Source organism: Paraburkholderia sp. CNPSo 3274 (assembly GCF_024206475.1).
GTDB lineage: Bacteria > Pseudomonadota > Gammaproteobacteria > Burkholderiales > Burkholderiaceae > Paraburkholderia.
The window spans coordinates 1-55031 of sequence record NZ_JAMBPR010000046.1; the positions used below are offsets into that span (position 1 = coordinate 1).

58 protein-coding genes and 5 pseudogenes (1 of these 63 running past the window's edge) are annotated in these 55031 nt (G+C 62.8%); 19 read left to right on the forward strand and 44 right to left on the reverse strand.

What is annotated here, in order from left to right; genetic code table 11:
• The 11 genes and pseudogenes from M3I54_RS27520 to M3I54_RS27570 form a co-directional block, all read right to left on the reverse strand.
• Window positions 1-192 (reverse strand): annotated as a pseudogene (locus M3I54_RS27520) (IS256 family transposase); the annotation flags it as partial.
• A gap of 172 nt (window positions 193-364) precedes the next feature.
• Window positions 365-1645 (reverse strand): DUF445 domain-containing protein, encoded by a 1281-nt coding sequence (locus tag M3I54_RS27525; RefSeq protein ID WP_254341822.1) that lies wholly within the window; start codon window positions 1643-1645, stop codon window positions 365-367.
• A 5-nt stretch (window positions 1646-1650) separates the two neighbouring features.
• Window positions 1651-2505: a poly(3-hydroxyalkanoate) depolymerase gene (gene phaZ, locus M3I54_RS27530; protein WP_254341823.1), complete on the reverse strand. Its 855-nt coding sequence runs from the start codon at window positions 2503-2505 to the stop codon at window positions 1651-1653.
• A gap of 52 nt (window positions 2506-2557) precedes the next feature.
• Entirely contained in the window at window positions 2558-2980 is a 423-nt protein-coding gene (locus M3I54_RS27535; protein WP_254341824.1) for a phasin family protein, read from the reverse strand.
• Window positions 2981-3924: 944 nt separating this feature from the next.
• Window positions 3925-5169: an acyl-CoA dehydrogenase family protein gene (locus M3I54_RS27540; RefSeq protein ID WP_254341825.1), complete on the reverse strand. Its 1245-nt coding sequence runs from the start codon at window positions 5167-5169 to the stop codon at window positions 3925-3927.
• A gap of 69 nt (window positions 5170-5238) precedes the next feature.
• The gene (locus M3I54_RS27545; protein WP_254341826.1) at window positions 5239-6003 is read right to left on the reverse strand and encodes an SDR family oxidoreductase; all 765 of its coding nucleotides are present in this window, start codon (window positions 6001-6003) and stop codon (window positions 5239-5241) included.
• Between the two features lie 46 nt (window positions 6004-6049).
• The gene (locus M3I54_RS27550) at window positions 6050-7069 is read right to left on the reverse strand and encodes a phosphotransferase (protein ID WP_254341827.1); all 1020 of its coding nucleotides are present in this window, start codon (window positions 7067-7069) and stop codon (window positions 6050-6052) included.
• 22 nt (window positions 7070-7091) lie between these two features.
• Window positions 7092-7766 carry a histidine phosphatase family protein gene (locus tag M3I54_RS27555; protein WP_254341828.1) on the reverse strand — a complete coding sequence of 225 codons (675 nt, stop codon included), beginning with the start codon at window positions 7764-7766 and terminating at the stop codon, window positions 7092-7094.
• Between the two features lie 95 nt (window positions 7767-7861).
• Window positions 7862-8761, reverse strand: a complete 900-nt coding sequence (locus M3I54_RS27560; RefSeq protein ID WP_254341829.1) for a LysR family transcriptional regulator — start codon at window positions 8759-8761, stop codon at window positions 7862-7864.
• A gap of 77 nt (window positions 8762-8838) precedes the next feature.
• Window positions 8839-9606, reverse strand: coding sequence for a class II aldolase/adducin family protein (locus M3I54_RS27565; RefSeq protein ID WP_254341830.1), 768 nt, complete (start codon window positions 9604-9606; stop codon window positions 8839-8841).
• Between the two features lie 146 nt (window positions 9607-9752).
• A complete protein-coding gene (locus tag M3I54_RS27570) occupies window positions 9753-10367 on the reverse strand; it encodes a LysR family transcriptional regulator (RefSeq protein ID WP_254341831.1) in 615 nt (204 codons plus the stop codon).
• Window positions 10368-10482: 115 nt separating this feature from the next.
• Between M3I54_RS27570 and M3I54_RS27575 the strand changes: the two genes are divergently transcribed.
• Window positions 10483-11358 (forward strand): alpha/beta fold hydrolase, encoded by an 876-nt coding sequence (locus tag M3I54_RS27575; protein WP_254341832.1) that lies wholly within the window; start codon window positions 10483-10485, stop codon window positions 11356-11358.
• A gap of 41 nt (window positions 11359-11399) precedes the next feature.
• Here the strand turns inward: M3I54_RS27575 and M3I54_RS27580 are convergent, their stop codons facing one another.
• The 3 genes from M3I54_RS27580 to M3I54_RS27590 form a co-directional block, all read right to left on the reverse strand.
• Window positions 11400-11990: a GNAT family N-acetyltransferase gene (locus M3I54_RS27580; protein ID WP_254341833.1), complete on the reverse strand. Its 591-nt coding sequence runs from the start codon at window positions 11988-11990 to the stop codon at window positions 11400-11402.
• Between the two features lie 20 nt (window positions 11991-12010).
• Window positions 12011-12976 (reverse strand): D-2-hydroxyacid dehydrogenase family protein, encoded by a 966-nt coding sequence (locus M3I54_RS27585; protein WP_254341834.1) that lies wholly within the window; start codon window positions 12974-12976, stop codon window positions 12011-12013.
• 175 nt (window positions 12977-13151) lie between these two features.
• A complete protein-coding gene (locus M3I54_RS27590; RefSeq protein ID WP_375542214.1) occupies window positions 13152-14555 on the reverse strand; it encodes an HD domain-containing phosphohydrolase in 1404 nt (467 codons plus the stop codon).
• Between the two features lie 301 nt (window positions 14556-14856).
• Here M3I54_RS27590 and M3I54_RS27595 point away from each other — a divergent pair, with 301 nt between their 5' ends.
• From M3I54_RS27595 to M3I54_RS27620, 6 genes are all read left to right on the forward strand, one after another.
• On the forward strand, window positions 14857-15039 hold the full coding sequence (locus tag M3I54_RS27595) for a hypothetical protein (protein WP_254341836.1): 183 nt from the start codon (window positions 14857-14859) through the stop codon (window positions 15037-15039).
• The gene (locus M3I54_RS27600) at window positions 15036-15629 is read left to right on the forward strand and encodes a cytochrome b/b6 domain-containing protein (RefSeq protein WP_254341837.1); all 594 of its coding nucleotides are present in this window, start codon (window positions 15036-15038) and stop codon (window positions 15627-15629) included. Before M3I54_RS27595 ends, M3I54_RS27600 begins: the two co-directional genes overlap by 4 nt.
• Before the next feature lie 2 nt (window positions 15630-15631).
• On the forward strand, window positions 15632-16423 hold the full coding sequence (locus M3I54_RS27605; RefSeq protein WP_254341838.1) for a molybdopterin-dependent oxidoreductase: 792 nt from the start codon (window positions 15632-15634) through the stop codon (window positions 16421-16423).
• A 56-nt stretch (window positions 16424-16479) separates the two neighbouring features.
• Entirely contained in the window at window positions 16480-17106 is a 627-nt protein-coding gene (locus M3I54_RS27610; RefSeq protein WP_254341839.1) for a hypothetical protein, read from the forward strand.
• 221 nt (window positions 17107-17327) lie between these two features.
• A complete protein-coding gene (locus tag M3I54_RS27615) occupies window positions 17328-18128 on the forward strand; it encodes an SDR family oxidoreductase (protein ID WP_254341840.1) in 801 nt (266 codons plus the stop codon).
• 90 nt (window positions 18129-18218) lie between these two features.
• The gene (locus M3I54_RS27620) at window positions 18219-18671 is read left to right on the forward strand and encodes a MaoC family dehydratase (protein ID WP_254341841.1); all 453 of its coding nucleotides are present in this window, start codon (window positions 18219-18221) and stop codon (window positions 18669-18671) included.
• A 26-nt stretch (window positions 18672-18697) separates the two neighbouring features.
• Here the strand turns inward: M3I54_RS27620 and M3I54_RS27625 are convergent, their stop codons facing one another.
• Window positions 18698-19081: a tautomerase family protein gene (locus tag M3I54_RS27625; RefSeq protein ID WP_254341842.1), complete on the reverse strand. Its 384-nt coding sequence runs from the start codon at window positions 19079-19081 to the stop codon at window positions 18698-18700.
• A gap of 247 nt (window positions 19082-19328) precedes the next feature.
• Here M3I54_RS27625 and M3I54_RS27630 point away from each other — a divergent pair, with 247 nt between their 5' ends.
• Window positions 19329-20447: an alkene reductase gene (locus M3I54_RS27630; protein ID WP_254341843.1), complete on the forward strand. Its 1119-nt coding sequence runs from the start codon at window positions 19329-19331 to the stop codon at window positions 20445-20447.
• A 153-nt stretch (window positions 20448-20600) separates the two neighbouring features.
• Here M3I54_RS27630 and M3I54_RS27635 read toward each other — a convergent pair whose 3' ends face one another.
• The 13 genes and pseudogenes from M3I54_RS27635 to antA form a co-directional block, all read right to left on the reverse strand.
• Complete coding sequence (locus M3I54_RS27635) at window positions 20601-21179, reverse strand: porin (protein ID WP_254341844.1); 579 nt, start codon at window positions 21177-21179, stop codon at window positions 20601-20603.
• 271 nt (window positions 21180-21450) lie between these two features.
• The gene (locus M3I54_RS27640) at window positions 21451-22470 is read right to left on the reverse strand and encodes an amidohydrolase family protein (RefSeq protein ID WP_254341845.1); all 1020 of its coding nucleotides are present in this window, start codon (window positions 22468-22470) and stop codon (window positions 21451-21453) included.
• Between the two features lie 54 nt (window positions 22471-22524).
• Window positions 22525-23295, reverse strand: coding sequence for a 2-keto-4-pentenoate hydratase (locus M3I54_RS27645; RefSeq protein ID WP_254341846.1), 771 nt, complete (start codon window positions 23293-23295; stop codon window positions 22525-22527).
• Window positions 23292-24332 (reverse strand): 4-hydroxy-2-oxovalerate aldolase, encoded by a 1041-nt coding sequence (gene dmpG, locus M3I54_RS27650; RefSeq protein WP_254341847.1) that lies wholly within the window; start codon window positions 24330-24332, stop codon window positions 23292-23294. Before dmpG ends, M3I54_RS27645 begins: the two co-directional genes overlap by 4 nt.
• Window positions 24333-24336: 4 nt before the next feature.
• Complete coding sequence (locus M3I54_RS27655; protein WP_309249646.1) at window positions 24337-25290, reverse strand: acetaldehyde dehydrogenase (acetylating); 954 nt, start codon at window positions 25288-25290, stop codon at window positions 24337-24339.
• Window positions 25284-26108 (reverse strand): fumarylacetoacetate hydrolase family protein, encoded by an 825-nt coding sequence (locus tag M3I54_RS27660; protein ID WP_254341848.1) that lies wholly within the window; start codon window positions 26106-26108, stop codon window positions 25284-25286. Before M3I54_RS27660 ends, M3I54_RS27655 begins: the two co-directional genes overlap by 7 nt.
• Window positions 26108-27595 carry a 2-hydroxymuconic semialdehyde dehydrogenase gene (locus M3I54_RS27665; RefSeq protein WP_254341849.1) on the reverse strand — a complete coding sequence of 496 codons (1488 nt, stop codon included), beginning with the start codon at window positions 27593-27595 and terminating at the stop codon, window positions 26108-26110. The genes M3I54_RS27660 and M3I54_RS27665 overlap by 1 nt, the downstream gene beginning before the upstream one ends.
• 125 nt (window positions 27596-27720) lie before the next feature.
• Window positions 27721-28683 carry a LysR family transcriptional regulator gene (locus M3I54_RS27670; RefSeq protein ID WP_254341850.1) on the reverse strand — a complete coding sequence of 321 codons (963 nt, stop codon included), beginning with the start codon at window positions 28681-28683 and terminating at the stop codon, window positions 27721-27723.
• A gap of 83 nt (window positions 28684-28766) precedes the next feature.
• Window positions 28767-29294: a 3-hydroxyanthranilate 3,4-dioxygenase gene (locus M3I54_RS27675; RefSeq protein WP_254341851.1), complete on the reverse strand. Its 528-nt coding sequence runs from the start codon at window positions 29292-29294 to the stop codon at window positions 28767-28769.
• A 49-nt stretch (window positions 29295-29343) separates the two neighbouring features.
• Window positions 29344-29781 carry a RidA family protein gene (locus M3I54_RS27680; RefSeq protein ID WP_254341852.1) on the reverse strand — a complete coding sequence of 146 codons (438 nt, stop codon included), beginning with the start codon at window positions 29779-29781 and terminating at the stop codon, window positions 29344-29346.
• A gap of 68 nt (window positions 29782-29849) precedes the next feature.
• Window positions 29850-30923: pseudogene (antC, locus tag M3I54_RS45185) on the reverse strand (anthranilate 1,2-dioxygenase electron transfer component AntC).
• Window positions 30924-30937: 14 nt separating this feature from the next.
• On the reverse strand, window positions 30938-31435 hold the full coding sequence (antB, locus tag M3I54_RS27695; protein ID WP_254341855.1) for an anthranilate 1,2-dioxygenase small subunit: 498 nt from the start codon (window positions 31433-31435) through the stop codon (window positions 30938-30940).
• Window positions 31436-31438: 3 nt separating this feature from the next.
• Window positions 31439-32848 carry an anthranilate 1,2-dioxygenase large subunit gene (gene antA / locus M3I54_RS27700; RefSeq protein WP_302059153.1) on the reverse strand — a complete coding sequence of 470 codons (1410 nt, stop codon included), beginning with the start codon at window positions 32846-32848 and terminating at the stop codon, window positions 31439-31441.
• Between the two features lie 338 nt (window positions 32849-33186).
• On the opposite strand from antA, the pseudogene M3I54_RS27705 reads away from it, so the two are divergent.
• The 4 genes and pseudogenes from M3I54_RS27705 to M3I54_RS27720 all read left to right on the forward strand — a co-directional run.
• Window positions 33187-33372, forward strand: a pseudogene (locus M3I54_RS27705) (muconate cycloisomerase); the annotation flags it as partial.
• A gap of 11 nt (window positions 33373-33383) precedes the next feature.
• Window positions 33384-34313, forward strand: coding sequence for a catechol 1,2-dioxygenase (catA, locus tag M3I54_RS27710; protein WP_254341857.1), 930 nt, complete (start codon window positions 33384-33386; stop codon window positions 34311-34313).
• 241 nt (window positions 34314-34554) lie between these two features.
• On the forward strand, window positions 34555-35019 hold the full coding sequence (locus M3I54_RS27715) for a DUF4863 family protein (RefSeq protein WP_254341858.1): 465 nt from the start codon (window positions 34555-34557) through the stop codon (window positions 35017-35019).
• 42 nt (window positions 35020-35061) lie between these two features.
• Complete coding sequence (locus tag M3I54_RS27720) at window positions 35062-35637, forward strand: NADPH-dependent FMN reductase (protein WP_254341859.1); 576 nt, start codon at window positions 35062-35064, stop codon at window positions 35635-35637.
• 290 nt (window positions 35638-35927) lie between these two features.
• On the opposite strand, the gene M3I54_RS27725 is transcribed toward M3I54_RS27720, so the two are convergent.
• On the reverse strand, window positions 35928-36323 hold the full coding sequence (locus M3I54_RS27725; protein WP_375542215.1) for a carboxymuconolactone decarboxylase family protein: 396 nt from the start codon (window positions 36321-36323) through the stop codon (window positions 35928-35930).
• A complete protein-coding gene (locus tag M3I54_RS27730) occupies window positions 36253-36696 on the reverse strand; it encodes a MerR family transcriptional regulator (protein WP_254341861.1) in 444 nt (147 codons plus the stop codon). Before M3I54_RS27730 ends, M3I54_RS27725 begins: the two co-directional genes overlap by 71 nt.
• Before the next feature lie 548 nt (window positions 36697-37244).
• Between M3I54_RS27730 and M3I54_RS27735 the strand changes: the two genes are divergently transcribed.
• On the forward strand, window positions 37245-38444 hold the full coding sequence (locus tag M3I54_RS27735) for a hybrid sensor histidine kinase/response regulator (RefSeq protein WP_254341862.1): 1200 nt from the start codon (window positions 37245-37247) through the stop codon (window positions 38442-38444).
• A gap of 448 nt (window positions 38445-38892) precedes the next feature.
• Window positions 38893-39426 (forward strand): hemerythrin domain-containing protein, encoded by a 534-nt coding sequence (locus M3I54_RS27740; protein WP_254341863.1) that lies wholly within the window; start codon window positions 38893-38895, stop codon window positions 39424-39426.
• A gap of 261 nt (window positions 39427-39687) precedes the next feature.
• Here M3I54_RS27740 and M3I54_RS27745 read toward each other — a convergent pair whose 3' ends face one another.
• The 8 genes and pseudogenes from M3I54_RS27745 to M3I54_RS27780 form a co-directional block, all read right to left on the reverse strand.
• Window positions 39688-40005: a DUF4148 domain-containing protein gene (locus M3I54_RS27745; protein ID WP_254341889.1), complete on the reverse strand. Its 318-nt coding sequence runs from the start codon at window positions 40003-40005 to the stop codon at window positions 39688-39690.
• A gap of 306 nt (window positions 40006-40311) precedes the next feature.
• Window positions 40312-40623, reverse strand: a complete 312-nt coding sequence (locus M3I54_RS27750) for a hypothetical protein (protein WP_254341864.1) — start codon at window positions 40621-40623, stop codon at window positions 40312-40314.
• A complete protein-coding gene (locus M3I54_RS27755) occupies window positions 40620-41069 on the reverse strand; it encodes a phage holin family protein (RefSeq protein WP_254341865.1) in 450 nt (149 codons plus the stop codon). The genes M3I54_RS27750 and M3I54_RS27755 overlap by 4 nt, the downstream gene beginning before the upstream one ends.
• Complete coding sequence (locus M3I54_RS27760; protein ID WP_254341866.1) at window positions 41048-41311, reverse strand: CsbD family protein; 264 nt, start codon at window positions 41309-41311, stop codon at window positions 41048-41050. The genes M3I54_RS27755 and M3I54_RS27760 overlap by 22 nt, the downstream gene beginning before the upstream one ends.
• Window positions 41312-41510: 199 nt before the next feature.
• Window positions 41511-41954, reverse strand: a complete 444-nt coding sequence (locus tag M3I54_RS27765; RefSeq protein WP_254341867.1) for a cupin domain-containing protein — start codon at window positions 41952-41954, stop codon at window positions 41511-41513.
• A 241-nt stretch (window positions 41955-42195) separates the two neighbouring features.
• Window positions 42196-42936: an acetoacetate decarboxylase gene (locus M3I54_RS27770; RefSeq protein ID WP_254341868.1), complete on the reverse strand. Its 741-nt coding sequence runs from the start codon at window positions 42934-42936 to the stop codon at window positions 42196-42198.
• Between the two features lie 144 nt (window positions 42937-43080).
• Window positions 43081-43521 (reverse strand): annotated as a pseudogene (locus M3I54_RS27775) (SulP family inorganic anion transporter); the annotation flags it as partial.
• Between the two features lie 230 nt (window positions 43522-43751).
• On the reverse strand, window positions 43752-44642 hold the full coding sequence (locus M3I54_RS27780) for a LysR substrate-binding domain-containing protein (protein ID WP_254341869.1): 891 nt from the start codon (window positions 44640-44642) through the stop codon (window positions 43752-43754).
• A gap of 145 nt (window positions 44643-44787) precedes the next feature.
• Here M3I54_RS27780 and M3I54_RS27785 point away from each other — a divergent pair, with 145 nt between their 5' ends.
• The gene (locus M3I54_RS27785) at window positions 44788-46374 is read left to right on the forward strand and encodes an MFS transporter (RefSeq protein ID WP_375542216.1); all 1587 of its coding nucleotides are present in this window, start codon (window positions 44788-44790) and stop codon (window positions 46372-46374) included.
• A 30-nt stretch (window positions 46375-46404) separates the two neighbouring features.
• Here the strand turns inward: M3I54_RS27785 and M3I54_RS27790 are convergent.
• Window positions 46405-46476: pseudogene (locus M3I54_RS27790) on the reverse strand (hypothetical protein); the annotation flags it as partial.
• A gap of 32 nt (window positions 46477-46508) precedes the next feature.
• A complete protein-coding gene (locus M3I54_RS27795) occupies window positions 46509-47450 on the reverse strand; it encodes a LysR substrate-binding domain-containing protein (protein ID WP_254341870.1) in 942 nt (313 codons plus the stop codon).
• 157 nt (window positions 47451-47607) lie between these two features.
• Here M3I54_RS27795 and gtdA point away from each other — a divergent pair, with 157 nt between their 5' ends.
• The 4 genes from gtdA to M3I54_RS27815 all read left to right on the forward strand — a co-directional run bounded on the left by gtdA (window position 47608) and on the right by M3I54_RS27815 (window position 51383).
• Window positions 47608-48657, forward strand: coding sequence for a gentisate 1,2-dioxygenase (gtdA, locus tag M3I54_RS27800; RefSeq protein ID WP_254341892.1), 1050 nt, complete (start codon window positions 47608-47610; stop codon window positions 48655-48657).
• 95 nt (window positions 48658-48752) lie between these two features.
• The gene (locus tag M3I54_RS27805; RefSeq protein ID WP_254341871.1) at window positions 48753-49451 is read left to right on the forward strand and encodes a fumarylacetoacetate hydrolase family protein; all 699 of its coding nucleotides are present in this window, start codon (window positions 48753-48755) and stop codon (window positions 49449-49451) included.
• A gap of 29 nt (window positions 49452-49480) precedes the next feature.
• On the forward strand, window positions 49481-50131 hold the full coding sequence (maiA, locus tag M3I54_RS27810) for a maleylacetoacetate isomerase (RefSeq protein WP_254341872.1): 651 nt from the start codon (window positions 49481-49483) through the stop codon (window positions 50129-50131).
• A 43-nt stretch (window positions 50132-50174) separates the two neighbouring features.
• A complete protein-coding gene (locus M3I54_RS27815; RefSeq protein WP_254341873.1) occupies window positions 50175-51383 on the forward strand; it encodes a 3-hydroxybenzoate 6-monooxygenase in 1209 nt (402 codons plus the stop codon).
• Between the two features lie 629 nt (window positions 51384-52012).
• On the opposite strand, the gene M3I54_RS27820 is transcribed toward M3I54_RS27815, so the two are convergent.
• The 4 genes in view from M3I54_RS27820 to M3I54_RS27835 are tightly spaced (at most 5 nt apart) and all read right to left on the reverse strand, a layout consistent with a single transcriptional unit that may run on beyond the window.
• Window positions 52013-52714: an ABC transporter ATP-binding protein gene (locus M3I54_RS27820; protein ID WP_254341874.1), complete on the reverse strand. Its 702-nt coding sequence runs from the start codon at window positions 52712-52714 to the stop codon at window positions 52013-52015.
• Window positions 52707-53444, reverse strand: coding sequence for an ABC transporter ATP-binding protein (locus M3I54_RS27825; protein WP_254341875.1), 738 nt, complete (start codon window positions 53442-53444; stop codon window positions 52707-52709). Before M3I54_RS27825 ends, M3I54_RS27820 begins: the two co-directional genes overlap by 8 nt.
• Complete coding sequence (locus M3I54_RS27830) at window positions 53431-54420, reverse strand: branched-chain amino acid ABC transporter permease (RefSeq protein WP_254341876.1); 990 nt, start codon at window positions 54418-54420, stop codon at window positions 53431-53433. The genes M3I54_RS27825 and M3I54_RS27830 overlap by 14 nt, the downstream gene beginning before the upstream one ends.
• A 5-nt stretch (window positions 54421-54425) precedes the next feature.
• Window positions 54426-55031, reverse strand: the 3' portion of a protein-coding gene (locus M3I54_RS27835; protein ID WP_069266856.1) for a branched-chain amino acid ABC transporter permease. It continues 267 nt past the right edge of the window; only the last 606 of its 873 coding nucleotides appear in the window; the start codon falls outside the window, past its right edge; the stop codon is at window positions 54426-54428.

The window sequence follows — 55031 nt, forward strand, 5'->3', positions numbered from 1 at the left end:
GCCCAGATGCCTGTTCATCTCGGCGCCCATCGCGCGCTCGATGACGGCCTTGTTGAACGCCAGCATCAGGTCCTGGACCTCGGCGGGCGTCATCGGCCCCTTGACCAGTTCGTCAAGCAGGCCTTCAGGCAGGGCAGGCAGCGGCCCTCGGGCCGCTGCCTGCGAAGCTACCGTGCGCTTCTTCATCGGCATATCCATGATTTTTACCTCTCATGATATGCCTCGCCCACGAAATGACGGATAGGTCCGGGGCAACGCATGCATACCGACGCGAACACAAGAAAAAACCAAAGCCCCATGATCCACGACCAAACAAATTAAATAGCACAACAAATCATGCCCGAAACGCAAGGCAATCACTACCTCAACGAACCACAACAAATACACACGTGTGTATCAACACACCCACGAGACCGCCAACGAACGTACCATTAATCCGGATAAACTGCAGATCCCGCCCGATCTCCGCCTCGAACTTGCCACTGACTTCCTGCGCATCCCACCCTTTCACGACATCGGTGATGAGGCCGGAGAGCTGACGGCGATAGCGCAATACCAGCATTCGCGCGATCTCGAGCCACCAGGCATTCAGCTTGTTCTGTATCGCGTTCGCACTCACCAAGGTCTTGCCAAGCGACACCAGAGCGCGAGCGATCATGTCATGCGCAACGGACCGGTCGCTAGCGGCATCCGCGGCAACGCGCGCCTGGACACGGTCGAGCAAAACGCGGTAGTAGTCGCCCGCTTTGACATGGCGGATGCAGTCGCGCATCAGTATTCTGCCGAACCTCCGGTATGCAGCTGCAGTTTGCAAATCGAGGGACAACGTCGTGACCGCCGCGTCAAATTGGCGGCGAAGTTCGTGATCGGGATTCGCCGCCACTTCGTGGACCAGCGCCACGATTCCCTCGACGAACTTGTTGACGATATACGCGTCGAGCGGCGCCGGCGTAAACCGCGACGCCTCGCCAAACTTTGCCTTGATCAGATCGACGTTGGCAACCAGCCAGGATTCGACGGCAACGAGTCCGCGATCCAGCAGAGGCTGATGACGATTTCCTTCCGTCAGCACACCCAGCACCTGGCCTGCGAGGCGGGACACGTCGAGCGCGCGCAGTTGCGGCAGGAGGAGCCGATCGAACAGCGCTTCGACGTCCGACTCGTCGAACCGTTCCAGCAACCGGGGAAGCGATTCAACCACGACATCGGCGATCGTTGAACTGTTCTCCTTCTCGGCAAGCCATATTGCCAACGCACGGGCCGCGTTGTATTCGCTCAGCCTGCCGACCACGATTTCGGTGGTCAGGAAATTCTGCTCGACAAAGCCACCCAGGCTTTCGGCTATGCGCGCCTGATTCTTTGGAATGATGGCCGTATGAGGCATGGCGACGCCGAGCGGATGGCGGAACAGCGCGACCACCGCATACCAGTCCGCAATCGCGCCAACGGTGCCCGCTTCCGCAAATGCACGTACCCAGGCAAGCCACGGATAGTGCGCCTGCCAGGCGACACTCGCCATGAGCAACGCGATCATCGTCGCGAGCAGACACGTTGCCGTTACGCGCATGCGTTTGAGCCGAACCAGTTTCAGGTTCGCGCTTGCACTGGCCTTCACGCCTTGAAGGTGCTCGTTGTCGTCCGTCACCGCGCTCAACTCGTCTCCCGTTCGGAAGGCTGCGCGAGAAACTGCTTGATCAACGGAGCGACCTCTTGTGCGCGCGTAATCAAAAACAGATGACCGTCGTCGATCACGTGCAACGTCGCGTTGCGAATTCGTGCGGCGAGAATCCTGGCGTTAGTAAGCGGCACGATCGGGTCGTCGTTACCGTGCATGACGAGCGTCTGTTGCCGCAGCGCGCCGAGCCACGGCAAGCTCGTCCACCCCGATGCGGCCAGCAACTGATACAGATAGCCCCGGCCGCGCGGCGGCTGAATGTGGCGGCTGTGCGCTTCGAGCAGCGAGGCATCGTGCCGATAGGCGCCTCCATAGATCTCCGCGCCGATTTGCTTCAGATAGCCCGGGTCCGTGTAACGCCGCGGCCCGACCAGCTTCGATAACACGGAAAGCCGCGCGGGCACCATCAGCACCCCCGGCGACGTCGCGGCGAGAATGAGCCGCCGGCAGCGCCTTGGGTACAGATGCGCGAACTGCTGCGCGAGCGCCCCGCCCCACGAAACGCCCAGCACGTCGACAGGGCCGGCATAGCCCAGCCGCGTCAGCAGTTTGTCGGACATCACGGCGAGCGTCGAGAAACGGTATGGGATCAGCGGCGTGGGCGAGCCGCCAACGCCCGGAACGTCGAAGACGATCACGGTAATGTCGTCGAGCGCCGCGACGAACGGTTCAACCAGTTCGAGATTCGCGCCGATGCCATTGAACAAAAGCAGCGGCGGTGAAGCGTCGCGCCCACGGCGCACCGCAACGCGCAGCAACTGACCGTCCAGATCGATCATCTGAATCTGCATGGCGTCCACAACCTCCGGGCTCATTTGTATATCGCTCATCCGGTTTTTCCCCTGGTTGAATCATTGTGGCCGCTCGCGGCGGCTCGCTACGTCACTTCTTCGGCTGCATCAGCGCCTTGAGCTCCTCGACATGCTCGGCAAAGCGCTTCGTGACGACGGCAATGCTGTCGGTCTGCGCGCGATACGCCGCATCCGCCAGTTCCTGCATATCGACGAAAGCCTTTTGGAGCGCGTCCTTCACGCCTTCTCCAACGTTTGCAGCGCCTTCGCTGCCGGGCGTCGAGAGCCGCGTCACCAGCGATTGCAGTTCGGTGACTTTCGCGCGGAAGATGTCCGCCTGCTTCTGACCGACTTGCTGCACGCCCGCAAGCGCGGTCATGTTCGCCTCGGCGAGCGCCTCGAAGTCCTTGCGGCGCGATTCGAGGAACGCGCCCACATCGACACCCGGCAGCTTGAACTGCGAGATCAGTTTCGTGTATTCGGCAAAAATGCCGTTCGTGTTGCTCGTTGCCATGGTTGAATCTCCTGGTTGGATAAAAAAATACTTCTCTACAGGGTTAAAAATGGGTCACGGTTCCAGCACATACGCGCCGGGCGCGCTTGCCGTGGCCGGGTGCCGTTCGCTGCCGGGCGCAGTCGGCGCGGCACGCCTCTCGCCAGACCGGGCGACGAGCCGGTTTCCCTGCCATCATGCGCGAGGTCGGCCATGCTGTCGTCAACCACGCGAAGCTCGACGAGCGGGACCGGCAAACCGGTCTTGCACCGTAGGCGAATCTGCTCATCGGCGTCCAGCGTTTCGGCGCCAGGCGGAAGCTGCGCGAGGCTGAGAACCCAGCAGCCGCTTGCTCAGCAACAGATAAGCGCAGGCATTGCTGGCGTGAGCCGTCTTGACGTCGTCCGACATCGATATCTCCGGGGTTCCTGAACATGAATCGCACGCACGCCGCTTCTTTGTTTTTTGTTCTGGTCGCGGCGACGTCCCTTTGAAGCCATGATCCCGGCATCGGCGCGCCGGCAATATCCCCCGGATGGGGGAGCGCAGCAAGAACCCGAAAAACGGCGAGCCGCTTGCGCCGCCAGGCAGCGCCTCGCTCGCGCCGAGGTCAAACTGGAAAAGGCGGTTGAGGATGTTTCGAAACCCAGCATTGCGGGCCGCGCGGTCGTCAATCTGCGCTGTTTCCCGCGCCTCGCCGTCGGCCAGCGCGAAGTAAGCACGCCAGAAACACGAGTGCTGTGGCGTGTCTCCCCCGTTCGCGGGAAAGACACGCTATTTGTCGACGGATAATATGGGTCGAATCAGAGCAGCGAATTGATGACGCTGGATCCAGACGAATATCTTTTCCATCGCGGCGACGCGCCAATCGCTTTTTACGGAATCGCGAGACGGCTCGCCAGAGCGCGAGCGCCACGCGGTAGCGCATCGCCCGCAAGATCACTTCATATGTGCGCTGGCATGCCCTACGCTGCTGGCGTCAGGTAGGGGTTGTCATGGCCCGGTTCATAGGGCCGCGCCTTGATCTCCATGCGCGCAATGCTCTCGAGATGCACTTCGTCCGGGCCATCGGCGAACTTCAATGCACGCCCCCAGGTCCAGCTGTCCGCCAGCGGCGTGTCGGGGCTCAGCCCCATCGCGCCAAAGGTCTGTATCGCCCGCTCGCATACGGCGGTGTGCACGTTCGGCACGAGCGCCTTGATCATTGCGATTTCCTTACGCGCTTCCTTCGCACCGACGTTGTCGATCATCCAGGCCGCCTTCAGCACGAACAGTCGGGCCTGATCGATTTCGATGCGCGACTTCGCGATCCACTCGGCAACGGAGCCGTGCTCGTACAGCTTCTTGCCGAACGCCGTGCGCGCCTGCGCACGTTCGATCATCAGTTCGAGCGCCAGTTCGGCGGCGCCGATCGAACGCATGCAGTGGTGAATGCGGCCTGGGCCGAGACGCGCCTGGGCGAGCGCGAAGCCGCTGCTTTCTTCGCCGAGCAGATTCGAGCGCGGCACGCGCACATTCTTGAATTCGATTTCGCAGTGGCCTTCCGGCGCCGTGTGATTGACCACCGTGATATTGCGGATGATCTTCACGCCTGGCGTGTCGCGCGGCACGAGAATCATGCTTTGCTGACGGTGCGCGGGCGAGTCCGGGTCAGTTTTGCCCATGACGATGAACAACTGGCAATTCGGGTGCGCCGCGTTCGTGATGAACCATTTGCGGCCGTCAATGACATAGTCGTCGCCGTCGAGGCGAATGGACGTGGTGATATTGGTCGCGTCCGAGGACGCCACTGCGGGCTCCGTCATCGCAAACGCCGAGCGGATCTTGCCATCGAGCAGCGGCTCGAGCCACTTCTTGCGCTGCGCGGGGGTAGCGAACATATGGAGCAGTTCCATGTTGCCCGTGTCCGGCGCATTGCAGTTGAACACCTCGGAGGCCCACGAGACGCGCCCCATGATCTCGGCCAGCGGGGCGTATTCGAGATTCGTCAGCCGCGTGCCCGGCTCGTCGTCGTGCAGATGCGGCAGGAACAGGTTCCAGAGGCCCTCCGCACGCGCCCTTTCCTTCAACTCCTCCATGAAAGAAACGGGATACTGCCCTGCACTCACTTCTTCGTGCCACTGGTGGATGCGCGGCACAATATGCGTATCCATGAACGCGCGCACCTGCGTGCGCAGCGCTTCGACTTTCGGGCTATAGGCGAAGTCCATCTTGCTCTTCCTTGAATCGTGGTGAATGTCGTGCAGCGCGTGGGTCAATACCGCGCGCCGCTCCCATCGTTAAATCGTCAGCCCACCGTCCACGACGATGCACTCGCCGTTGGTGTAGCTCGCCGCGTCGGACACCAGATAAAGCACGGTGCCGGCCATCTCGCGCGGTTCCGCGTGGCGGCGCAGCGGAATTTGCATCATCCAGCTTTCGTAGATGGCCTGGTCTGCGAACAACGCCCCGGCAAATTTGGTCTTGGTGAGGCCCGGCAGCAAAGCGTTCACGCGGATGCCGAGCGGGCCGCACTCCTTGGCGAATGCCCGCGTCATGTTGACCACGGCGGCCTTCGTGATCGAATAGATGCCCTGCTTGTCGCCGGGCTGCAGCGCATTGACGGAAGCCGTGTTGACGATCGCGCCGCCGCCGTGCTCGCGCATCAGCTTGCCTGCCTCGACCGACATGAAGAAGTAGCCACGCAGATTGACCTCCACCGTCTTTTCGAAGGACGAGAGATCGGTGTCGAGAATGTGGCCGAAATACGGATTCGCCGCCGCGTTATTCACGAGGATATCCAGACGGCCATGCTGCGAGCGGATGTGCTGGAAAATGCCCTGGATATCGTCGAGACGCCCCACGTGGCACGGAAACGCCTCGGCGCTGCCGCCCGCCTCCCTGATCCCGCGTGCCACGGTCTCGCAGTCTTCGAGCTTGCGGCTCGATACAATCACATGGGCGCCCTGTTCTGCGAGCAGCTTCGCGATTTCTTCGCCAATGCCGCGGCTCGCGCCCGTGACCAATGCAAGCTTGCCGCCCAGATCGAACAAATTAGTAGTCACAACTGTCTCCTCAATGTATCCGCGTGTCCGCGTCAAACGCTGGCCGTCAGATGACGTCGACGCCCATCTTCGCCAGCGCACCTGCCATTTCGCCGACCTGTCGCGCCTTCTCATTCGATGCGTTGCCGCCCAGCGCACGCTTTTTCACGCCCTGCGCAATGGCGGCGAGCCGGAAGAAGCTGAACGCCAGGTAAAAATTCCAGTTCTCGATCGATGCGATTTCCCGCAGCCTGCAATAGTGCTCGACGATCGCGGCCTCGTCCGGCACGCCAAGCGCAGCCCGGTCCAGCCCTGCGAGACCGACGATATGGCCTGTGGGGGGTAGCCGCAGGCACATGCAGAAGTACGCGAGGTCGGCGAGCGGATTGCCGAGCGTGGAGAGTTCCCAGTCGAGCACGGCACGAACCTTCGGCGTACCGCGGTGGAAGAGCAGGTTATCGATGCGAAAGTCCCCGTGCACGAGCGAAGGCTTGCCCGCTTCAACCGGACAGTGCGCCGGCAGCCAGTCGATCAGCGCTTCCATCGCGTCGAGGTCCCCGGTTTTCGCCGCGCGATATTGCTTCGTCCAGACTTCGATCTGCCGTGAGAAGTAGTTGCCCGCGCGGCCATAGTCGGCGAGGCCAACTGCCTCGACATCCACATCGTGCAGGGCCGCCATCGTGCCGATCAGCGCGTCGTAGACGGCCCCGCGCTCGCCGCCGGGCAACGAGGGCAAGGACGGATCCCAGTAGATTTCGCCCTCTTCGAAGCTCATCACGTAGAACAGGCTGCCGATCACGTCGCGGTCCTCGCAAAGATGCAAGGCCCGGGCAACCGGGACCGGGGTGTTGCCGAGCGCGCTCAGCACGCGGAATTCGCGGTCCACGGCATGCGCGGACTTGAGCAACTCGCCAGGCGGCTGACGCCGCAGCACATAGCGGCCGCTTTGCGCCTCCAGGAGAAATGTAGGGTTCGACTGTCCGCCAGCGAACTTCTCGACGGACATGGGCCCCTGAAAACTCGGCATATGTGCCGTCAAATAGCGCGTGAGGGCTTCGACGTCGAACTGAAGACTTGCATTCATCATGGAGCGGGAATCCGGATTCGAATCAGCCATAGGTGACGAGTTCGCGCCTCTCGGCCAGTTCGAGATGCGGCAAGGTATTGAAGGTGACCAGCGACATCGCGCTGTCGTTGAAGACGTACTGGCTCATGCTGCTGTTGCGGATCTGCATGTTGAGCGCTATTGCGGCAGCAGCCGGCGCTTGCAGAACCTGCTGGGTGAAGACGGCGATCGGGCCGCCTGAACTCACCACCAGAACCCGCTTGCCACCCGAACGCTGAATGGCGAGACGTGCATGCTCGACGCGCGCCTGGAACTGCCCCCAGGTCTCAGGAACACGCCCCGGCAGCTTATCCTCCGACCAAAGCTGCAAGACCTGTTTGAGCCCTTTGTAGAAGTGCTTCATTGAGCTTTCGGCCAGCAAGCCGGGCGCCATGCCGCTCTCTCCGAGCGCGGCAAACAAGGCGCGAAAATCGTACTCGTTCAGATCCGGGTCCTGCACGATTTCCACGGGCGCGCCGCCCATCGCGGCGAGCAAGGCGTCCGCGGTCTGCGCGTGCCGACGCATCGTGCCGGTCACGACACGATCGAACGTCAAGCCCGCCTGCGCGCAGTATTCGCCCAGCCAGCGCGACTGTTCGCGGCCGGAAGCTGAAAGCTCGTCATAGTTTTCGGCGCCGAATGACGCCTGCCCATGTCGTACCAGGTAGAGTTCCGCCATGCCAACCTCGTCTGAACATGACTGAAACGATACCTGGGCCCTGGCTATTCAGGAAATTTATTCTGGTGATACTGCGTCATAACGATTCGTGACACCTAAGGTCTCTGCTTGCGCATGAGACGGCCGATCTGTTCGCGCAGCCAGCGATGAGCCGGGTCGGCCTTGACGCTGCGGTGCCAGTAGCCATGCGTCTCGAGATCGGGAAGATCGAACGGCAGCGCGAGGATGCGTGCGTCATAACGCTTGAGCAACATGAGCGGTGCAGTCAGGACGAGATCGGTGCGCATCGCGATCAAGGGAGCGACGAGATAGTGCTGAACGCGGGTCTGGATCGTGCGCCTGAGTCCCAGCTTGTTGAGTTCCGTATCGACGAGACCCGGTCCCTGGCGGCGGCTGGACACATGGATATGGCCGAAGCGCAGGTAGTCGTCGATCGTGACCTTCTTCTTCGCGAACGGATGGTCCTGGCGAAGCATGCACGCGTAACGGTCGCGGCCCATCGGCTCCTGCTCCAGGTACGGATCGTCGATAAGGGGCGCGTCGATCGCCAGATGGACCGCGCCGCTCGCCAGCGCTTCGGGAACGTCGCGGCGCGTCGTAAAGTAGCTCTCGATGCGGATGCCTGGCGCGAGACGTTGCAACACCTCTTCCAGCGCAGGAAGCAGCATGGTCTCGGTCAGGTCGTTCATGCTGAGCCGGAACGTTCGCTGCGACGAGGCCGGATCGAAGCGTTCACCTGCATGGGTACTCGAATCGAGCAACTGCAGCGCCTCACGCACGCGGCCAATGATGTTCTCGGAAACGGGTGTGGGCATCATGCCGGCCGGCGTGCTCACGAACAACGGATCGTCGAATGCCTTGCGCATACGCGCGAGCGCGTTGCTCACGGCGGGCTGCGTGATGAAAAGCATCTCCGCCGTACGCGTGAGGTTGCGCGTTCGATAGACGGCTTCGAAAACGACGAAAAGATTCAGATCGACTTTGGATGGGCGCATGGCCCCGAGCCTAACCGTCCCGTCGCGATGCCGTCAATCGAAGGCGTGATGTGGCGCGGATCGCATCGCCTTTAACGTCAATCCGCGTACCCCGGGTAGGTTCGATCGAGCCTGCGCAGCAGTCCGGGCCAAACAAGCGCCCCTGGCATGATGCCCCGCGTCACTGCCACGATCTGCTGCTTGAAGCCGTCGAGAATGGGCTGCGCGATTGGCGTCAGCTTTGCGCCGCCCGACTGCGCGCGCACCTGGATCATGCACGCCGCCTCGAAGAAGTACATCGCGACAAAGGCGTCCGCCGGCGTGCTTCCGACGGTCAGCAGCCCGTGGTTACGCAGCATCAGATACGTTTTGGCGCCGAGGTCTCGAACCAGACGCGGCTTTTCGGCCTCGTTTAACGCGAGGCCCTCGTAGTCGTGATAACCGAGCGACGCCAATACCCCGAGAGACTGCTGCGAGAGCGGCAGCAGTCCCGCCTCCTGGGCCGACACTGCAACGCCGTTGATCGAATGTGTGTGCATCACGCAGTGCGCGTCGTCGCGTGCTGCGTGGACGGCGCTATGGATCGTGAAGCCAGCCGGATTGATGTCGTACGGCGACTCGCTCACCTTGCGGCCATCGAGGTCGATCTTCACCAGCGAGGACGCCGTGATTTCCTCGAACATCATGCCGTACGGGTTGATCAGGAAATGATGCTCCGGACCCGGCACGCGCGCCGAGATGTGGGTAAACACCAGATCGTCCCAGCCGAACAGCGCTGTGAGGCGATAAGCAGCCGCCAGATTGACTCGCGCCTCCCATTCGGCGGGTGACACGTCGTTCTTGACATTGACATAGGATGAAGCCACGTCGACGCTCCCTGGTTGGGTTTGGTGAAATCGAGAGAGTCCTCATGATGCTTGCGAACTCGCCAAAAGATTGTCGGCCAGGCGACAACTCCTGTCGTCTGCCTCGACGACCGGTCCGTCGATTTGCTTGAAGAGGGCGTCAACGTCTAAGGCATCGCCTCGCGATCCCAGGGCGGTTCATCGCCGAACGTTTCAGCAAGGTAATCGACAAACCGATGCACTTTGAGCGGTATGCGCCGCACGCCCGGATACACCGCCTGAATCGCCAATCCGGCCGCGCGATAGTCCGGCAGCAGCGCCACCAGTTCGCCGCGCCCGAGGTGCTCGCCGAACACGAAGGTCGGACCATACGCAATGCCGGCTCCGGCAAGCACGGCGCCGAGCAGCACTTCCACATTTACATGCGGATGGTCGTCCAGATAGCGCGCGACGACCCCGCCCAGATGCATCGCGCCGAACGTCGCCGGCGCGGCGACGCGCAGCACGCCGCGCGCCGTACCTTGCGAATCGCTTGCCTCCCGATTCGCTTCGTCGAACGCTTCGAGGATCCGCTTGCAGCGCTCGTAGTAGGTGTGGCCGACCTCGGTCAGGCTCAGGCGCCGCGTCGTTCGCTGAAGCAGCCGCGCATTCAGTTCGGCCTCGATTGCGCTCACGTGCTTGCCGGCCATCGCCGCCGACAGCCCGAAGCGCCGCGCCGCCGCGGCGAGGCTGCCCTCCTCTACGGCGGCGACAAATACGCTGAGGCTCGTCAGTCGGTCCATTGCGTCCTCCAATTCGATAATCTGATTATCGACTGACGACACTGGAACGGCAATTATCAAACCCAAGGCTTGAATCTACCATGCGTGCATCACCCAACCGGGAAGGAGCCTGGGAATGGAAATCAAGTCGAACGGCACGCGGATCCACGTCAAGCAGCAGGGCAGCGGCGAGCTGGCTCTGGTGTTCCTGCACTACTACGGCGGCTCGTCGCGCACATGGGACGGCGTAGCGAGCGAACTGTCCGGCCGGTACCGGATCGTGGCCAGCGATCACCGCGGCTGGGGCGATTCCGAGGCGCCCGCTGACGGCTACCGTATCGCCGATCTCGCCGCCGACGCCGAGGGCGTCATCGAGGCGCTGGGCCGGCAGCGCTACGTTCTTGTCGGGCATTCGATGGGCGGGAAGGTTGCGCAGTTCATCGCGTCGCGCCGGCCGAGCGGGCTCGAAGGTCTGGTGCTCGTGGCGCCGTCGCCGCCGTCACCGATGGTCCTGTCGGACGAGCAACGCGCGACGTTGACCGGCGCGTATCAATCGCGCGAATCGGTCGAATACGTCGTCGATCACGTCCTGACCGCAAAATCGCTCGACGCCGCCCGTCGCGAGCAAGTCATCGAGGACAGCCTGAAGGCTGCGCCGCAGGCCAAGGCGGCCTGGCCGAACGTGGCGATGCGCGAAGACATCGCCGAGGCGGTGGCATCCATCGACGTGCCGACCATCGTCATCTCAGGCGAGCTTGACCAGGTGGATCGCGCTGCAACGCTGCAGGCGGAACTGCTGCCCCGCATCCCGCACGCGGCGATGCACATTCTGCCCGGAACGGGACACTTGTCGCCGCTCGAAGCCCCGGCCGAGGTGGCACGGGCCATTGCGCGGTTCGTCGGTGCAATCGAGGACAACACCGCCGTATGCAGCACGCCCGAGCAGGTCCCGGAAAAGGGCCTCGACGCTGGGTGGAGGCTGCGGATCTCGAATCCGCCCGGTCCAAACTAAATCGCCCTGCCGAAGGTGACACCGCAGGAGACGCCTGCGAGCTATCCCAGCGGTGTCAATGCGAGCGACAGATCCCAGACGTATCCCGCATCCGCGTGATATGACACCTGGAATCCGAACCGCAGCGCCAGGCCGACCATGGCTTCGTTTTCGGCGAGCGTCGTGCCGTACAGGCGCTTGAGCCCCGAGCGCCGCGCAAGCTCAATCAAGGCGGTCAGCAATTGAGCGCCGAGCCCGCGCCGCTGCCAGGCGTCGCTAACCGCAATAGCGCATTCGCCAGCGTCGTGATCGCCCTTCTCCATCGCGTAACGCGCAACGCCAACCTGGCGCTCGACCCCTTCGATTACGATCACCGCGATTACCGCACCTTCGCGTCGACGATCGATGTGGGTCCAGCGATGTATCTCGTCAGAAGTCGGTCGTCGCGCGGACATCAACCGCTTGTAGCGCGTCGATTGCGACAACCCGTTGACGAACGCTTCTTCGATGTCATAGTCACCAGGCTCGATTGAACGCAACAGCACCCCCGTGCCATCTTTCGCTTTCCACAGGTGACGGATCGCTTCAGCGGGCACATCGGCAATCGCTCCCGTCTTCTCGCACCGCGCCAGCGCAATTGCAGTCGTGTCCATTGCCGATATTGCCGCGCACGTCACGCGGTCCGTGCGTTCTGACGCTCCGCTAGCCACTCCACGATGTTGCGCACGGTATCGCCGTAGAACGTGCGATACAGCTCGTTCGAAACGTAGCCGATGTGGGGTGTTGCCAGCACGTTGGGAAGCGAGCGATATGGATGGCCCGCAGGCAGCGGCTCGGTATCGTACACGTCGAGCGCGGCGCCCGCCAGCCGCCCCGTTTTCAGGGCCTCAACAAGCGCGGCTTCGTCGACGATCGGGCCGCGCGAAGTATTGATGAGCCTGCTCGTCGGCTTCATCTGTGCAATCTCCGCGGCACCCACGAGATGGTGAGTGCGATCGCTCAGGCGAACGTGGATCGAGAGGAAATCGGACGTGGAAAAGAGCGTCGCCTTGTCGACGAGTTGCACGCCCTTCTCCTCAGCCCGCTCCGGCGTCAGATTCTGGCTCCACGCGATCACGTTCATCCGGAACGCACGACCAATCACGCCGACCGCGGACCCGACACGCCCGAGCCCGAGCAGGCCCAGCGTCTTTCCGGCCAGTTCGGTACCGAGCGAGACCTGCCAGCCCCCGCTGCGCAACGATTCGTTCTCCAGATGAATGTTGCGCGCCATGGCGAGAATGAGCGCCCAGGTAAATTCGATGGTCGGCGTGGACGAGTAGCCCGTGTGACGCACTTCAACGCCGCGTTCGCCGGCCGCATCGAGGTCGATTGCAGCGTTGCCGGCGCCGGTCGATGCGATCAGCTTCAGGTTCGGCAGCCTCTCGATCAGTTCGCGCGAGAACGGCGTCCGCTCGCGCATCGCACACACCACATCGAATGGCTCGAGACGCTTGGCGATTTCGTCGACTTCGAAAAGATGGTCCGTAAATACCGTTATTTCTGCATGCGCCGCGAGCGGCGACCAGTCTGCCTCGCGCAACGCGATGTTCTGGTAGTCGTCAAGAATCGCAATCTTGACCGGATGCGAATGAGCCATGGCGCAACTTCTCCTCGTAAGGTATGAGCGGGTCGTGGCGCGCGGCGTCAATACCGCGAGCGCGCGGGTTCAGAAGATGCCACGTTACACCGCAACAGCCGCCAGCGCAGGGGCGTCGGCATAATCCGCCCCGGAACATGCCGTCGCCAGCCAGCGCGGTAAGGTTATCCCGCGCCTACAGCAGCCCCAGCGCCGATGCCTTCAGCGTCGCAGCAGCACGCGTCGAACATTCGAGCTTGCGAAACACGCTTTCCACGTGTGTGCGCACGGTGCTTGGGCTCAGGTCAAGCTCGCGTGCCGCTTCCTTGTTGCTGGCGCCGCGGCTGATCGAACGCAGCACGTCGGTCTCGCGCGCTGAAAGCCGGATTGCCTGTTGCCGGGCGCGCGTGCCGCGTGGCGGCGCGTCCCCCGTATCGATCAGTGCTTCCACGACTTCGCCGTCGAAGCGGCCTTCGTTCGCCTCCGTGCGCAACCGCTGTGCGACTTCGGCGGCAGGCAGTGCGTCGCGCCAAGGCCGCTTCTCGCCGAGCGCGACAAACGCGACCGCGGCGCTCAGCACGCGCGCCTCGAACGACAACGCCTGCCCGCCAACGCCGCGGAAATAGCCAGAGCCGTCGAGCCGCTCGTATGCATAGGAAGCCAGTTCCGCCGCTTGAGCGAGCGTGCCGGTTTGCTTGCCTGCGCGCGCGGTCCAGTACGGTACGAGCCGCACTTTTTCCCACTCGGCAGCGGAGAGGCGTCCCGGTGAATTCCAGATCCCATTGGGCACTGCGGCACGTCCGATTCCGTGAATCAGTGCCGCAGCGTAAAGGCGCGCTTCGCCCGCTGCATCGGCACCGAGCCGGGCGCTGCAGGCGGCCGCAGCGCGGGCAACCGCGCGCGAGTAGCCGGTCATCCACGGCAGCTTGAGGTCGATTACATCGCCGATCAGCTCGGTCGAAGTGGTTGCCTGCATCTGCGGCGCCTGGATCGACTCGTCGAGTCCGGCTGGCTCCCTCGTCGCCAGCAACTCCAGCCAACGCGCCGCCTGATCGGTGACGAGCGCAGCCAGTTCGGCCGGATAGCGTGTGCCGGCCTGACCGGCAATCAAGGTGAGGGCGCCGGGCAAGCCATAAACGCGGCTGAAGATTTCCAGATCGCCTGCCAGCGTCACCACGTACACCGCGCGCGGCACCGCCGCACCGGCGAGGCCGTCCGGCATGCCGGTGCCGTTCCAAGCTTCGAAGATGTGGCGCAGCGCTGCTTCGGTGTCCGCGGTCAGGCGCAGGATACGCGCGACTTCACCCGAGACCTCGCAGTGGATCTGCGCAAGCGGACGGATCGCGCCCTTGGCACCCTTAATGCCCTGCGCTTCGAGCGGCTTTGCCCAGTCCTGCCGATGCGCCAGCATCGCCTCGCGTCCGGCCACGTCGTCGCCCAGCATATCGGCAAATCCCGACGCATTGGCCGTGCAGCCCGACCACCGCAGAAGCGCAGCTTGCGCAGCCGTCGCGGCCAGCGCATCGCCCTCGCCGGTTGCGTGAGCCAACTGGGCGGCAAGCCAGGCTGTTCGCAGCGAATGGTCAGTCGGCTGCCCCATGCTGAGGTCGCCGACGAATGCGAGCGCCCTAACGGCGTCGTATGCGCGAACCTCTGCGCGTTCACTTGGTGCGTTTTCGTTTCCGTTCAAGGATCCACCGATACATGGCGAGCGTTCATTGCTCGCGACTATAGCGCAGCAGGCGTGGCCGGGTCGGTCATTTGACCGATACCGAAGCGCCGCCCGCGCTGCGATCCTTCTTCCCACGCCAACGCCCGCCAGGGCGTCAGGCATGAATCATTTGCTAACGAGTCGCCCGACCCGGCCGTTGCCGCCGGGCCAAACCACCTGAGTGCACGTCATGAAACGCCACCTCACCGCCCCAGTGCTGATCGTCAGCGCCAATCTTGCTGCCGCCGCACTGGTTGCTGCCACGGCCTTCCTTGGGGCACCCGCTTTTGCGAGCGGTGACGGACCGCAGCCGTCCTACGAGCCGCAGGCGGGCGCACTTGCCTGGATGGCGTCATTCGAGAGGTCGCTTTGAAACGCTCGACGCTACATCCCCTCTGGGTCCGCATTTTTCACTGGGTCAATGCGACTTCCGTCGTCGCCATGTGCCTGAGCGGCTGGCAGGTGTACAACGCGTCGCCGATCTTCCGGGCCGTCACGTTTCCCGCGTCCATCACGCTCGGCGGCTGGCTGGGCGGCGCACTGCTCTGGCACTTCGCGGTGATGTGGATTCTGGTTGCGAACTTTCTCGCCTACCTGGTACTGAGCGTCGCAACGGGACGGCTGCGCAGGAAGCTCTTCCCTATCAGCGTGCGCGCCATCGCATCCGATCTCGCCGCGGCGCTGCGTGGCAAGCTCGGTCACGGCGACCTCAGCCAGTACAACGCCGTGCAGAAGTTCGCCTATCTCGTCGCGATCGCCGACATCGCGCTCCTGGTGCTGTCGGGGCTGGCAATCTGGAAGCCGGTGCAGTTCCCGGTCCTGCGCACATTGATGGGCGGCTTCGACAATGCGCGCGTCGTCCATTTCGTCGCCATGAGCGTGCTTGTCGGCTTTTTCGCGGTGCACGTCGCGATGGTCGCACTCGTTCCACGCTCCCTGCTCACGATGATTCGAGGCCGGTAATCATGAATACTCCGAAACGTTACCGCAAGCCCGATCCAGCAATGAACCTCGACGCGGAATCCATCATCAAGGATGTGCGAAAGGAACTCCAGTCGCCGCAGCGCCGTTTGCTCGGCAAGCGCATCCTCACGCTGGGCGGATTGATGCTGCTTTCAGGCTGCACCCTCACGAACGACAAGTCGGTAAACACCATGCTGCGCCGGGTGTCGTCGTTGAACGACGACGCGCAAGCCTTGCTCTTCGATCCGCGCAAGCTCGCACCGACTTATCCGGAATCGATGATCACGCGGCCTTTTCCTTTCAATGCGTACTACGACATCGACCAGGTGCCGGACTTGGACGCGCAAAGCTACCGCCTCGAACTCAGCGGGCTTGTGACCGGAAAACGCGTCTGGACGCTCGACGAACTGCATGCGCTGCCGCAGGAGAGCCAGGTGACGCGGCATATCTGCATCGAGGGATGGAGTGCGATCGGCAAGTGGGGCGGCGTGCGATTCCGCGACTTCCTGTTGCGAGCTGGCGCCGATACCACCGCGAAGTACGTTGCCCTGCACTGCGCGGACAGCTACTGGACGAGCATCGACATGCCGACTGCGCTACATCCCCAGACGCAGCTCACGCTGACATACGACGGCAGCGTCCTGCCCGCGAAGTACGGATTCCCGATGAAGCTGCGCATGCCCACCAAGCTCGGCTACAAGAACCCGAAACACATCGTCGCCATCACGGTGACCAACAAGTTCCCAGGCGGCTACTGGGAGAACCAGGGATACAACTGGTTTGGCGGTTCCTGAGCCCTGAACCCTCTGCTGATGAATTGATTAACCGCAACCCACCCAACGGAGCACCCATGTCCATTCGACTAAAATTCGCTATTTCCGCTGTTTCCACCGCCGCCGCGCTGATGCTCGCTGGCGCTGCATTCGCCCAATCCTCAGCGGACAAGCCCGAGCGGATCCGCGGCGAGATCGTCTCGCTTTCTGGCACTACCCTGAAGGTCCACCGCCACAGCGGCGAGACCGTGACCATCGACGTCGACCAGCAGGCCGGCGTGAACGCCGTGAAGTCCATCCAGCTTGCCGATATCAAGCCCGGCTCGTATGTCGGCGCGGCTGCCGTGCCGGGCCCGGACGGCAAGCTGACCGCGAAGGAAGTGCTCGTGTTCCCCGAAGCCGCACGCGGCACGGGCGAAGGTCACTACGCGTGGGATCTCGGTACGAACAGCACGATGACGAACGCCAACGTGGAGACGGTCGTGCAAGGGACGAGCGGGCGCGATCTCAAGCTTTCGTACCAGGGTGGCAGCAACACCATCAATGTGCCGACCAATGTTCCGGTCGTGACGCTCATTCCGGCCACGCGCGCCGAGTTGACGACGGGCAAGAAGGTCTTCGTCGTGGCCACCCCGGAGAAGAACGGCGCCTACGCCGCTCACCTGGTCGTAGTCGAGAAGGACGGCGTGGCGCCTCCGATGTAAATCCGCAATCGCCAGACAAAAGTCATCGACAGGTTGTTGCTGTCCCGGCCGCTCAGGAGGGTTCTCTCCAGGGCGGCCGATTTTTTTGGCATGTGGCCCACGCATAGAACGCAGGACATCCATGTCCTAAATCACACCCATCTACGTCATTTCCGCCATAGTCGAATGAAGCCAGAATGCACTCACTCGATCAACCACGTAGTTCCAGACGGAGTGACATCATGGCTCAGGCATATCAAGGTACGGCCCTCATTACGGGCGCATCGTCGGGAATTGGCGCAGTCTACGCTGAGCGGCTCGCGCGGCGCGGCTATGACTTGATTCTCGTCGCACGCAACCGCGACCGGCTCATCGCGCTTGCCGAGCGCATCACGAGCGAGACGCGCCAGAGCGTCGAAATCGTGGACGCCGATCTCAACGACCCCGCTGCGCTTACCGCCGTCGAAGCGAAGCTCAAGCAGGACGCCAGCATCACGCTGCTGGTCAACAACGCGGGCGTGGGCACGCACACGCCGCTGCTCGACAGCAACGTCGACGCGATGACGCGCATGATCGACCTGAACATCACCGCGCTCACCCGCCTCACGTATGCTGCCGTCCCCGGCTTCGTCGCTCGCGGCAAGGGTGCCGTCATCAACATTTCCTCCATCGTCGCCATCTCGCCGGAGACGCTCAACGGCGTTTATGGCGGCACCAAGGCTTTCGTGCTTGCCTTCAGCCAGTCGCTGCACCGTGAACTCGCCGACAAGGGTGTACAGGTGCAGGCCGTGCTGCCCGGCGCGACCGCCACCGACTTCTGGCAAACAGGAGGCCTCCCGGTCGAGCACCTGCCAAAGGAAATCGTCATGTCCGCCACCGACATGGTGGACGCGGCCCTGACGGGGTTCGAGCGTCGCGAACTCGTCACGATCCCGTCCTTGCACGCCGGAGAGGAGTGGGACGCTTACGAAGCCGCACGCCAGACGATGACGCCGCATCTGTCGACCAACGTTCCGGCTCCGCGCTATACGAACGGCCAATAAGCCCTGAATTTCGTATTCGCGCGCATTCGATGAGCGACCTGGCGCCAGGCTTCCACTCGTGCCGACCTCCCTCTCTCACAGGACACAGACATGGGCCACGAAACGCTCTATCTCGACGACATCAAGGTCGGTGACACTTTCACCACCGGCACGCACGAAGTCAGCGCCGCCGATATCAAACGCTTTGCAGGCGAGTTCGATCCGCAGCCGTTCCATCTCGACGATGAAGCGGCGCGCGAGTCGATGTTCGGCGGACTCGCGGCGAGTGGCTGGCATACTGCGGCGATCACCATGCGCCTGCTCGTTACGAGCGGGCCGAAGCTCTCGCACGGGGTGCTCGGCCTCGGCGGCGAAATCCAGTGGACGAAGCCGATGCGCCCCGGCGACGTGCTGCACGTCGAAAGCGAGGTCGTAGCGTTGATCCCGTCACGCTCACGCTCCGATCGTGGTGTGCTCGTACTGCGCTCCAAAACGATCAATCAGCACGGGGACGTCGTACAGGACTTGACCGCAAAACTACTCGTCATGCGCCGACCCGCCTGAAGCCGCCGGGGATTACCGGTTGGGCGTCAGACCGCGTACTGCGCCACGCCGTTGCCGAAGGACCAGTTCTCCTTTTTGACCTCGACGAGACCGATAAAGACGTCTTGCGGTCGTACGGCCAACTCGTCCTTCAAGCGATCCGCAATCGTCTTGTACAGCAGCTTTTTCTGCTCCACGGTTCGCCCCTCGTTGAGGGTGATCTGGATGATGACGAGATCGTCGGTTCGCTCAATGCCCAGATAGGTCGGGTCGTACACGAAATGCTTCTCGTCGTGCTCGCCGAGGATCTGGAAATTGTCCCGGTCGGGTACGTTGACGGCGCTCTTGAGCGACTCGTAGACCACTTTGCCGACCTTGCCGACAAACGTGGGATCGGTGCGCTTCATGATATCGATTCGAACAATTGGCATGACTATCTCCTGCTGGATGGAAAGATTCAAGCACGGCACTACCTGCGCGCACTGACGCGTGGGAGCGGCTTCATACGCACATAGACCCCTTTTTATCCGAAATATTGTATGCAAGGGTTCGCGTTGACGCTCCGATGTGTGCATATACTCACATCGGAGCGTCTCATCATATTCCAGTTTCCAGGCCGGGCCTGACTGGCAACCCCGTGCCAGCCGGACGCGGCTGTTCTCCAAGGAAGGTTCGCAAATGTCGTCGTCTCTCTTCTCTCCCATCCAGCTCGGGCCCTATGCCCTCTCCCATCGCGTCGTCATGGCGCCGCTCACGCGCATGCGCGCACAGCGGCCCGGCAATGTGCCACACCATCTGAATGCCGAATACTATGCACAACGCGCCTCGAACGGCGGACTCCTTATTGCCGAGGCTTCACAGGTCTCGCCTTTCGGACAGGGCGTGCCCGCAAGCCCTGGCATTCACTCGCCCGAGCAGATCAGTGGGTGGAAGCTCGTGACCGATGCCGTGCACAAAAAGGGCGGCCGGATCTTTCTGCAACTCTGGCATGTGGGCCGCGTGTCTCATTCATCGCTTCAGCCCAACGGCACCTTGCCGGTCGCGCCTTCCGCGATCCCTGCCGAAGGTAACGCGTGGACCGCAAACTTCGACTTCGTTTCCTACGAGACCCCGCGAGAGCTACGGACCGACGAGATTGCCGACATCATCGAATCCTTTGCGCGAGGTGCACGAAATGCGCTGGCCGCCGGTTTCGACGGCGTCGAACTGCATGGCGCGAATGGCTATCTGCTTGAGCAGTTCCTGCAATCGAGATCCAATCAGCGAACCGATGCCTACGGCGGCTCGATCGAAAACCGCAGCCGGCTGCTCCTGGAGGTGACACAAGCGGCGACGAACGTCTTCGGTGCACACCGGGTGGGCGTGCGGCTTTCGCCCTATGGGAGGGCTTACGGCAGCGGCGAAGCCGATCCGCTACCGCTTTATCGCCATGTGATCCGCGAGCTTGGCAAGCAGGGACTTGCGTATCTCCATCTGATCGAGCCGCGTTCGAGTGGCGCTGGCCGCGCCGACGTCGATCACCAGGATGTGCCCGCCTCGGCTGCGGGGCTCTTTCGGCCCGAGTGGCCCGGCGTATTGATTGCAGCCGGGAACTTCACGGCTGATACGGCGATGGACGCCGTCGAGAGCGGTGTCGCGGACGCGATTGCCTTTGGGCGCTCCTTCATCGCCAATCCCGATCTGCCGGAGCGGATTCGCAGCGGCATCGCGTTGAATCCTTATGACCGCGCCACGTTCTATGGCGGTGAAGCGAAAGGCTATACCGACTATCCTTCGTTCAACCAGCAAGCCGCCTGAAACTGCATCGGCGCGGTGCCCCTAAGGTAATGGGGATACCGCGCCGATGCTTCAACTTTTCTACGTTTCAATGTGCCGCGGCTGCCGCGTCACTTCCCGCCGCCGGCTTGCCCGGCCTTTTCGTAATCCAGATCAGCGGAATGATGACGATCATCACAATGGCCGAGGCGTAGAACACGTCAAGTTCGCGCTCCTGAACTTGACGGCGTTGTTGAGCGCCTCGCCGTTGAGGCGATCGAAGTCGTACGAGCCACCGATTACGTAAGGCACGCCGAATGTCGGAAACGGTCCCTGGTGAGCACCCCAGAGCCCCTGATAGTAAGTACCCGAGTACTGATTCACCGTGAGGGTATCGAACATGAAATCGCGCTGTTGACCCAAAGTCACCTGACCATACTGATTGGAGAGCCCGACATAGGACTCGCGCGAGAACAGACTGCTGGGCGCACCGAGGATTGCGCCGTTGTTGATGGAGAACAGCGTGCCCAGATAGAAGAGCGCCTTGACGCCACCGCCCAGGTCTTCCTTGCCAATGAACGACAGCGTATTGGGACGCAGAACACCGGAGTCCTGGTAGATGCTCGAGTGCCCGGCCACGTTGCTCGTATAGCCGATCCCCGCACCGATGAATCCCGAAATATTGACGCTACTTTGCGCATAGGCGCCGGACGAACAGCCCAGCAGAAGACAGCCTACGCCACCCCACAGCCTTACGTCTTTTCCGATGCCCACACCGATCTCCTTTGCAACATCTAGTCGTTTATGTTCGATACGCTGTTATCTGGCGTTGCCCAGATCCGAATCGATGTTGCTATGGATCGGTACAAAACAAAACGGAAAAAAACGATCGCCCCCTTGAAAGAAATTCCACCCTCCAGTCGATCTTCGTCTTTATACGGATTCCATATCAAGTATTCGGACGCGAACCTCTGGATCGGTCACCCAAGCACGAAAAGCCCTGCATAGCGGGGCTTTCCTGTTCTCTTCCCGCAGTCCGGCTGTGTTACGCGGCCTTTTCCAACGTTTCCAACCCGAAGAACTTCTGCGCGTTTTCGCCACTTAGCAACGCCTTGGTGTGCGCGCTGAAGCCCGGGTGAGTGTCGATCAGGCCGCCGATCCGCTGCTCGCCGAGCGGGTACGGATAGTCGGAACCGAGCAGCACGCGCTCCTCGCCCATCACATTCACCAGCAGTTGCAGCGCGCCGGGATCGAACACCGCGCTGTCCACCGAGAAGCGGCCCACATACGACGAAGGCAGTTGCGGACAATCCTCGCGAACGATGTCGCGCTCGCGCCAGGCGTTGTCCACGCGGCCAAGCAGGAACGCGAAGCTGCCGCCGCCGTGTGCGAAGCACAGCTTCAGCGAGCGCGGAATGCGTTCGAAGGCGCCCGAGAGGATCAGCGAGAGAATGCTGAGTTGCGTCTCCGCCGGCATCGCGACGAGCCACGGCAGCATCCACTTCTTCATGCGGCCGTCGGTCATCATGTCCCACGGATGCACGAGCACGGGAATGCCTTCGTTCGCACAGTGCGTAAGAAACTGAATGAGGCTCTCGTCGTCGAGATCCCTGGGGCCGACATGATTGCCGATCTGCACGCCGCGATGGCCGGCGGCAAACGCGCGCGTTGCCTCGGCACAGGCAAGCTCGACGTCTTGTAGCGGCACTTGCGCGAGCGTGACGAGCCTGTTCGGCGCCGTGACGCACAGTTCGAGCGCCCGGTCGTTCATGCGCCGCGCCCATTCCAGTGCCGTCTTCGCCGGATAGCGATAGCCGAACAGAATGGGCGTCGCGCACATCACCTGCACGTCGACGCCAAGTGCGTCCATCTCTTCGATGCGTCTTACGGGATCCCACAGCGGGCGCGTCACGGGACGGAACGGCCGGTCGCCGCTCATGATCATGCCGGTCTCGCCGCTCGCATCGAGCGCGAGCCATGGCGCATCTTGCGCGTCGAGGCGCGCGGCTTCTTCCCGCGTGATCGGCGGAAAGAAGTGGGAATGAATGTCGATTCGCAATGTCATGGCCTGAAACTCCGGCTTTCGCCGCTTCGTATGTTGAGGTCTATCCGATGCCGCTCAACCCGGGCGGCGCGTCGTGAATTCCACCTGGCCGAGACCGCCGATCACGCACTGCACGTGCAACCCGTGTGTCAGGGCCTGGGCGGCAGTTGCGGCGCCCGCCATGATCAGAGAGCCCGCCGGCAGCACGACTTCAGCGCTGGCAAGGACGCGTGAAGCCTGCACGATCGAGCGCAACGGATCACCGAGAATCGCGCCCGTCGAGCCGATCTGCACATCACGGCCGTCGAAGCGCATCAGCACCCCCGCATTGCGCAACCCGTCAAAGCGCTGCGACCATGGCCCGATAACGAGGCCGGCGCTCGAGCAGTTGTCAGCGATCACGTCTTCAAGCGTGAAGCGGAATGCCTCGTAGCGCGAGTCGATGATTTCCATCGCGGGCGCGACGGCTTCGAGGTACGCATGCGCTTCGAGCGCAGTGAGGGGGCGATCGATGTCGCGCTTCGTCACGAAGCACACCTCGGGCTCCACACGCGGGTGGATGAAACGGCCAGGGTCGACGGGCGCGCCGTCCTCCTCGAGCATTGCGTCGGTCAGCCAGCCCCAGATCAGGCTGTCCACGCCCATCTGGATCATCTTCGCGCGGCTCGTGAAGCCGAGCTTGACGCCGATGGTGCGCTCGCCTCGCGCCTCGCGGCGTGCAATCGAGGCGCGCTGGATCCGATACGCGTCTTCGACCGGGAATGGCGTGCTCGTGCTCAGTTGCTCGACGGCACGCGCTTCGCGGGCCGCGTCGTCGAGATAGCGCGCTGCGTGTTCGATATTCATTGCGCCACCTCCACCGCCGGCTGCCCTTGCTTTGTCTTCAGCAGATCGAGAGCCACGTCGACGATCATGTCTTCCTGGCCGCCCACCATCCGGCGCTTGCCCAGTTCGACGAGAATGTCCACCGTCTTCAGGTCGTACTTCTTCGCAGCCACTTCCGAGTGGCGCAGGAAGCTCGAATACACCCCCGCGTAGCCGAGCGCGAGCGTTTCCCGGTCCACGCGCACCGGTCGGTCCTGCAGCGGACGCACGATGTCGTCTGCGGCGTCCATCAGCGTGTAGAGGTCGGTGCCGTGATTCCAGCCCATACGTTCCGCCGCGCCGATGAACACTTCGAGCGGCGCGTTGCCCGCGCCGGCACCCATACCGGCGAGCGACGCATCGACGCGGTCGCACCCCTCTTCCACTGCGACGATCGAGTTCGCCACGCCCAGCGAGAGGTTGTGGTGCGCGTGCATGCCCGTTTGCGTTTCGGGCTTGAGCACTTGTTTGACCGCACGGAAACGGTCGCGCACGTCGTTCATCGTGAGCGCGCCGCCCGAATCGACCACGTAGATACAGGTCGCACCGTAGCTTTCCATCTTCTTCGCTTCGACCGCGAGGTTTTCCGGCGTGGTCATGTGGCTCATCATCAGGAAGCCCACCGTGTCCATGCCCAGTTCGCGTGCGTATTCGATGTGCTGCTTCGAGATGTCGGCTTCCGTGCAGTGCGTGGCCACGCGCACGATGCGCGCGCCCGCGTTGTACGCGGCCTTCAGGTCGTGAATCGTGCCGATGCCGGGCAGGAGCAGCGTGGCGATCTGCGCGTGAGTGACCACATCGGCCACAGCCTCGATCCATTCGAGGTCGCTATGCGCGCCGAAGCCGTAGTTGAAGCTCGAACCTTGCAGGCCGTCGCCGTGGGCGACTTCGATGCTGTCCACCCTGGCTTTGTCCAGCGCGCGGGCGATGTCCTGCGCGTTCTGGATCGAGTACTGATGGCGAATGGCGTGGCTGCCGTCGCGCAGCGTCACGTCGGAGATGTAGAGTTTCTTGTTCATGGTCTTATCCCTCCACGCTCAGAAGCGTCTGCGCCATGCGTTCGGCGGTGGCGAGCGCGGCGGAAGTCATGATGTCGAGGTTGCCTGCGTAAGCGGGCAGATAGTGCGCTGCGCCTTCCACTTCGAGGAACACCGAGGTCTTCAGGCCGCTGAACTTGCCGAGGCCCGGAATATTCAAAGGCGCGCTGGCCGGAATCTCATCGAATTGCACCTTTTGCTTCAGGCGATAGCCCGGCACGTAGGCGTGTACCTTCGCGACCATCTCTTCGATGGATTGCTCGACCTTCTCGCGGTCGGCCATTTCGGAGAGCGTATAAACCGTGTCGCGCATCATGACGGGCGGCTCGGCCGGATTCAGCACGATGATGGCTTTACCCTTCGCCGCGCCGCCCACCACTTCAATCGCCTTCGACGTCGTTTCCGTGAACTCGTCGATGTTGGCGCGCGTGCCGGGGCCCGCCGACTTGCTGCTGATCGACGCGACGATTTCCGCGTAGTGAACCTTCGCGACGCGCGACACCGCCGCGACCATCGGAATCGTGGCCTGGCCGCCACACGTCACCATGTTGACGTTGAGCGCTTCGATATGCGAGTCGATGTTCACGACCGGCACGCAGTACGGGCCGATTGTGGCGGGCGTGAGGTCGATCACGCGGATCGAAGGCTTGAACGTGCGCAGCAGCGCGTCGTTCTTCACGTGCGCGCCTGCGGAAGTCGCGTCGAACACGAAGTCGATGTCGTTGAACACCGGCAGGCGCGTGAGACCGGCCACGCCTTCGTGCGTGGTCGCCACGCCAAGGCGCGCGGCGCGCGCGAGACCGTCGGAGTTCGGGTCGATGCCGACCATCGCCGCCATTTCCAGATGCTTGCTGTTGCGCATGATCTTGATCATCAGATCCGTGCCGATGTTGCCGGAGCCGATTACGGCAACGGAGAGTCGAGTGTTGTCTTTCACGATGCCGATTCCGTTTGATTGGAGAACAGCGCCCGAACGGCGCCGAGGCCCTGAATGTGCGCGGTGAACACGTTGCCCGGATTCACTGCGGCCATCGGGCCGAGCGCGCCGGTCAGCACGATGTCGCCGGCACGCAGCGGCGCACCGACCTGGACCATCTTGTTCGCGAGCCACACGGCTGCATTGAGCGGATTGCCGAGGCAGGCCGCGCCCGCGCCAACGCTCACCTGGTCCGCGCCGCGCTCCATGACCATGCCGCAGCCGACGATGTCGAACGCTTCGAGCTTGACCGGCCGGTTGCCGAGTACGAAGAGGCCGCTCGATGCGTTGTCGGCCACGGTGTCGGCGAGGCGGATGTCCCACTGCGCGATACGGCTGCCGACCACTTCGATCGCGGGCAGCGCATAGGCGGTCGCGCCGATGATGTCCGCGATCGTATGGCGCTCGTAGCTCAGGTCGCGTTCGAGAATGAGCGCGATCTCCGCCTCGACCTTCGGCTGCTGCGTGCGTGCAAACGGAATCTCTTCGCCGTCGCCATACGCCATGTGATCGAACAACATGCCGAAGTCCGGCTGATCGACGCCGAGCTGCTGCTGGACCGCCACCGACGTCAGCCCGATCTTGCGGCCGACGAGCCGGGCGCCGCCTTCGAGTTGCCGCTGCGTGTTGATCTGCTGCACGCGGTAAGCATTGGCGAGCGGGTCGCCGTCGAGCGCGGCGATCGCTTCACGAACCGGCTGCACGGCGTTGAACGGTTGCAGGTGCTGCGCTTGCCAGAGCGTGTCCGCAATGGCCTGGAGTGCCTGGAGCTCGGTCGCCATTACGCCACCTTCACGCAAACGTTGGTCAGCTCGGAGTAGAAGTCCATTGAGTGGCGGCCGCCTTCGCGACCGAAGCCCGAGAGCTTCGCGCCGCCGAAAGGCGTACGCAGATCGCGCACGAACCAGGCGTTGACCCACACGATGCCGGTTTCGATTTGCGGCGCCACGCGGTGCGCGCGGCCGAGGTTCGTGGTCCACACGGTGGCGGCGAGACCATAGGCGCTATCGTTCACGCGGCGCACCACTTCTTCTTCGCTGTCGAACGGAGCGATGTGGCAAACCGGCCCAAAGATTTCCTCGGTCACGCAGCGCGCGGTGTCGGGCAGGCCAGTCCAGATCGTCGGCTGAACGAACGCGCCGTTGTCGCAATCGTTGCCGAACTGCGGCACGCCCCCGCCCGTGACAACCGTCGCGCCCTCTTCGACGGCCAGCTTGTAATAGCCGAGCACTTTCTCGCGATGGCCCTTCGAGATCAGTGGCCCGGTCGTCGTGCCCGCTTCATACGGCGAGCCGACATTCAGCATCTCCGTCTTCTCCTTGAGCGCGGCGACGAAGCGCTCGAAGATCGGCCGCTCGACGTAGACGCGTTCGGAGCACAGGCACACCTGCCCCGCGTTCGTGAAGCTCGAACGCAGCACGCCTTCCACTGCCGCGTCGAAGTCCGCGTCGGCGAACACCACGGCCGCGTTCTTGCCGCCCAGTTCGAACGATACGTTCTTTACGCCATCAGCCACGGCCTTCATGATCGTGCTGCCGGTCTTCGACTCGCCCGTGAACGTGATTGCGTCAATGTCGGGGTGGCGCGTAAGCCATTCGCCGGCCGCGTTGCCACCGTGACCGTGGATCAGGTTGAACACGCCCGGCGGCAAGGCGATATCGCGCATGACTTCCGCGAGCAGCGTGGCCGAGGTGGGCGTCTCTTCCGAAGGCTTGGCCACGACGCAGTTGCCCATTGCGAGTGCCGGCGCGACCTTCCACGTGAACAGCAGCAGCGGCAGATTCCACGGCGAAATCACGCCGACTACGCCGAGGGGTTTGCGCGTCACGTAGTTGAGCATCTCGCCGTCGGCCGTCGAGGTTTCGAAGAACTCGCCGCTCGCGGTCCGCACGAGATCCGCGAACGTGCGGAAGTTCGCGATGCCGCGCGCGATGTCCAGGCTGCGCGCCTGGGTAATCGGGCGCCCCGTATCGGCGACTTCGGCCGCGACGAAATCGTCGAAGCGCGCCTGAATGCCATCCGCAATGCGATACAGCCAGTCCGCGCGTTGCGCGGCGCTCAGACGGCGCCACGGACCCTGCTGCGCACGACGCGCGGCCTTCACGGCGGCGTCGACAGCAACCGCGTCCGCTTCCACGACACGCGAAAGTTCGCGGCCGTCGATCGGGCTCAGGTTAGCGAAGGTTTCGGCACCGTCGACGAACTCACCGTCGATGAAATGGCGCAGGCGCGTCGGTAAGGCAGCGCTGGCTCGGGCGTTGGCATTCATGGGCGTTCCTGCTGACTGATTGATGTGTAGTCAGTGTAGGAGTGCCTGGGCGCGCCGAATAATCAAAACTCGCACCGCCGATATAAAGGCATGGAATATCACACCGACGCACACGTGCACGGCGCCTATGCCGATGCCGATGCCTTGGCAACCTCGCACAGGCAGTGGACGAACGACTCGCAGGCCGGATTGAGTTCCTTATTGGAGCGCACGGAATAGCCCACCGTGCCGAACGACCCACTCTCGGGAATGTCGAGAATGCGCAGCAGGCCCGCCCGCATGAAGCGCGTGGCCGCTACGCGCGGCATGACGGCCACGCGCGGCGCCTCCAGCAGGATGCCGAGATTCGTCAGTACCGAAAGCGATTCGATGATATCGGCAGGCAGCTTCAGCCCTGCCTGCCGAAACATGCGCTCTACTGCGTAGCGCAGTGGCGACTCCAGCGTTGGGAGAATCCACGGTGCGTCCGCGAGATCGCGCAGCGAACCGATCGACGCATTGCCCATTTCCTGTCCGCTGCCGACGACGACGGCCAGCGAATCGTCAAAGAGCTTGTGATGCGTGAGCGGGAATGCGTCGGCAATCGGTAGCTCGACCTCCGGCAAGCGGCCGACGACGATGTCGAGTTCGCCGGTGGCAAGCAAGGGAAAGAGCTGCGCTGTTGGCCCTTCCCGTACGGTGACAAGCACATCCGGCGCGCGCGACTTCAGGCGAGTGATCGCAGCCGGCAACAGATGAGCCGACGCCGAGATCAGCGTGCCGACGACGACATGCCCCGCCGTGCCGAAACGGAAGGTGTCGAGTTCTTCTGACATGTGCCGAAACTCGGCGAGCAACGACTTGACGCGCCGACCGACGACGCGGCCGAGGTCGGTCGGAATAACGCCGCGGCTATGACGCTCGAACAACGCACCTTCGAACGACGATTCGAGTTCCTGAATGACCTTCGTCACAGCCGGCTGCGTGAGGCCCATATCGGTCGCGGCGCGCCGGATCGATCCGGTCTCCATCACGCGATCGAATACGAGCAGCTGGCTGAGTTTCAGATTGCGGCTCAGGCCTATCTGGCTAAGAGGATAGCGATGCATGATGGCGCCGTCGATCAGGGAGACGTGAACCTCGATCTTAGCAGCGGCGGGTTGACGGGGCCGTTAGCGCGGCCCTGGCCCGCTCATATTGCGTCGCGGCCCGGGTGTACGGCGCCACAGTGCGGACAAGTGCGTTTTTCCGGCGATTCGTAAAACGCAGCAAAGAGCGGCGGCAAGTCCGCTACGATGTCCTTCAACTGCACCTCGACGCGATGCACGAGACCGTCGCAGTTCAGGCAATACCATTCGAAGCCGTCGATCGTCCCCGGTGCGCGCTGGCGTTCGATCACGAGGCAAGCGCTGTTCTCCTCGGGGCGCTGCGGCGAATGACGCACATGCGGCGGCAACAGGAATACGTCGCCTTCGCGCAGCTCGACGCGTTCGCGCTTGCCGTCGATCATCAGATTCAGGTACGCGTTGCCGCGCAGCTGATAGAAGAACTCTTCATGCGGATCGTCGTGGAAATCGGTCCGATGGTTCGGGCCGCCAACGACGGTCACGATCAGATCGCTGTCTTGCCAGACTTGCTGGTTGCCGACAGGCGGTTTCAACAAATGCTCATGCTCGTCGATCCAGCGAGCAAAGTTGAACGGCTTGCCGTAATGCGCCATGGTTGTCCCCTTCCTGTGTATTGCTGAATATGGCCGTGCATTTGCTGGACTACTGCGCCGCGCTGCTGCGCGGTGCGTAGGCGATCGCCTTGATCTCGATGGTCAGCAGCGGATGCGGCAGCTGGTGAACCGCCACCGTCGTCCGGGTCGGGCCGGTCTCGTCGAAGTACTCGGCATAGACCTCGTTGTAGCCGCCGAAATCGTTCATGTTGACGAGGAATGCCGTGATCTCGACGACGTTGCTCAGGTCCGCCCCCTCCGTACGCAGGATACCGCGGATGTTTTCAATGACCGCGCGTGTCTGCTCGCGGATATCGACTGTCGCCGTGCCGAAGCCGTCTGCCGACGCACCCACGAAGGTGTTGTCGGGGCGACGCGAACTCGTGCCCGAGACGAACAGAAAATCGCCGGCGCGAACGATATGGGGAAAGCGCCCGCGCGGCGTGGCTTTGCCTTCGACCACGCGATGTGCAACTGTCTGGTTCATTCCACTGTCCTATCGTCTTACGTTTGTGCCATCGGAGCTGTGCCGTTCAAGGCATCACCTCGCGCTAGTCAGTCTAGGCAGCGCGTGGGACCGCGGATAATCAAAGTTTCCGCTTGCGATATTCCGCACTGGAATACCGGCGACCCAAGGCACAGGGCCACGCTGCGCCGTTCGCTCGCAAGCCACGTCTTGATGACCTCGACCATCGGCGGCGGTCCGCACACATACATGTCGAACGGATTCGCTTCGAGCGTCCCGCGGTCGAAATGTTCGGGAATGAGCCCCGTCTTGCCCCGCCATGCCTCAGAGGGATTCATCACCACGATGTCGCAAGCGAAGTTCGCAATGCGCTCCTCGTAGGACTTCAAACGATCGAGTTCGCACAAATCGCGCGCGTTCGTCACGCCATAGTAGAGGTGGACCTTCTGCCCACAGCCGCCCTTGTGCGCGAGATCGTCGAGCATGCCCAGGAACGCGGACAGGCCAGTCCCGCCCGCGACCATCACCAGCGAGCGTTCCACCTCCCGCAGATAGAACGTGCCGAGCGGCGCCTCGAAGTCGATCGTCTGGCCCGGCTCGCAGCGCTAGCGCATATAGTTGCTCATCGCGCCGTCGGGCAACAGACGAATCAGGAACTGCAGCTGGTTGTTGTCGTCAGGCCGGTTGGCGAACGAATATGAGCGCCACACACCCGCGCCCGGGATCTTCAGGCGAGCATATTGTCCGGGCAGGAAATCGAGCCGTCCCGGGTGAGCGCTCGCGTCCACATGCAGGATGGCCGTCGTTTCGGACACCTGCTTGACGGCCGTGACCTGCCCCGTGATCGACGTCGTGCCGCCCGCGCTGCACAGGCTCGAATCGAAGTCGAAGTAAAACGATGCATCGGATTGCACGCGTGTCTGGCAGGACAGGATCTTGCGTGCGGCGAGATCATCGGCGGACAGGGTTTCTTCGTCGACATAGTCCAACGTATAGCTGCCCGATTCGCAGCGTCCCTGGCAGGTTCCGCACACGCCCTCGCGGCAATCGAGCGGGATGTTCACGCCATTGCGCAGCGCGGCATCGAGCAGGAGTTCGTTCGAACGAACATCGAAGAACACGGTCTTGCCGTCGGCAAAACTGAACGCGACCTTATGGCTCATCTCGTGGCTCCCGCTTACAGATGGTAGAAGTCGAGCACGGCGTTGATCGTGTCGTTCAGCAAGAGCACATGCTTGCGCGCGATCTTCCAGGTGTCGCCGGTGGGCCGCAACTGGTACGTGACACGTCCGAAGAAGTGCTCGGCAACGCCGTTGCGTGCGTAGAACGTAGCCCAGTTGGCCTTCACTTCCAGCTCACCGCTTTCGCCCTCCGCAATCCTCACGTTGGTGATCTGATGCAACGTGCGCGGCAGCGGCGTCGACGCCGCCGACTTGCCCGTGCGCAGGCGGAACACACGATCCTCGAGCCCCGTGCGGTTCGCGTAGTAGATCAGCGACATGCCGCGCTTCGGATCGGTCGTGTACACGTGCTCGGAGTCCCACTGGGGCACGTGAAATTCGCTGGTTTCGTCGAAGAGGTCGAGATACTCGTCCCAGCTCTGCGCATCGCAAAGCTCGGCCTTGCGATAGAGAAACTGCTCGACCGATTGTTGCAGCGTGTGCGTAACGGGCATGATTCAAGCCTCCTTCGTGACGTTCGACTTCTGTGCGAGACCCTTCATGAGAAACGTCTGCCACGCGCCGTGCTGGTTGACGTAGAGTCCCTCGTGGGTCAATTCCGCGCCGCACAGCACTGGCGCGATGCCGAGCAAACGCGTGTTCGCCGTTTCGCCCGCGACCCACTTGTGATGACCGCGAGAAATGTCGCTCCAGCGTTCGAGGCGCGCCTGAAAGCCGCGCTGCTGCTCGCGGAACTCGACGAGATCGTCCGGCGTGCCCATGCCCGACACATTGAAGAAGTCTTCGAATTGCCGGATGCGGCTCTCACGCTCCTCGTCCGATTCGCCTTTCACGCCTATGCACTGGCTGATGACCTCGGTCTTGTTCCAGGCCACCGGACGCACGATGCGCAACTGGGAGCTGATCTGGTCCATGAAGAACAGGCTCGGATAGATGTTCAGGTTGCGCAGGCGATGCATCATCCATTCGGCTCTCTGCTGCCCCTGCGCCTCGACCAGGCGCGGCATGACGCTGCCATAACCGGGGCGCACGCTGGGGTTCGGCATGTCGCTGAACAGGACGCTATGGCCATTCCTGAACGCGAACCAGCCGTCGTCGGTCTCCGAATCACCGGCGCCGAGCTTGCTGTAGTCGAGCGTTCCGTTCGTTGAGTCGCCGTTTTGCGCATTGGCCTCCTTGCGGCGCTGCACCGTGGCGACGTAGTTGTAGTGCACCGTGCTCACGTGATACCCGTCGAGGCCATTCTCGTTCTGCAGCTTCCAGTTGCCTTCGTAGGTGTACGTGGACTTGCCGGGCAGCACTTCAAGCTCGCCCGTGGGCGATTGCGCCACCATCATGTCGAAGAAGATGCGCGCGTCGCCGAGGTAGTCCTCCAGCGTGTCGGTCGCATCGACGTCGAGGCTGATGAACACGAAGCCCTTGTAGCTCGCAATACGCGCCTTCTTGAGGCCGCGCGTGGACTTGTCGAAGTCGTCGCAGTACTCGCCGGGCGCCTTGACCTTGACGAGACGGCCGTCGCTCTTATAGCACCACGCATGGAAGGGGCATGTGAAAGTCGACTGATTGCCTTTGCCCATACGCGTGAGCGTCGCGCCGCGATGCTGGCACGCGTTGATCATCGCGTTCAGTTGACCGTTTCCGTCACGCGAAATGATCATCGGCTGACGGCCCGCGCGCATCGTCATGAAGTCGTGGGGCTTGGGAATCTCGCTCTCGTGGCACGCGTAGATCCAGTTCTTCTCGAAGATGAACTCCATCTCCATGTCGAACAGTTGCGGCTCCGTGAACATCTCCCGTGCAATGCGATAGACGCCCTCTGCCGGACGGAAATCGAGGCATCCGCCAATGAATTCCTGCCATTGCGTCGTGGTTTTCTCTGCGCTCACGATGGGTTCTCCTCCTGCCATTTAGCGGTCTTGCGACCAGGTCCTTGATGAGCTGGGATTGAATACCCGATGCGATGCGGGCGCTATCCGCCTGGTCGCCGTTCGCTATCCGCTTTTTTTGCGGCTTCGTCGGGTGCGCCTGCGCGGCGCCGCGTGGCGCCGATTGCGGGGCGCTTAGCCGCCGCGCCGCAAAAAAACGGATAGTGAGTGCCGAGTAGACGGATAGCGATCGCGCACGCTCGGGGATCTAATGCCGACAACGCCCCGCCCGCATGCCCGTCGGGGAGACAGACACCTAGGTCGAGCGCCCGCGCCGGCTCGTGTCCGCCGGACTCCACGTACATCACTGACTTTCCGACATGACTTCCGCGACGATCGAACGTATCGAAACCCGCCTCGTAGATTTGCCGACGATTCGCCCTCACAAGCTATCCGTCGCCACGATGCACGGGCAAACCCTGATGCTGGTGAAGGTGTATTGCAGCGATGGCGTGACTGGCATCGGTGAAGGTACGACGATTGCCGGCATGGCCTACGGTCCCGAAAAACGAAGGAAGTGCAGGACCTGTTGAAGGCCGCTGCGAATCTCAATGGCGGTAGCGGCGACGCGCGTTTCCAGCAGATCGTTCATCGACTGCTGGGCGACCTGTTCAAGGCCATCGACGATCTCGACATCACGCCCGATGAAGTCCGGGCCGGCGTGAACTATCTGAACAAGCTCGGCCAGGACGGCGAAGCGGCGCTGCTCGCTGCCGGTCTCGGTCTCGGTCTCGGTCTCGGTCTCGGTCTCGAGAAGTACCTCGACATCCGCATGGACGCCGCAGACAAGGCGGTGGGTCTCGAAGGGGGCACGCCGCGCACGATCGAAGGGCCGCTTTACGTTGCGGGCGCACCGCTGCGCGAGAGCGTGTCGCGCATCGACCTCAACGCCGACGCCGACGCAGGACCGCTCGTCATTCACGGCACGGTCACCGGCCTCGACGGCAAGCCGCTCGCTGGCGCCGTGGTCGAATGCTGGCACGCCAATTCGAAGGGCTTCTATTCGCACTTCGACCCGACCGGCGCGCAGGACGATTTCAACCTGCGCGGCGCGGTCAGGACCGGTGCTGACGGCAAGTACGAATTCCGTACGCTCATGCCGGTGGGCTACGGCTGCCCGCCGCAGGGCTCGACCCAGCGGCTGCTGGACGGCCTTGGCCGCCACGGCAACCGCCCGGCGCATGTGCACTTCTTCGTCACGAGCGGCGATCATCGCAAGCTGACCACGCAGTTCAATATCGAAGGCGACCCGCTGATCTGGGACGACTTCGCCTACGCAACGCGCGAAGAGCTGATTCCGTCCGTGACGGAAAAGACCGGTGGCGCTGCGCTGGGCCTGAAGGCTGACGCGTACAAGGACATCGAGTTCAACCTCACGCTCACGCCGCTGGTCCAGGGGAAAGACAACCAGATCGTCCATCGCCCTCGTGCCTCTGCTACGGCGTAACGGCTCGGCAAGACGGCGATGTCGAACACCGCCGTCAGCACATGCGACGGGGGCAACATTCGAATCCAGACTCAACTCGAAGGGTCCAGGTATTCGAAACGGGAATACGGCCATCGCAATTTTTGATTATCCGGCCGTGAAGCGCCCACCTAGACTAGCTGGTATCTGATCGACTGGTATTCAAGCGCCTGGAACGGAGACAGCGAAAATCATGTTGCCATCTGGAACACATAAGGAAGAGATGTTGCAGGCCGTGCGCCGCCTGTGCGACGACATTCGGGACCGTCCGCTCGATGCGGATCTCGAGGCCCATCTGAACCAGGCCTTCGGCCCGGGAACCGGAACGTATGCGGAGTTGACGCGCCTGCTGAAGCTCGGCGTCCAGGAACGTTGGGCCGCCTATGTGCAGGTTGAAGAGGGTGACTATCGCCGAGGCCGAATCGCAGGGCCGTCAAGTGAAACAGCGCAAATGAGCGTAGAGAGCGGACTGCTGCGCGACGTGAAAGGTCAGTACCACTGTCACACGAATGGGGAGATCAACATGATCGTCCCACTCGAAGAAGGGGCGCAATTCTGTGGACACGGCGCCGGCTGGCGCGTTTTCCCGCCACGTAGCGAGCACTTTCCGACTGTGACCGGCAACGCGCTCATGCTCTACTTCCTGCCCGGCGGAGAAATCGAATATCGTACGCCGCCAGCCGCTTGAGTGCGCCCTCTGCGCGTTTGTCAGACTTTGTTGGGAAGCGTCATGAGCATCAGGATTCTCGCCGTCAGCGGTAGTTCTCGCCGCGACTCACTCAATCAGAAATTGCTGGACGTCGCGGTAGTCGGCGCAAGAATCGCCGGCGCCGAAGTAACGCCGATCCGACTCGCAGACTACCCTTTGCCACTGTACGACGGCGACCTTGAGGCCGAATACGGCCTGCCAGACGGAGCACATGCGCTCCAGGCGCTTGTAGACAAGCACGATGCAATCCTTGTCGCGACGCCCGAATACAACGGCGGCTACACTGCGTTGCTGAAAAACGCTATCGACTGGATCAGCCGACCGCGCAACAACGGCTCGTCGGGCGTCGCGTTGCTGACTGGAAAAGTCGCGGCGCTCGTTTCCGCGTCGCCGGGACAGCTTGGCGGCGTGCGCTCGCAAGCAGGCATGCGTGCGGTACTCGACAAGCTCGGCATGCTGGTCATTCCCGAATCGTTTGCGTTGAGCCACGCGCATCAGGCATTCGATGTCGAAGGAAAACTCAAAGACGAGAACGTTGAGCGGCTGGTATCCAGTGTTGGTGCGGCCTTGTATCGAACCGCTGCCCGGTTGGCCTGATCGCCAGCTTCAAGGCCTCATGCCAATTCATCAGTCCCTCGAATATGCTATGAAAGCGCGGCCTGATAGACCTTCGGCGTCACACCGGCTTATTGCTTGAACACGCGCGTGAAGTCTCCTGAAGAGGTCCCCGTGGAAACCATGCTACGAGCTTCGCTCCCGAATGTATTGGACGATTTTGCAGCAGGTGCAAAATCGTCCAGTCGTTTTTCGATCAGCGTCGATAGCATCCTTCGTCGCACATGACGGCCAAACCGCGGCGGCGCTAGCCCCCGCTTGCGTCGTGCGCCTCAAGCCTCGCGGGCAAACACCTCACGCGCCGCGAAGAGGCCGTTGAGCGCCGCGGGAAAGCCCGCGTACACGGCCATCTGCATGATCGTCTCGACGATCTCCTCGCGCGTGAGCCCGACATTCAGGCCCGCAGCGATATGTACCTTGAGTTGCGGTTGAGCGTGGCCAATCGCCGTGAGCGCCGCGATGGTGGCGATCTCGCGCGAGCGCAAGTCGAGACCCGGCCGCGCGTAGATGTCGCCAAACGGAAATTCGAGAAGATACTGCGCGAAATCTGGCGCGATGTCGGCAAGCGAGTCGATCACCTGCTCGCCGCCGTTGCCGTCAATCGCCGAGAGCATGCGTTTGCCTCTTGCGAGGCGGCTTTCCTGCTGGGTGTCGCTGGGCTGATTCATCGTTGTGTGCATTCTCGTTCCTTTGCATGACGTGGGAATAACCTTCGATCTTGTTGTCGAGGACGAGAAGACACGCCTGGAGTTCCGCCACCTGCGCACGCACCGCTTCGCGATGCGTGGCCAGCAATTCGCCGCGCTCGCGCTCGGTTGCCTTGCCCTCCGCGCGCAGTTGCGCGTAGCGCAACATGCCCTGAATCGGCATGCCCGTGGTCTTCAGACGGCCCAGAAACTCGATCCATTCGAGCACCGAGCGGTCGTAAGCACGCTGGCCCGTTTCGTTGCGCACCGCATAGGGAATCAGCCCGATGCGTTCGTAGTAGCGAATCGTATGGACTGAAAGGCCTGTGAGCGCGGCCAGTTCGCCAATCTTCATGCGCTTCTCCTCATCGACGTTCTGAATGGTGGGACTTCGAGTGCACTCCAGGTCAAGCTCTTTTTTTGCCGCGGAGTGTCCCTGCACAATAGACCCGAGAAAATTAGCAATAGACCCATCAGTCTGGCGTGAAACCGGGCACCCGCCTGCCGATGATCGACAACACGCCAATCGATGCCGGTGGCAACACGTGGGGCACGAGCGGATTCTAAGGTCTAACCAGGCTCGTGCACACTGCCAACGCCGCTTGAGCATGCGTCTCAGCGGCGTTTTTTTTTGCAGCCAGAAAGCGTGCGAGGAGCCCGCCTCCGGCTGGCGGTGCTACCCGGCTGAGATCGCGTCGAACGCCTCACTTCGGAGGCCAGGGAGGGATTTCATAGCTTGCTCCCCACGATTTTCCCCAGTCCTGTATACACAGTTCGCCCTGGGGGTCCATCGGCATGACGAGGTTGGCGGGCACATAGCTTTCTGTTTTCCCATCGACCTTATGCCAGAACCTGGGTGGGTTATTCTTCCTGAAGCACGCAGAACACGACGACTTTGCCTGCATGCTGGTCATGGACCGTCACAAGTATGAGCAGGAATTGCTACGGGTCAGACAGCAGGTGCAGCGCGCGCTCGACGAGAAAAGTGTTGTCGAAACCGCTCTGCGCGATGCGGACCGCCGCAAGGACGAGTTCGTAGCCACGATTGCGCACGAGTTGCGCAATCCCCTCGCCCCTATACAGGCGGCAGCACGATTATTCGGCCTGCAGAACTTCAGTGATCCGCGGCTTGCGTGGTCCAGCAGGGTGCTGGGCCGGCAGGCCCGGCAGTTGGCAAGACTGGTGGACGACCTGCTCGATATTTCGCGGGTGGCTGAAGGAAAACTCGAGATTAAAATCGAGCACGTGAATCTCACGCTCGTTCTTCGACAGGCGAGCGACGTCTCGCGCGGGATGCTGCAGAAAGCGGGGCACCGGCTGATTGTCGATCTTCCTGATCATGCGCTTTTCGTAGACGCAGATCCGGGCCGCCTGATCCAGATCGTCGAGAACCTTCTCACCAATGCTGCGAAATACACCCCACCGGGGGGAAAGATTTCGCTTTCCCTGATACGTGACGAGCTGACCGCAACCATCGCTGTGCGAGACTCGGGCATTGGTATCGCCGAGGCCGATCTTCCGTCGATTTTTGGGATTTTCACCCAGCTTCCGTCCGGTGCATCCCGTTCCCAGGGCGGCTTGGGCATCGGTCTTTCGCTCGTTCGTGCATTAACGGAACGTCACGGTGGCGAAGTTGGCGTCACGAGCGAGGGTGCAAATAAGGGGAGCGAGTTCACGGTCCGGCTCCCGCTCTCGCCCGTGCAGACAGCCAACCCGGACACGGCAGCGGATGGTCCCGCTAAACGTTCCAGACCGCACCGGGTGTTGATTGTCGACGATAACGAAGACGCTGCACTGAGTCTCGCCACGTTGCTTGATATTGATGGGCATGAAGCTCGAACGGTGCCCAACGGGACAAAGGCCCTCGAAACGATCTCTGATCTCTGGCCCGACGTCGTTGTGATCGACATCAGCCTTCCCGATATGTCAGGTTATGATCTGGCGAGGCTGTCGAGAAAGACTGTCGGAATGGCGGACATGCTGCTGATTGCCTTGACAGGGCGAAGCCAGGCGGACGATCGACGCGCTGCACTCGACGCCGGGTTCCAGCACTTCCTGACGAAACCGGTGAACTATGAAGCCTTGCTCGGCCTGCTTCTGTAGCTTTATACGCAAGGAACGCAGAGGGCCAAGCTGTTCCTGGGCGCCCATCTGCGGACTGTCCGAACGAACTTGAGATGCTTACCGACCGTGCGGTCCTTCTCATAAGCAGTGCGGGTTGGCAGGGCCCTTGCTCGTTACGCCAGGGCTGCCTCTGCAGACAGCGCTGGCGCCGTCTTTGTCGCTCACTTGGTGTCCTCGATGGCTTTGTCAACCGCCGCCTCAGATCGGTCATCGGCTTTCCGCTGCTCCGCAGTTTGAGTTGCCATGTTTCGCTCCTTAAAGGTTTTCGGATACGGATAAAGCGCAATTGACGTGCCGAACAGGAGGAGCTGTTTTCTGTAATGGCAACCAACTCAAGGCATGGTCTTTGCGGAACGGGTTGATGACTCGCGACGTGTTACGTGTTTCGCACGTATACGGGGCGTGGTAACCCACCAGGAGAATCCACATGTCACAAGCTGAAGTATCTGCAAAGTCTGCCGCCGTGGCAGCAGACATCCCCGACGCCCTGACACTTCTCGAGGCCGATCACCGGACAGTAGAAAAGCTTTTCGATGCGTTCGAGATGGCGGGTGACGACAACCTGGAAGCAAAGGCGACCCTTGCGCAGCGCGCGTGCGAGGAGTTGACCATTCACGCGATCGTCGAAGAAGAACTGCTCTATCCGGAAGCGCAAAACGTGCTGCCGCCCGATGAAAAGCCGGATGTCGATGAAGCCTACGTCGAGCACTTTCTCGTGAAGACGCTGATAGCGAAGTTCGAGACGCTAAAAGCGGGAGACAAGGGGTTCGATGCGACATTCAAGGTGATGTCGGAGATGGTCCAGCATCACGTCGAGGAGGAGGAAGACGAGATCTTTCCGGCGCTGCGCCGGACGCAGTGCGATCTGCTCGCTCTCGGGAAGAAAATCGCGGCGCGCAAAGAAACGTTGCAGGGCAAGCTCGATGCGGTGGGAAGCCGCTCCGTCGGCGACCGGTCCTGATTTCCGCCTGCTTCCCCGCCGGTCTCGCGCGCTCGCAGACCGGCGGCCTGTTTTTCTTTCGAGCGCACTCCGCAGTGAATGCCGTAGAGGCTTGCCGGCCAACGGTTTGCGGGACGCGCATTAAACGTGTCAACAGTTCCGCGCCCGTGGGATTACGGGCCGGGCGGCTATCAGGTCGGCGCGTTCTCGAGCTCGCATCACCAAATGAGGACGCACACGCAGGAACGACTACGGTACGACGTCCGTCGAAATGGTCGGCCGTTATTGACTTGCGCCCTGCCCAATACCCGCCTTTTTCTGTGCGTCCTGGAGATCCTGCGGATAGTTCTGATCATTCGCACGACCAGGCTGATAGCCCGCGGCTTCAAGCTTCTTCAGTTCGGCGTTCTTCTTCGCCCGCGCTTCCTTTCTGGCCTCTTTGCGCTGCGCCTTGGTTGGCTTTGCGGACGAAGCAGCCACCCCCGCTGCTGCCGCGTTGGCTACGCCCGATGCATCGTTCTGCGCAAAGGTTGGCGTGACTGCGCTGATCCCGAGCGAGGCTGAGGCGAGAAGGACCATCATTTGTCTGGCGATAGGCATTTCTTCCTCCTGTTCTCCATCAATTGGCGCGGTGAAGCGGCCCATGAGATCGGCCGAAGATCAATCCAATCTATAGGATATTAAGCTATTGCGCCAGGACTGGGCGCGATCGCTGAGGGCGGTGAAGGCCACGAGCGTCGCGGGCGGGTCAGCCGCACGTACTGGCGTGAACGTGTTGAACAGGTAAGTGCTACGCGAGGGCTGACTGCGGGGCAGCGATCACGGCTTGCCAAACGTTCACGGCCAGGACAGCAAGGGCAAGTCTTGTGCTTCGGAAGAAGCTCAGGCGCAAGCAACTGCTCGAACTCAACGCGTGAAACGCATCCGGATGTTGCGCGCCATCCAGCCAGTCAATCCGGTGCGCAGCACGATGGGCGCGACACGTCCTGGGCCGATCAGCAATGTGCCGAGCAAGATGGATCCGAGCATGGTGACGTGAGGCGCGTCGGACAACGCCCGGCCAATGTTCGCCAGGCTGAGCGAATTCGCTCGCGCAGTTGCGTGCTCGACTGCCCGCGAGCCAACGTTGGCCGCCAGCAACTGTGCACGCGTCAGTTCCATATGACTGAGCAGGACCGCTTCAGCTGCGTGGCGGCTCAACCGGGCGCGACGCCTCATTTAAGCGCCTCCTTGAGCGTTTCGAGATCCGATCGCAGTTCGCCCTTGAGCACCGCGAATGAACGTACCGGCCTTTGCGCGCGGAAAACCAGCAATGCCGTGATCGAAGCGACTAGCCAGATCACCGCTATGCTCCATACGACAGCGAGGAAATAGCGCGTATTCCAGGCGGATGCGATCAACGCAAAGCAGAAAAATGAGAGCGTGAATAGCCCGCTGACAGCGAGGGCTACAAACGCGAGGATTTCGCGCGTCACATATCTGCGGGCCTCGGACAGCTCGAGCGACAGCAACTGCCCATAGTCCGTCGTGCGGATGGCGAGGAACCGCAACACGTTGCGCCAGCGGTCGAGCTTCGCGTGAATTGTCATGGCCCACCTCGCACGTGCGGCGCGCTCAAAACTGCTGTCGGCTCTGGCTCCGCTTATTCGCGGTTCGCGGCCCATAACGCGCCGAGCGCGAAGCCAATGCCCACGGCGACGCCCAGCGTCGCCAGGGGATTGTCCGCAATCGCCTCGCGCGTCACGACCGCCGCGTCAGTCGCGAGCTGTTGCGACTTGCCGCATAGCGCCCTTGCCTTGCCCGACAGCCGCATGCTGGCGTCGCCGAGCATTTCTCCGGCCGCCTCCTGCGCGTTGCCTGCGAGTTCGCGTATCGTACCTTCGGTCTTCGCTGTTCCCGTGTTCATGTCTCTCTCCCAGTCAGTTCGACTACTCAATGCGCGAAGCCCGCGCAGATCGGAAATCCGGCGAGAGCCTATGCGCAACGGGCGTGCCAGCAGTCGAGAACCGGCTGCGAATACAGCTGAATGACCTGCAGCGCGACGCGGCCGCGCACTTGATCTGGGGTTGCCAGGCTGCGCCACACAGTCAGCCGATTTGCAGCGGTCAGGGCCTAACGCCAGACCGGGGCAGTAACGCGTCAAGATCCGGCCGCATCGTGACGCTTTCCTGTTCGTTGGGATCCGTCCGGGCGATCACCGCAACGCAAGGCTCATCGGGACTCGCGTTGTACGGCACATGCGGCACCCCTGCGGGAATGTAAAAAAAGTCTCCGGCTTGAACCACCGCATGTTGTTCCAGTCGTTCGCCATACCAGCACCCCGAGACACCGCTCAGCTGGTAGATAGCTGTCTCATGCTCTGCGTGGAGATGCGCTTTGGCGCGGCCACCAGGCGGAATTGTTGCAAGCTGAAGATGCACATGCTTCGATCCCACGGTTTCCGCTGAGATACCGACGGCATAGGTGAGCCCTTGTTTGCCCTCGAATTCTGGCCCTGCTTGCACAAGCTGGCAGGTGGAGGGGGCAGGCCTGTGTGCACTAGTATTCATCGCTTCTCCAGACAATGAAGGCGGACAGCGCCGAAATGGCCGGCATACGGCCGCAGAATACACCCGGTCACTGGCCGAAAACGGTCAGCCGCTATAGGTCGCATAGCCGAGCACAGAAGTCAGCGCCGTTCCCTTCTGGGAGCGCGACTTCTTTTGCCTGATTCTCCGGTGAGGATGGCGTGTACCGGCAGAAATCGGCCCATGAGCAGCGGACCTGGCGCGTGCTATCACGTCGTGTCTTCTAGCTCGCAAGGTAGTCATGGATTACCGTACCCAGACCCAGTGTCAGGTCCGAAAGAATGTGCACACCCGAAATCACCTCGAGTACCGGCAACGCCGCCACTGGGGCGAGCGCGTGATGGAACAATTCAAGTGCGGCAGGACCTTCCCAGGCTCCTTTTATCGTGATGTCCTCGCAGAAATAGCGGACCAGTTCGCAGATTCGCACTGTTCCATCCACGTGTGGAATGATCTTGAGCAGGTAGTTCGGCGAGGACAGTGAATCGAGCATCCTGTCATGCGGGAGCGGGCGATGTTTGTATCCCATCGTGGCGACTGCCACCGGAATCTGTCCGTAACGCAAGACCCCGTGGATCGTGTCCTTTTCGATGCAAAGTTGAGGCGATGCGAGTTTTTTGGGGAATCCCCAGATTTCCCGTCCACCGGCAATGGGCGACATGTCGTCGAGATACATCGCATGCACGTAGCTGCCACTCTTGCCCTGGAACTGAACAGGAATCACCTGGCCGCTTTCCGTGTAATCACCGAAGCCTGTTGAGTCGGGCATCCGGATGAATTCAAACTTGACGATTGGGTCAGTCATTTCCAGCGGGGCGGGAATGACCCTGGCGAGCATCTCCGGGTCCGTACGGTAGGTGATAACAAGGAACTCGCGATCGACGAACCGATAGGGCCCTGGAGGAAACGCCGGACTGGTGAGCGGCATTGCAAAGGCACGCTCCTTCACGTCGGATTCGGTCATGGTGTGTGCTCCTGATGGGGGGTGGCGCTCGGGGTAAGATCAACAACCTTGATGTCGTGAGCAAATTCTTCGGCCTGACGCCAGGTCTGATGCTCAATAGCGCGGCGCACGTCACCCAGTCCTCCCTCCCAGAGCTCATTGCGGCCCCTGCGGACCGGGCACCTTGAAATGCTCGAACTGCGCGCGCGCAATGATGATCGCGAGGCCGTTGACGAACCCGAGCATCACCGGATGCGGCACCATGCGGATCAGCTTGCCGAGGCGCAGCGCACCGAACAACATCATGACGATGCCGCTCAGCACGACCGTGGCGAACAGATACTGCGGCCCATGCTGGACCACGAGCGCGACGATCACCACGGCCATCGATCCGGCGGCGCCCGAAATCATCCCGGGCCGGCCGCCGAACAGCGCCGTGATCGTGCAGATGAAGAACGCGCCGTACAGGCCCGCGAGCGGATTGACACGCGCGACGAGTGCGAAGGCGATGCACTCGGGCACGAGCGCAAACGACGACGTGATGCCCGCGAGCAGTTCGCTACGCAGCAACGAAGAACGGCGCGAGCCGGAACGGTCGGATTCCATGTAGCGGTAGGGATTTGCAGCGGATTGGCGGGATGTCGTTGCCACGCCCCACGCGTCGCGTTGGCTCGAAGGGAGGGCGGAGAAAAGGTCGGGTGCGAGGCGGCGGCGTGGCGCCGCCTCGAGGGCCCGCGAGGTCCATGCAGCGCTCGCGGGTCAGCGTGCGCCATGATCCGGACGGACGAAAGGGCGCATCCTAGCATGACTGCCGTCAGGTTGCCGGCGAGGCGGTCTCAGGGCGTCTTGAAGAGCCGCTCGCACACGAAGTCGACAAACGCGCGCAGGCGCGGCGTGAGGTGACGGTTAGAGGGCCAGAGGATCGAGAACTGGCCCGGCGCTTCGCAGGCCTCGTCGAGTACTGTCGCGAGTGTGCCCGTCGCTAGCGCGTCGCGAACAAGGAAGTCCGGCATGTAGCCGATGCCGAAACCCGCCTCCACCGCCCCGCGCAACGCCTCCATGTTGTTGCAGACGAGCGCGGCGCGCAATTCCGGCGGCGCTTCCTTTCCCGTGGCGAGGTCCCACGGCTGGAGCTTACCCGTCGTGGGAAACCGGTAACGCACGCACGCATGCGCTTCGAGATCGCTCAGCGTGCGTGGCACGCCCGCGCGCGCGAGATAGGCGGGCGCCGCGGCAAGCACAAAGCGAAACGGCCCGAGACGCCGCGCCATCAGACTGGAATCGCTAAGTGCCCCACTGCGGATGGTGGCGTCGAAGCCTCCTTCCACGAGATCGACGAGCCGGTCGTTGAAGTCCAGATCAAGTTCGATTTCCGGGTAGCGCCGCGCGAATTCGGGCAACACCGGCAGCAGGAAGCGATAGCCGATGGCGGGCAGACTCACCCGCAGGCGCCCGCGCGGCGTTTGGGCCGCCGCCGAAAGCAGTTCCTGCGTATCGCGCAGTTCTTCGAGCATGCGATGGCAGCGCTCATAGAAGAGTTGTCCTTCCTCGGTGAGTGTGATGCGGCGCGTAGTGCGATGAAAGAGCCGCACGCCGAGCGACTGCTCGAGCCGCGCAATGCTTTTGCCGACCGCCGAGGCCGAGATGCCGAGTGCGTGCCCGGCCTCCACGAAGCTGAGCGCCTGCGCGACGCGCACGAAAGCGACGATGCCGTTGAGATTGTCCATAGCATATTCGAGTAGTCCCGCGCGCAACGATTCGCGAATTGCGTTCCGCAATCTGCGGAACGCCAGCCTGTTTTTCCGCGCGCGCTTGCGCATTATCGTAGTTCGCTCCAGCCGGCGTGCGCCCGGCGACCTCTGGAGCCTTTGCGTGACGATTTCCCGCAACGACAACGAGGCGTCGCGCCGCGTTGCCATCCTGGCGGCGGTCTGCCTCGCCGGCCTCGCGATGCCGCTCGCTTTCTCCGGTGGTGCCGTTGCCACCCCAGCCATTGGCCGCGCGTTCGCGCCCGACGCCGCCAGCGCCCCCGCCGCCCTCAACTGGGTCACCAATGCATTCATGCTCGCCTTCGGCAGTCTGCTGATGGCGGCAGGCACCCTCGCGGACCAGTACGGGCGCAAGCGTGTGTTCGCACTCGGCGTCGCGGGTTTTACGCTAGCTTCGCTTGCGCTCGCCTGTGCGCCTTCGCTCCTCTCGCTCGACCTGCTGCGCGCAGCGCAAGGCTTGTCCGCCGCAGCGGCGCTGGCAGGCGGCACCGCGGCGCTCGCGCAAGAGTTCGACGGCCAGGCCCGCACCCGCGCATTCAGCTTGCTCGGTACGACTTTCGGCCTCGGGCTCGCGTTCGGGCCCGTGATCGCCGGGCTCCTGATCGAGCGCCTCGGCTGGCGCGCGGTATTCGCGACCGGCGCAGTGGCGGGCGCGTTCGCACTCGTATTCGGTGTGCCGCGCATGCGCGAGTCGCGCGACCCGAACGCGCGCGGACTCGACTGGGCCGGCACGCTCACCTTCACCGCGGCGCTTTCGTGCTTCACGTACGGCGTGATCGAAGCACCCATCCGCGGTTGGACCCATGCCCTCGTGGCGGGACTGCTGGCCGCTTCGGTGGTGCTGGCGTGCACTTTCGTGGCAATCGAAAAGCGCATCGCGCGCCCCATGCTCGATCTATCGCTCTTTCGCTATCCGCGCTTCGTGGGCGTTCAGCTGCTGCCCATCGCGACCTGCTTCTGCTACGTCGTTCTGCTCGTCGTGCTGCCGCTACGGCTCATCGGCGTGGAGGGCTACCGCGAGATCGACGCGGGCTGGCTCATGCTCGCGCTCTCGGCGCCCATGCTAGTCGTGCCGCTCGCGGCTGCGGCGCTCACGCGCTGGCTCACGCCGGGCGTGGTCTCGGGCATTGGCCTGGCCGTTGCCGCAGCGGGGCTTTACGCACTCGGACTGGCGTTGCGCGGCGGTGCGAATGCGTCGGCGATCGGGCCGATGCTCGCGATCGGCACCGGCGCGGCAATGCCCTGGGGTTTGATGGACGGCCTCTCCGTCAGCGTCGTGCCAAAGGAGCGCGCGGGCATGGCCACCGGCATCTTCAGCACGACGCGCGTGGCGGGCGAAGGGATTGCGCTTGCCTGCGTGAGCGCGCTGCTGGCTGCGCTCACGCAAACCCGGCTTCTCGCCGCGGATCACGTTCATGTCGATGCGGGCGCGATTGCGCAGGCGTCGGCAAGACTCGCGACGGGTGACCTCGGGCAGGCCGCGGCGTGGCTGCCGGGCGTGCCTGTGTCCGCGTTGCGTGCAGCCTATGCCGATGCGTTTTCGGTGTTGCTTACGGGGCTGGCTGCGCTGACGCTTGGCTGCGCTATGGCGGCGCTCGTGTTTCTAGGGCGTACGCGCGCTGCAACCGCGGTGCAAGCGGATTTGCCGGAGCACGCCGCAGCGATCATGCATGAACGAGGCGAGGCGTGACGATCGCGCTCACGTTCGCTTCACACGCTCAATTGCGCGGTCCACGATTTCGTCCGAGCAGCCGGCGTGATAAACATCGGCCGTATCGATGAAGTTGATTCCCCCATGCTTTCATGAATGGGATTCATGAAACGCTATTGAAGAACCACGCCCTGCCCCGGCGGGTTCGCACTCTCGCGCAAACAATCCAGCGCCAGCGCCACCGCCGCGCGGCTCACGCTGTCGCGCCGCCAGTACATGGCCACTGCGCCCGAACTGCCGAGCGGCATCGGCATGCCAAGCACGCGCAGCACGTTCAGGCGCTCGAAGCGCACGGCCGCGCGATGCGAGGCCACGCCGATCAGGCGCGTCTGATTCAGGAGCGTCACGTTGAGCATCGACGAATTCGACTCCACGGTGTGTCGTGGCATGCTGCGCCCCGCCGCCGCGAGCGCCGTTTCGAGCGCCGTGCGAATGGGCGTGCCGGCCGGCCAGACGATCCACGCATACTCGAGCAAATCGGGCCAGTCCAGCTTGCGGCGTTTCGCGAGCGGATGCCCGAGCCCCACGACGAAGTTCACCGGGTCGCGATAGAGCGTCTCCATTTCGAGCGTCGGGTCGACCTGCGCGTTGGCCGCGCGTCCCACCACGATATCGAGTTCCCCGTGCACGAGCGCCGGCATCATGAGATTCATCGTGCTTTCGACGAGGCGCACCTGCGCGCGCGGCATGGCCTCGACGAGGCGCGCGACCGCGAGCGGCACCGTGTCCGCTGCCGAAACACCCGACGTACCGATCGAGATCAGCCCGCTGCCGCCCTCGCGCAGCGCATCCATGTCATCGCGGGCACTGTCGAGGTGGCCTTCAATGCGCCGCGCGTGCTCGATCAGCGCCTCGCCGTATGGCGTGGGCCGCAGGCCGCGCGCGTGGCGCTCGAATAGCGGCAAGCCGATGTCGGCTTCGAGGTCCTTGAGCCACTTGGAAAGCGCCGGCTGCGTGGTGTTGAGCGCCTCGGCCGACTGGCTCAGATTGCCGGTCTGCGCCACGGAAAGCAGCATCTGCAGGTGCCGCAGACGCAGGCGATGTGTCCAGTCCATGTGTCCCCCGCCAAGTTATACCCAAAAACATATGAATGAGAAGAAATTATGATTTTACTGGATATGGCTCGCTGACTTATAAATTCGTTCAACGGCAATGCAAACCCAACGCCGCACTAACGAATACATAGGAACAAAGGAGACTCGCATGTCCAGCATGTCAGCCAGCGCAACCACGCCCGAACGCGAAGCCTACTACGCGCAGATCGCGCGCAGCGGCATGTCGCCGCTCTGGGAATCGCTGCACGCCCTCGTGCCGAAGTCGCCGCGCCCGCAGGCCCTGCCCGCCATCTGGAAGTACGCGCAGCTGCGCGAACTCGTCATGCAGGCGGGCTCGGTCATCAGCGCCGAAGAGGCGATCCGGCGCGTGCTCGTGCTCGAAAATCCCGGTCTGCCCGGCAAATCGAGTCTCACGCCCAATCTGTACGGCGGCCTGCAGCTGATCCTGCCCGGCGAAATCGCGCCGAGCCACCGCCACACGCAGTCGGCGCTGCGCTTCATCGTCGAAGGCAAGGGCGCGTGGACGGCCGTGAGCGGCGAGCGCACCACCATGCACCCCGGCGACTTCATCATCACGCCCTCGTGGAGCTGGCACGATCACGGCAACCCGTCCGTCGAGGAAGGCGGCGAGCCCGTGGTGTGGCTCGACGGTCTGGACATCCCGCTGATCGCGCATCTCGACGCGGGCTTCGCCGAAAACTACCCCGAGGCCACGCAGCCCGTTACGCGCCCCGAGGGCGACAGTTACGCGCGCTTCGGCCACAACATGCTGCCGGTGCGCCATACGGTGAGCGATCCGACCTCGCCGATCTTCAGCTACCCGTATGCGCGCAGCCGGGAAGCGCTCGACACGCTCTACCGCAACGGCGAACTCGACGACTGGGACGGCGTAAAGCTGCGCTACGTGAATCCGGCCACGGGCGGCTGGCCCATGCCCACCATGGCGACCTTCATGCAGTTCCTGCCGAAGGGTTTCAAGGGCAAGACCTATCGCAGCACCGATTCGACCGTCTACTGCGTGGTGGAAGGCAGCGGCGCGGTGCGCATCGGCGAGGAACGCTTCGCGTTCGACCCTCATGACGTGTTCGTCGCGCCCTCGTGGGCGCCGGTGCAACTTGAAGCGCAAAGTGACGCGGTGCTCTTCAGCTACTCCGATCGCCCTGTGCTCGCCGCGCTCAATCTGCTGCGCGAGGAACGCGTCGGCTAACGCCTTGACGGCGAGAGCGCGTTCGACTTGCTATGCGCTCGCCACTTTGTTCGTCATCCATATCAATCTGTTCACTCTCTCAAAGAGCAATCATCATGGCATTCGTTTTCCAGCCCGAGGCGCCCGTCGCCCTTGCCGTCGCCGGCTCGACCGATCAGTTCGCCGTGCGCCGCGTGTATTGCGTGGGCCGCAACTACGCTGCGCATGCGCGCGAAATGGGCTTCGACCCGGACCGCGAGCCACCCTTCTTCTTCTGCAAGCCCGATAACGCCATTGTGCCGGTCGCCTATGGCGAAACGCTCGAACTGCCCTATCCGGCGCAAACGCAGAACTACCACTACGAGGCCGAACTCGTGGCGGTGATCGGCAAGGCAGGTTCGGACATCGCCGAGGAAGACGCGCTCTCGCACGTGTGGGGCTACGCCGTGGGCCTCGACATGACGCGCCGCGATCTGCAGATGAAGATGCGTGAAATGGGCCGCCCCTGGGAGATCGGCAAGGCATTCGACCTTTCCGCGCCGGTGGGCCCGGTGCATCCGGCAAGCGAGGCCGGCCACTTTGAGAACGCAGGCCTGTGGCTCACCGTGAACGGCGAAACGAAGCAGAAGAGCGACGTCTCGCACCTCATCTGGTCGGTGGCCGAAACGGTTTCGTATCTCTCGAAGTTCTTCCGCCTCGAACCGGGCGACGTGATCTTCACCGGCACGCCCGAAGGCGTGGGCCCCGTGAAGGCCGGCGACACCATGAAGGTGGGCGTCGAGCGCCTGGGCGAGCTGACCGTGAAGGTGGTTTGAGCCGCATCCGTTCTACAGGAAAGTCCATCGTGCAGCTCTACAGCTTCTTCAATAGCTCGACTTCATACCGCGTACGCATCGCGTTGCGGCTCAAGGGCGTCGAACATGAGTATCTCGGCGTCAACATCCGCACCGGCGAGCATCGCGCGGCGCAGTACGTCGAGCACGTCAACGCTTCGGCAGCGGTGCCCGCGATCGTCGAAGGCGACTTCCATCTCGGCCAGTCGCTCGCCATCATCGACTGGCTCGATGCGCGCTACCCCGAGCCGCGTCTGATTCCGGCAGAGCCGCAAGCGCGTGCGCGCGTGCTCGAACTGGCGTACCTGATCGGCTGCGACATGCATCCTGTCAACAATCTGCGCGTGCTCAAGTATCTGCAGGATGTGCTGGACGTGACGCCGGAGCAGAAGAGCGCCTGGTATCGGCACTGGATCGCGGAAGGCATGGCGGGCGTGGAGCGTTTGCTCGCGCAGGCCGCTGAGTCGCACGATGGACCGTGGTGCTTCGGCGCGGCGCCCACGCTCGCCGACTGCTGCCTCGTGCCGCAGATCGCCAACGCGTTGCGCATGGGCTGCGATTTGTCCGCTTACAAACGCAGCATGGCGGTCTATCGGCGCGCCTGCGGGCATTCCGCATTCGCAGCGGCCGAGCCGCAGCGTCAGCCCGATTACACCGCCTAGCGGCGCGCTGCGGGCCACAAACAAGTCATTCAGGAGACAAGACATGCATTCATCTAACACCAGGCGCAGCGCGATCGTGGTGGGCGGCGGCATCGGCGGGCTTGCCGCGGCGCTCGCGCTCGCGCGGGCCAACGTCCGCGTGCTGCTGCTCGAGCAGGCCCCGCAGATCGGCGAGATCGGCGCGGGCATCCAGCTCGGCCCCAATGCGTTTACGGCGCTCGACGCGCTCGGTGCCGGTGAAGCGGCTCGCAATCGCGCGGTGTTCACGGACTCGCTCACGCTCATGGATGCGACCAACGCGAAACCCGTTGCGCGCATCGAAACGCGCGAACGTTTTCGCGAGCGCTTTGGCAATCCGTATGGTGTGATTCATCGTGCGGACATTCATCTGTCGATTCTCGAAGCGGTGAAAGACAATCCGCTCATCCAGTTTCGCACCGACACGCAGATCAAGTCGCTCGAACAGAACGAGCAAGGCGTCACCGTGATCGACCAGCATGGCGAGCGCTACAGCGCCGACGCCGTGATCGGCTGCGACGGCGTGAAGTCCGCGGTGCGCGCGGCGCTGATCGGCGACGCGCCGCGCGTGACGGGCCACGTGGTCTACCGTGCCGTGGTCGACGTGGAGAACATGCCGAAGGATCTGCAGATCAACGCGCCCGTGGTATGGGCGGGGCCGCACTGCCACCTCGTACACTATCCGCTGCGCGGCGGCCGGCAGTACAACCTCGTCGTGACCTTCCATAGCCGTGAGCAGGAAGTCTGGGGCGTGCGCGACGGCAGCAGGGAAGAGGTCCTTTCGTACTTCGAAGGAGTCGACGCGTTGCCGCGGCAGATGCTCGACCGCCCGACTTCGTGGAAGCGCTGGGCCACGGCTGATCGCGATCCGGTCGAACAATGGAGCTTCGGGCGCGCGACAATACTCGGCGACGCCGCGCACCCGATGACGCAGTATGTGGCGCAGGGCGCCTGCCAGGCCCTCGAGGACGCGGTCACGCTGGGCGTTGCCGTCAAGGCTGCCGATGGCGATTTCGTCGAGGCGTTCAAGCGCTATGAGGCGGCGCGTATTCCGCGTACGGCGCGCGTGCTTTACTCTGCGCGTGAAATGGGGCGCATCTACCATGCGAAGGGCGTGGACCGGCTGGTGCGCAATGCGCTGTGGGTGGGGCGCAGCCAGGAGCAGTTCTATGACTCGCTGCAGTGGCTCTATGGGTGGAGTGCTGAGAATTGTCTCGATTCTGGCGCGGTCTGAGCCGCTAGTGCGTTTGAGGTTTGCCTGGGTTCTGGTCGTAGTTCCTCGCCGCTTTGGCCTTTCCTTGTGTTCGCGTCGGTATGCAGGCGTTGCCCCTGTGCGGGGCGGCACCTACTTTCTTTGCCGCGGCAAAGAAAGTAGGCAAAGAAAGCCGCTCAAACCGCTAGTGCCAGCCACGGTTCACCTCTCGCCTTTAATGGTGAATGGCTCCGGAGCGTCTGTCACCTCGCGCCTTCAAGGTTAGTGACAAGGCGCTCATCCCTCCGGCGGCGCTGCGCGCGCCGTGGGGCATAACCAAAAACCGTTGGGGCGCGTGCATTCTCGCGAATCCTGATTCCTCCCATTGGGTTTCCCTTGCAGACCCGACCGCAGCGCGCGTAGCGAGCAGCGGGATGCATGACTGCCTTGTCACTCACTTTGGTGGTGCGAGGTGACAGACGCTCCGGAGCCATTCACCATTAATGGCGCGAGGTGAACCGTGGCAGGCATTGGCGGTTTGAGCGGCTTTCTTTGCCTACTTTCTTTGCCGCGGCAAAGAAAGTAGGTGCCGCCCCGCACAGGGGCAACGCATGCATACCGACGCGAACACAAGGAAACGCGAAAACAGCCAGGAACCACAACAAAAAAAGCTAACGCGCAAAATACATATCGTGAAGCTCATCCACATTCACATCCTTAGCGCGCGCAGCAAAAGTAACCTTCCCGCCCTGCATGAGATAAACCTGATCAGCGAGCCGCAACGCCATATTGGTATTCTGCTCCACCAGCACGATAGTGCGCCCCGCCCCCTTGAGCCGATCGAGAATCGCGAACACCTCCTGCACCATCACAGGCGCAAGCCCAAGCGAAGGCTCATCGATCAGCATGAGCTGCGGCGAGGACATGAGCCCGCGGCCCAGCGCCAGCATCTGCGCCTGCCCACCGGATAGCGTGCCCGCAGGCAGCGCGCGACGCTCCTTGAGCAGCGGAAACAGCGCGTAGACCTCCTCGAGCTGCGATTTCGCCCCAGCGCGCCGCGTTTTCGCAAACGCGCCCAGCATCAGGTTCTCCTCGATCGACATGTCGCGGAAGATCATGCGCCCTTCGGGCACCATCGCAATACCGCGCTGCGCCATGTCCCAGGTGGGCACGCCCGCGAGCGGCGCGCCGTCGAAGGTGATCTGGCCGCGCTCCAGCGGCACGAGCCCCATGATCGCGCGCAGCAGCGTGGTCTTGCCCGCGCCGTTCGGACCCACGATGGTCGTGACCTCGCCGCTCGCGATATTGAGCGAAACGTCCCATAACACGTTGATCGCGCCGTAGCCGGCGCGGGCGCTGCTGACCTCAAGCATGGGCCTCCCCCGTATAGCTGCGCACCACCTCGGGATCGCGGAACACTTCGGCGGGCGGCCCATCGGCGATCAGCTTGCCGAAGTTGAGCACGCACACGCGGCGGCACAGGTTCATCACGGTTTCGATATCGTGCTCGATGATCAGGATGCCTACGTTGTATTGCTCGTGCACCGCCAGCAGCGTTTGCATGAACCGGCGCTTGGTGGCCGTCTCAAGACCCCCCAGCACTTCGTCGAGCAACAGCAGCTTCGGTCCCGTGGCGAGCGCTTTCGCGACCTCCAGCGCCTTCAGTTCGGTGAGCGCGAGTTCCGTGGCCGCGTCGCGCTGCGCCCGGCCTTCGAGTCCCAGGAACGTGAGGATTTCGTCGATGCGCGCCTCATCCACACGCCCCGTGCCGAAGCGTTGCGCGACGATCAGGTTCTCGCGCACCGTGAGTTCGTGCATGGGCTGCGGCACCTGGAACGTGCGCCCGATGCCAAGGCGCGCGCGCCGGTAAAGCGGCGCCTTCAACAGATCCACATCGCCGAAACGGATCGAACCGCTCGTAGGCCGCACGAGTCCCGAAATCGCGTTGAAAAGCGTCGTCTTACCCGCGCCGTTCGGGCCGACCAGCCCCACCACGTCACGTGTGCCGAGCGATAGCGAAACACCGTTGACCGCCGTGATGCCGCCAAAGCGGATCGAGACATCCTGCAGGCGCAGTTCCGCCGCCTGTTCAGCTTGCTGCATAGACACCTCGCCGGGTACGTTTGAAGCGCAGTGCTGTCAGACCCGCGGGGCTCACGATGATCATCGCCACGAGCAGGATGCCCAGCACGATCTGGTGCCCCGTTGGCAGCAGGCTCTTGAGCACGAGCTGATCCACCAGATAGACCGTCACCGCGCCCACCAGCGGCCCGAGTATGGTGCGATAGCCGCCGCAAATCGCGGCAATGATCGGCACGACGGCCCAGCTCGCGTTGAACGCGTAATCGGGTTCGAGAAAGTTGATGTAGTGCGCGTTGAATGCGCCTACGAGCCCTGTCATCAGCGCCGAGAGCATCAGCATGGCGAGCTTGAGCATCACGCTGTTCACGCCCACCACGCGCGTGGCGTCCTCCGATTCGTGCATCGCCCGCAGCGCGAGTCCCACATGGCTGCCGCGCAGACGCGCATAAATCGCGGCGAACACGAGCACGAGCGTGAGCACGACGAGATAGCCGCCGCTCTTGCTGCCGAAGTCGAAGCCCGCGACCTTCGGCAGCCCCGGAATGCTCGAAAGGCCGCTCGCGCCGCCCGTGAGATCGGACCATTCGGTCGCGATGATGCGGAAGATCTGCGCATAGGCGAGGATGGCGAGCGCGAAGTACGGCCCCTTCAGGCGTAGCGCGGGGGCCATGGCGAGCGAGGCGATTGCCGCCCCCACGCCGCCCGCGAGCATCGCCGGAAACACGGGCCAGCCGGCCTTGAGCGTGAGGAGTGCGGAGATATACGAGCCCACGCCGAAAAACGCCGCGTGTCCAAAGCTCACCATGCCGCCGAGATTGCCGAGCAGCGCCCACGCAAGCGCCACACCCGCGATCGTGAGCGAGGCCACCGCAAGGCTCATCAGATACAGGTTCTGCCCGAACACGAGCGGCACGCCCGCATAAAGCACGGCCAGCGCCACGGCGAGCCCAGCCACGCGCGGGCCGGACCAGGCCGTTGTGGTTTTCAATGTCGACATCGATCTCATCCCCTTCGTTTCGCCACGCCGAACAAGCCATTCGGCAGCACGTAGAGCACGAGCAGAAACAGCAGCATGCCCGCGAGTTCCTGCAACGCCGAACTGGCGAGCGTGACGGTGAGCGCCTCGGTAATGCCGAGCAGCATCGCGCCCGCCAGCACGCCCGGAATCGAGCCCACGCCCGCGAGCACCGTGATGATGAACGCCTTGACGGTGAGCGCTTCGCCAATGGAAGGCTGGATCGCGCTCGACGCGTAGATCGATACGCCCGCGCACGAAGCGAGCAGCCCCGCCACGACGAACGAGATCAGTTCGGTCTTGCGCGGGTCGATACCCATCAGGCGCGCCGCATCGCGGTTGCTGGAGATCGCGCGCACGGCGCGGCCATACCACGAACGCGAGAGCCACCACCAGAGCGCGAGCATCAGCACGACACTGATACCGAACGAGAGCACTTCGCTACGCATGGAAAGCAGGTTGCCGAGCATCACGCTGTCCTGCAGCCATGCGCTGCCGGTCGAGCGCACGTCGGCGCCCCAGCCCAGCAGCACGGCGTTGGTCAGCACGATGCCGATACCGTAGGTCAGGATCAGCGAGTTCAGCTCGCGGTC

Coding starts and splice junctions, on each gene's coding strand:
- phaZ (WP_254341823.1), bottom strand. CDS start 2,505: ATGAGCGATATACAAATGAGCCCGGAGGTTGTGGACGCCATGCAGATT.
- M3I54_RS27535 (WP_254341824.1), bottom strand. CDS start 2,980: ATGGCAACGAGCAACACGAACGGCATTTTTGCCGAATACACGAAACTG.
- M3I54_RS27540 (WP_254341825.1), bottom strand. CDS start 5,169: ATGGACTTCGCCTATAGCCCGAAAGTCGAAGCGCTGCGCACGCAGGTG.
- M3I54_RS27550 (WP_254341827.1), bottom strand. CDS start 7,069: ATGATGAATGCAAGTCTTCAGTTCGACGTCGAAGCCCTCACGCGCTAT.
- M3I54_RS27555 (WP_254341828.1), bottom strand. CDS start 7,766: ATGGCGGAACTCTACCTGGTACGACATGGGCAGGCGTCATTCGGCGCC.
- M3I54_RS27560 (WP_254341829.1), bottom strand. CDS start 8,761: ATGCGCCCATCCAAAGTCGATCTGAATCTTTTCGTCGTTTTCGAAGCC.
- M3I54_RS27570 (WP_254341831.1), bottom strand. CDS start 10,367: ATGGACCGACTGACGAGCCTCAGCGTATTTGTCGCCGCCGTAGAGGAG.
- M3I54_RS27575 (WP_254341832.1), top strand. CDS start 10,483: ATGGAAATCAAGTCGAACGGCACGCGGATCCACGTCAAGCAGCAGGGC.
- M3I54_RS27580 (WP_254341833.1), bottom strand. CDS start 11,990: ATGGACACGACTGCAATTGCGCTGGCGCGGTGCGAGAAGACGGGAGCG.
- M3I54_RS27585 (WP_254341834.1), bottom strand. CDS start 12,976: ATGGCTCATTCGCATCCGGTCAAGATTGCGATTCTTGACGACTACCAG.
- M3I54_RS27590 (WP_375542214.1), bottom strand. CDS start 14,555: ATGGGGCAGCCGACTGACCATTCGCTGCGAACAGCCTGGCTTGCCGCC.
- M3I54_RS27595 (WP_254341836.1), top strand. CDS start 14,857: ATGAAACGCCACCTCACCGCCCCAGTGCTGATCGTCAGCGCCAATCTT.
- M3I54_RS27605 (WP_254341838.1), top strand. CDS start 15,632: ATGAATACTCCGAAACGTTACCGCAAGCCCGATCCAGCAATGAACCTC.
- M3I54_RS27610 (WP_254341839.1), top strand. CDS start 16,480: ATGTCCATTCGACTAAAATTCGCTATTTCCGCTGTTTCCACCGCCGCC.
- M3I54_RS27615 (WP_254341840.1), top strand. CDS start 17,328: ATGGCTCAGGCATATCAAGGTACGGCCCTCATTACGGGCGCATCGTCG.
- M3I54_RS27620 (WP_254341841.1), top strand. CDS start 18,219: ATGGGCCACGAAACGCTCTATCTCGACGACATCAAGGTCGGTGACACT.
- M3I54_RS27625 (WP_254341842.1), bottom strand. CDS start 19,081: ATGCCAATTGTTCGAATCGATATCATGAAGCGCACCGATCCCACGTTT.
- M3I54_RS27630 (WP_254341843.1), top strand. CDS start 19,329: ATGTCGTCGTCTCTCTTCTCTCCCATCCAGCTCGGGCCCTATGCCCTC.
- M3I54_RS27640 (WP_254341845.1), bottom strand. CDS start 22,470: ATGACATTGCGAATCGACATTCATTCCCACTTCTTTCCGCCGATCACG.
- M3I54_RS27645 (WP_254341846.1), bottom strand. CDS start 23,295: ATGAATATCGAACACGCAGCGCGCTATCTCGACGACGCGGCCCGCGAA.
- dmpG (WP_254341847.1), bottom strand. CDS start 24,332: ATGAACAAGAAACTCTACATCTCCGACGTGACGCTGCGCGACGGCAGC.
- M3I54_RS27660 (WP_254341848.1), bottom strand. CDS start 26,108: ATGGCGACCGAGCTCCAGGCACTCCAGGCCATTGCGGACACGCTCTGG.
- M3I54_RS27665 (WP_254341849.1), bottom strand. CDS start 27,595: ATGAATGCCAACGCCCGAGCCAGCGCTGCCTTACCGACGCGCCTGCGC.
- M3I54_RS27670 (WP_254341850.1), bottom strand. CDS start 28,683: ATGCATCGCTATCCTCTTAGCCAGATAGGCCTGAGCCGCAATCTGAAA.
- M3I54_RS27675 (WP_254341851.1), bottom strand. CDS start 29,294: ATGGCGCATTACGGCAAGCCGTTCAACTTTGCTCGCTGGATCGACGAG.
- M3I54_RS27680 (WP_254341852.1), bottom strand. CDS start 29,781: ATGAACCAGACAGTTGCACATCGCGTGGTCGAAGGCAAAGCCACGCCG.
- antB (WP_254341855.1), bottom strand. CDS start 31,435: ATGCCCGTTACGCACACGCTGCAACAATCGGTCGAGCAGTTTCTCTAT.
- antA (WP_302059153.1), bottom strand. CDS start 32,848: ATGGCAGGAGGAGAACCCATCGTGAGCGCAGAGAAAACCACGACGCAA.
- M3I54_RS27715 (WP_254341858.1), top strand. CDS start 34,555: ATGTTGCAGGCCGTGCGCCGCCTGTGCGACGACATTCGGGACCGTCCG.
- M3I54_RS27720 (WP_254341859.1), top strand. CDS start 35,062: ATGAGCATCAGGATTCTCGCCGTCAGCGGTAGTTCTCGCCGCGACTCA.
- M3I54_RS27725 (WP_375542215.1), bottom strand. CDS start 36,323: ATGAATCAGCCCAGCGACACCCAGCAGGAAAGCCGCCTCGCAAGAGGC.
- M3I54_RS27730 (WP_254341861.1), bottom strand. CDS start 36,696: ATGAAGATTGGCGAACTGGCCGCGCTCACAGGCCTTTCAGTCCATACG.
- M3I54_RS27735 (WP_254341862.1), top strand. CDS start 37,245: ATGCTGGTCATGGACCGTCACAAGTATGAGCAGGAATTGCTACGGGTC.
- M3I54_RS27740 (WP_254341863.1), top strand. CDS start 38,893: ATGTCACAAGCTGAAGTATCTGCAAAGTCTGCCGCCGTGGCAGCAGAC.
- M3I54_RS27745 (WP_254341889.1), bottom strand. CDS start 40,005: ATGCCTATCGCCAGACAAATGATGGTCCTTCTCGCCTCAGCCTCGCTC.
- M3I54_RS27750 (WP_254341864.1), bottom strand. CDS start 40,623: ATGAGGCGTCGCGCCCGGTTGAGCCGCCACGCAGCTGAAGCGGTCCTG.
- M3I54_RS27755 (WP_254341865.1), bottom strand. CDS start 41,069: ATGGGCCGCGAACCGCGAATAAGCGGAGCCAGAGCCGACAGCAGTTTT.
- M3I54_RS27760 (WP_254341866.1), bottom strand. CDS start 41,311: ATGAACACGGGAACAGCGAAGACCGAAGGTACGATACGCGAACTCGCA.
- M3I54_RS27765 (WP_254341867.1), bottom strand. CDS start 41,954: ATGAATACTAGTGCACACAGGCCTGCCCCCTCCACCTGCCAGCTTGTG.
- M3I54_RS27770 (WP_254341868.1), bottom strand. CDS start 42,936: ATGACCGAATCCGACGTGAAGGAGCGTGCCTTTGCAATGCCGCTCACC.
- M3I54_RS27780 (WP_254341869.1), bottom strand. CDS start 44,642: ATGGACAATCTCAACGGCATCGTCGCTTTCGTGCGCGTCGCGCAGGCG.
- M3I54_RS27795 (WP_254341870.1), bottom strand. CDS start 47,450: ATGGACTGGACACATCGCCTGCGTCTGCGGCACCTGCAGATGCTGCTT.
- gtdA (WP_254341892.1), top strand. CDS start 47,608: ATGTCAGCCAGCGCAACCACGCCCGAACGCGAAGCCTACTACGCGCAG.
- M3I54_RS27805 (WP_254341871.1), top strand. CDS start 48,753: ATGGCATTCGTTTTCCAGCCCGAGGCGCCCGTCGCCCTTGCCGTCGCC.
- M3I54_RS27815 (WP_254341873.1), top strand. CDS start 50,175: ATGCATTCATCTAACACCAGGCGCAGCGCGATCGTGGTGGGCGGCGGC.
- M3I54_RS27820 (WP_254341874.1), bottom strand. CDS start 52,714: ATGCTTGAGGTCAGCAGCGCCCGCGCCGGCTACGGCGCGATCAACGTG.
- M3I54_RS27825 (WP_254341875.1), bottom strand. CDS start 53,444: ATGCAGCAAGCTGAACAGGCGGCGGAACTGCGCCTGCAGGATGTCTCG.
- M3I54_RS27830 (WP_254341876.1), bottom strand. CDS start 54,420: ATGTCGACATTGAAAACCACAACGGCCTGGTCCGGCCCGCGCGTGGCT.